This is a genomic window from Bradyrhizobium sp. 137, assembly GCF_023074095.1.
Lineage (GTDB): Bacteria > Pseudomonadota > Alphaproteobacteria > Rhizobiales > Xanthobacteraceae > Bradyrhizobium.
Map to the genome: position 1 here is coordinate 1 of NZ_JADPKU010000030.1, position 57,003 is coordinate 57,003.

Annotated in this window: 51 protein-coding genes and 2 pseudogenes; 14 read left to right on the forward strand and 39 right to left on the reverse strand. The window is 61.7% G+C overall.

What is annotated here, in order from left to right:
• Positions 1-219 precede the first annotated feature (219 nt).
• From IVA78_RS05585 to IVA78_RS05595, 3 genes are all read left to right on the forward strand, one after another.
• Entirely contained in the window at positions 220-1,008 is a 789-nt protein-coding gene (locus IVA78_RS05585; RefSeq protein WP_247464715.1) for an SDR family oxidoreductase, read from the forward strand.
• A gap of 158 nt (positions 1,009-1,166) precedes the next feature.
• A complete protein-coding gene (locus tag IVA78_RS05590) occupies positions 1,167-1,601 on the forward strand; it encodes a hypothetical protein (protein WP_247280209.1) in 435 nt (144 codons plus the stop codon).
• Between the two features lie 502 nt (positions 1,602-2,103).
• Entirely contained in the window at positions 2,104-2,475 is a 372-nt protein-coding gene (locus tag IVA78_RS05595) for a hypothetical protein (protein WP_247464717.1), read from the forward strand.
• A 127-nt stretch (positions 2,476-2,602) separates the two neighbouring features.
• On the opposite strand, the gene IVA78_RS05600 is transcribed toward IVA78_RS05595, so the two are convergent.
• The 4 genes from IVA78_RS05600 to IVA78_RS05615 all read right to left on the reverse strand — a co-directional run bounded on the left by IVA78_RS05600 (position 2,603) and on the right by IVA78_RS05615 (position 5,431).
• Positions 2,603-3,016, reverse strand: a complete 414-nt coding sequence (locus tag IVA78_RS05600) for a VOC family protein (protein WP_247280211.1) — start codon at positions 3,014-3,016, stop codon at positions 2,603-2,605.
• Positions 3,017-3,046: 30 nt separating this feature from the next.
• Positions 3,047-3,586 (reverse strand): SRPBCC family protein, encoded by a 540-nt coding sequence (locus tag IVA78_RS05605; RefSeq protein ID WP_247280212.1) that lies wholly within the window; start codon positions 3,584-3,586, stop codon positions 3,047-3,049.
• A 194-nt stretch (positions 3,587-3,780) separates the two neighbouring features.
• Complete coding sequence (locus tag IVA78_RS05610) at positions 3,781-5,067, reverse strand: RNA polymerase sigma factor (RefSeq protein WP_247464720.1); 1,287 nt, start codon at positions 5,065-5,067, stop codon at positions 3,781-3,783.
• Position 5,068: 1 nt separating this feature from the next.
• On the reverse strand, positions 5,069-5,431 hold the full coding sequence (locus IVA78_RS05615) for a YciI family protein (RefSeq protein WP_247280214.1): 363 nt from the start codon (positions 5,429-5,431) through the stop codon (positions 5,069-5,071).
• Between the two features lie 140 nt (positions 5,432-5,571).
• Between IVA78_RS05615 and IVA78_RS05620 the strand changes: the two genes are divergently transcribed.
• Entirely contained in the window at positions 5,572-6,537 is a 966-nt protein-coding gene (locus IVA78_RS05620) for a glyoxylate/hydroxypyruvate reductase A (RefSeq protein ID WP_247464723.1), read from the forward strand.
• A gap of 72 nt (positions 6,538-6,609) precedes the next feature.
• On the opposite strand, the gene IVA78_RS05625 is transcribed toward IVA78_RS05620, so the two are convergent.
• Entirely contained in the window at positions 6,610-7,260 is a 651-nt protein-coding gene (locus IVA78_RS05625; protein WP_247280216.1) for a TetR/AcrR family transcriptional regulator, read from the reverse strand.
• A gap of 106 nt (positions 7,261-7,366) precedes the next feature.
• Between IVA78_RS05625 and IVA78_RS05630 the strand changes: the two genes are divergently transcribed.
• A complete protein-coding gene (locus IVA78_RS05630) occupies positions 7,367-8,011 on the forward strand; it encodes a glutathione binding-like protein (RefSeq protein WP_247464725.1) in 645 nt (214 codons plus the stop codon).
• A 48-nt stretch (positions 8,012-8,059) separates the two neighbouring features.
• Here IVA78_RS05630 and IVA78_RS05635 read toward each other — a convergent pair whose 3' ends face one another.
• The 9 genes from IVA78_RS05635 to IVA78_RS05675 all read right to left on the reverse strand — a co-directional run bounded on the left by IVA78_RS05635 (position 8,060) and on the right by IVA78_RS05675 (position 20,058).
• Complete coding sequence (locus IVA78_RS05635) at positions 8,060-9,364, reverse strand: TRAP transporter large permease subunit (protein WP_247464729.1); 1,305 nt, start codon at positions 9,362-9,364, stop codon at positions 8,060-8,062.
• A gap of 34 nt (positions 9,365-9,398) precedes the next feature.
• The gene (locus IVA78_RS05640) at positions 9,399-10,010 is read right to left on the reverse strand and encodes a TRAP transporter small permease (protein ID WP_247464733.1); all 612 of its coding nucleotides are present in this window, start codon (positions 10,008-10,010) and stop codon (positions 9,399-9,401) included.
• A complete protein-coding gene (locus IVA78_RS05645) occupies positions 10,003-11,004 on the reverse strand; it encodes a TRAP transporter substrate-binding protein (protein ID WP_247464736.1) in 1,002 nt (333 codons plus the stop codon). The genes IVA78_RS05640 and IVA78_RS05645 overlap by 8 nt, the downstream gene beginning before the upstream one ends.
• A 39-nt stretch (positions 11,005-11,043) precedes the next feature.
• Positions 11,044-12,702: a hydantoinase B/oxoprolinase family protein gene (locus IVA78_RS05650; protein WP_247464741.1), complete on the reverse strand. Its 1,659-nt coding sequence runs from the start codon at positions 12,700-12,702 to the stop codon at positions 11,044-11,046.
• A 2-nt stretch (positions 12,703-12,704) separates the two neighbouring features.
• Positions 12,705-14,789: a hydantoinase/oxoprolinase family protein gene (locus tag IVA78_RS05655; protein WP_247464744.1), complete on the reverse strand. Its 2,085-nt coding sequence runs from the start codon at positions 14,787-14,789 to the stop codon at positions 12,705-12,707.
• A gap of 141 nt (positions 14,790-14,930) precedes the next feature.
• A complete protein-coding gene (locus IVA78_RS05660; RefSeq protein ID WP_247464747.1) occupies positions 14,931-15,752 on the reverse strand; it encodes an NAD-dependent protein deacetylase in 822 nt (273 codons plus the stop codon).
• A 76-nt stretch (positions 15,753-15,828) separates the two neighbouring features.
• Complete coding sequence (locus IVA78_RS05665) at positions 15,829-17,628, reverse strand: cation:proton antiporter (RefSeq protein WP_247464749.1); 1,800 nt, start codon at positions 17,626-17,628, stop codon at positions 15,829-15,831.
• Between the two features lie 210 nt (positions 17,629-17,838).
• Positions 17,839-18,669, reverse strand: coding sequence for an SDR family oxidoreductase (locus tag IVA78_RS05670; RefSeq protein WP_247464752.1), 831 nt, complete (start codon positions 18,667-18,669; stop codon positions 17,839-17,841).
• Between the two features lie 54 nt (positions 18,670-18,723).
• On the reverse strand, positions 18,724-20,058 hold the full coding sequence (locus IVA78_RS05675) for a solute carrier family 23 protein (protein WP_247464755.1): 1,335 nt from the start codon (positions 20,056-20,058) through the stop codon (positions 18,724-18,726).
• Between the two features lie 125 nt (positions 20,059-20,183).
• On the opposite strand from IVA78_RS05675, the gene IVA78_RS05680 reads away from it, so the two are divergent.
• Complete coding sequence (locus IVA78_RS05680; protein ID WP_247464757.1) at positions 20,184-21,512, forward strand: dicarboxylate/amino acid:cation symporter; 1,329 nt, start codon at positions 20,184-20,186, stop codon at positions 21,510-21,512.
• A gap of 175 nt (positions 21,513-21,687) precedes the next feature.
• Here IVA78_RS05680 and IVA78_RS05685 read toward each other — a convergent pair whose 3' ends face one another.
• The 10 genes from IVA78_RS05685 to IVA78_RS05730 form a co-directional block, all read right to left on the reverse strand.
• Positions 21,688-23,301, reverse strand: coding sequence for an ABC-F family ATP-binding cassette domain-containing protein (locus IVA78_RS05685; RefSeq protein ID WP_247464760.1), 1,614 nt, complete (start codon positions 23,299-23,301; stop codon positions 21,688-21,690).
• A gap of 171 nt (positions 23,302-23,472) precedes the next feature.
• Positions 23,473-23,820 carry a RidA family protein gene (locus IVA78_RS05690; RefSeq protein ID WP_247464761.1) on the reverse strand — a complete coding sequence of 116 codons (348 nt, stop codon included), beginning with the start codon at positions 23,818-23,820 and terminating at the stop codon, positions 23,473-23,475.
• Positions 23,821-23,834: 14 nt separating this feature from the next.
• Positions 23,835-24,956, reverse strand: coding sequence for an FAD-dependent oxidoreductase (locus tag IVA78_RS05695; RefSeq protein WP_247464764.1), 1,122 nt, complete (start codon positions 24,954-24,956; stop codon positions 23,835-23,837).
• The gene (locus IVA78_RS05700; protein WP_247464767.1) at positions 24,953-26,371 is read right to left on the reverse strand and encodes a (2Fe-2S)-binding protein; all 1,419 of its coding nucleotides are present in this window, start codon (positions 26,369-26,371) and stop codon (positions 24,953-24,955) included. Before IVA78_RS05700 ends, IVA78_RS05695 begins: the two co-directional genes overlap by 4 nt.
• Complete coding sequence (locus tag IVA78_RS05705) at positions 26,368-26,664, reverse strand: (2Fe-2S)-binding protein (RefSeq protein ID WP_247280232.1); 297 nt, start codon at positions 26,662-26,664, stop codon at positions 26,368-26,370. The genes IVA78_RS05700 and IVA78_RS05705 overlap by 4 nt, the downstream gene beginning before the upstream one ends.
• 272 nt (positions 26,665-26,936) lie before the next feature.
• Positions 26,937-28,133, reverse strand: coding sequence for an FAD-dependent oxidoreductase (locus IVA78_RS05710; protein ID WP_247464770.1), 1,197 nt, complete (start codon positions 28,131-28,133; stop codon positions 26,937-26,939).
• Between the two features lie 8 nt (positions 28,134-28,141).
• Positions 28,142-28,948: an ABC transporter permease gene (locus IVA78_RS05715; protein WP_247280234.1), complete on the reverse strand. Its 807-nt coding sequence runs from the start codon at positions 28,946-28,948 to the stop codon at positions 28,142-28,144.
• Positions 28,945-29,820, reverse strand: a complete 876-nt coding sequence (locus IVA78_RS05720; protein ID WP_247464773.1) for an ABC transporter permease — start codon at positions 29,818-29,820, stop codon at positions 28,945-28,947. The genes IVA78_RS05715 and IVA78_RS05720 overlap by 4 nt, the downstream gene beginning before the upstream one ends.
• Positions 29,817-30,857 (reverse strand): ABC transporter ATP-binding protein, encoded by a 1,041-nt coding sequence (locus IVA78_RS05725; protein WP_247464776.1) that lies wholly within the window; start codon positions 30,855-30,857, stop codon positions 29,817-29,819. Before IVA78_RS05725 ends, IVA78_RS05720 begins: the two co-directional genes overlap by 4 nt.
• A 27-nt stretch (positions 30,858-30,884) precedes the next feature.
• Positions 30,885-31,919 (reverse strand): ABC transporter substrate-binding protein, encoded by a 1,035-nt coding sequence (locus IVA78_RS05730; RefSeq protein ID WP_247301490.1) that lies wholly within the window; start codon positions 31,917-31,919, stop codon positions 30,885-30,887.
• Between the two features lie 273 nt (positions 31,920-32,192).
• On the opposite strand from IVA78_RS05730, the gene IVA78_RS05735 reads away from it, so the two are divergent.
• Positions 32,193-33,119: a LysR substrate-binding domain-containing protein gene (locus IVA78_RS05735; RefSeq protein ID WP_247464780.1), complete on the forward strand. Its 927-nt coding sequence runs from the start codon at positions 32,193-32,195 to the stop codon at positions 33,117-33,119.
• Between the two features lie 52 nt (positions 33,120-33,171).
• Positions 33,172-33,891: a type 1 glutamine amidotransferase gene (locus IVA78_RS05740; protein ID WP_247464783.1), complete on the forward strand. Its 720-nt coding sequence runs from the start codon at positions 33,172-33,174 to the stop codon at positions 33,889-33,891.
• 109 nt (positions 33,892-34,000) lie between these two features.
• On the opposite strand, the gene IVA78_RS05745 is transcribed toward IVA78_RS05740, so the two are convergent.
• From IVA78_RS05745 to ybgC (IVA78_RS05755), 3 genes are all read right to left on the reverse strand, one after another.
• Positions 34,001-34,468 carry a nuclear transport factor 2 family protein gene (locus IVA78_RS05745; RefSeq protein WP_247464786.1) on the reverse strand — a complete coding sequence of 156 codons (468 nt, stop codon included), beginning with the start codon at positions 34,466-34,468 and terminating at the stop codon, positions 34,001-34,003.
• 78 nt (positions 34,469-34,546) lie between these two features.
• On the reverse strand, positions 34,547-35,005 hold the full coding sequence (locus IVA78_RS05750; RefSeq protein ID WP_247280241.1) for a YbgC/FadM family acyl-CoA thioesterase: 459 nt from the start codon (positions 35,003-35,005) through the stop codon (positions 34,547-34,549).
• Positions 34,998-35,441, reverse strand: a complete 444-nt coding sequence (ybgC, locus tag IVA78_RS05755; protein ID WP_247280242.1) for a tol-pal system-associated acyl-CoA thioesterase — start codon at positions 35,439-35,441, stop codon at positions 34,998-35,000. Before ybgC (IVA78_RS05755) ends, IVA78_RS05750 begins: the two co-directional genes overlap by 8 nt.
• A 558-nt stretch (positions 35,442-35,999) precedes the next feature.
• Here ybgC (IVA78_RS05755) and IVA78_RS05760 point away from each other — a divergent pair.
• Positions 36,000-37,712, forward strand: a complete 1,713-nt coding sequence (locus tag IVA78_RS05760) for an ATP-binding protein (RefSeq protein ID WP_247464790.1) — start codon at positions 36,000-36,002, stop codon at positions 37,710-37,712.
• The gene (locus tag IVA78_RS05765) at positions 37,699-39,120 is read left to right on the forward strand and encodes a UvrD-helicase domain-containing protein (RefSeq protein WP_247464793.1); all 1,422 of its coding nucleotides are present in this window, start codon (positions 37,699-37,701) and stop codon (positions 39,118-39,120) included. The genes IVA78_RS05760 and IVA78_RS05765 overlap by 14 nt, the downstream gene beginning before the upstream one ends.
• A gap of 260 nt (positions 39,121-39,380) precedes the next feature.
• Here the strand turns inward: IVA78_RS05765 and IVA78_RS05770 are convergent, their stop codons facing one another.
• The 3 genes from IVA78_RS05770 to IVA78_RS05780 form a co-directional block, all read right to left on the reverse strand.
• The gene (locus IVA78_RS05770; protein ID WP_247280245.1) at positions 39,381-40,115 is read right to left on the reverse strand and encodes a hypothetical protein; all 735 of its coding nucleotides are present in this window, start codon (positions 40,113-40,115) and stop codon (positions 39,381-39,383) included.
• A 52-nt stretch (positions 40,116-40,167) separates the two neighbouring features.
• On the reverse strand, positions 40,168-40,566 hold the full coding sequence (locus IVA78_RS05775) for a hypothetical protein (protein WP_247464796.1): 399 nt from the start codon (positions 40,564-40,566) through the stop codon (positions 40,168-40,170).
• 132 nt (positions 40,567-40,698) lie between these two features.
• Positions 40,699-41,007 carry a hypothetical protein gene (locus IVA78_RS05780; RefSeq protein ID WP_247280247.1) on the reverse strand — a complete coding sequence of 103 codons (309 nt, stop codon included), beginning with the start codon at positions 41,005-41,007 and terminating at the stop codon, positions 40,699-40,701.
• 251 nt (positions 41,008-41,258) lie between these two features.
• Between IVA78_RS05780 and IVA78_RS05785 the strand changes: the two genes are divergently transcribed.
• A complete protein-coding gene (locus tag IVA78_RS05785) occupies positions 41,259-41,849 on the forward strand; it encodes a hypothetical protein (RefSeq protein WP_247280248.1) in 591 nt (196 codons plus the stop codon).
• Between the two features lie 23 nt (positions 41,850-41,872).
• Here the strand turns inward: IVA78_RS05785 and IVA78_RS05790 are convergent, their stop codons facing one another.
• The 5 genes from IVA78_RS05790 to IVA78_RS05810 form a co-directional block, all read right to left on the reverse strand.
• Positions 41,873-42,934, reverse strand: coding sequence for a PIN domain-containing protein (locus tag IVA78_RS05790; RefSeq protein WP_247280249.1), 1,062 nt, complete (start codon positions 42,932-42,934; stop codon positions 41,873-41,875).
• 101 nt (positions 42,935-43,035) lie between these two features.
• Positions 43,036-43,818 (reverse strand): hypothetical protein, encoded by a 783-nt coding sequence (locus IVA78_RS05795; protein ID WP_247280250.1) that lies wholly within the window; start codon positions 43,816-43,818, stop codon positions 43,036-43,038.
• A 38-nt stretch (positions 43,819-43,856) separates the two neighbouring features.
• Positions 43,857-45,122, reverse strand: coding sequence for a three-Cys-motif partner protein TcmP (locus IVA78_RS05800; protein WP_247280251.1), 1,266 nt, complete (start codon positions 45,120-45,122; stop codon positions 43,857-43,859).
• Positions 45,123-45,161: 39 nt separating this feature from the next.
• The gene (locus IVA78_RS05805; RefSeq protein ID WP_247280252.1) at positions 45,162-45,941 is read right to left on the reverse strand and encodes a DUF5131 family protein; all 780 of its coding nucleotides are present in this window, start codon (positions 45,939-45,941) and stop codon (positions 45,162-45,164) included.
• Positions 45,942-46,428: 487 nt separating this feature from the next.
• A complete protein-coding gene (locus IVA78_RS05810) occupies positions 46,429-46,602 on the reverse strand; it encodes a hypothetical protein (RefSeq protein ID WP_247280253.1) in 174 nt (57 codons plus the stop codon).
• Between the two features lie 250 nt (positions 46,603-46,852).
• Between IVA78_RS05810 and IVA78_RS05815 the strand changes: the two genes are divergently transcribed.
• From IVA78_RS05815 to IVA78_RS05825, 3 genes are all read left to right on the forward strand, one after another.
• Complete coding sequence (locus IVA78_RS05815) at positions 46,853-48,166, forward strand: recombinase family protein (RefSeq protein ID WP_247280254.1); 1,314 nt, start codon at positions 46,853-46,855, stop codon at positions 48,164-48,166.
• A 540-nt stretch (positions 48,167-48,706) separates the two neighbouring features.
• Positions 48,707-49,558, forward strand: a complete 852-nt coding sequence (locus IVA78_RS05820) for a type IV toxin-antitoxin system AbiEi family antitoxin (protein WP_247280255.1) — start codon at positions 48,707-48,709, stop codon at positions 49,556-49,558.
• A complete protein-coding gene (locus tag IVA78_RS05825) occupies positions 49,545-50,459 on the forward strand; it encodes a nucleotidyl transferase AbiEii/AbiGii toxin family protein (protein WP_247280256.1) in 915 nt (304 codons plus the stop codon). The genes IVA78_RS05820 and IVA78_RS05825 overlap by 14 nt, the downstream gene beginning before the upstream one ends.
• A 196-nt stretch (positions 50,460-50,655) precedes the next feature.
• Here the strand turns inward: IVA78_RS05825 and ybgC (IVA78_RS05830) are convergent, their stop codons facing one another.
• From ybgC (IVA78_RS05830) to IVA78_RS05845, 4 genes and pseudogenes are all read right to left on the reverse strand, one after another.
• Positions 50,656-51,096: a tol-pal system-associated acyl-CoA thioesterase gene (gene ybgC, locus IVA78_RS05830; RefSeq protein ID WP_247280257.1), complete on the reverse strand. Its 441-nt coding sequence runs from the start codon at positions 51,094-51,096 to the stop codon at positions 50,656-50,658.
• 837 nt (positions 51,097-51,933) lie between these two features.
• Positions 51,934-52,166, reverse strand: a pseudogene (locus IVA78_RS05835) (ion transporter); the annotation flags it as partial.
• 251 nt (positions 52,167-52,417) lie between these two features.
• A pseudogene (gene xoxF5, locus IVA78_RS05840) lies at positions 52,418-54,215 on the reverse strand (lanthanide-dependent methanol dehydrogenase XoxF5).
• 1,091 nt (positions 54,216-55,306) lie between these two features.
• Complete coding sequence (locus tag IVA78_RS05845; RefSeq protein WP_247416201.1) at positions 55,307-56,812, reverse strand: CHASE3 domain-containing protein; 1,506 nt, start codon at positions 56,810-56,812, stop codon at positions 55,307-55,309.
• Between the last annotated feature and the right edge of the window lie 191 nt (positions 56,813-57,003).

Here is a 57,003-nt window from a genome sequence, read left to right on the forward strand (position 1 = left end):
CCGCCACCCGGCAATACCGTCATGTGGCGCGGGCTGTCACGCCTCACCGACATAGCGCTAGGTGTCATGGTCGGAGGAGAATTTGTGGGTAATTGAAAGCCGGCAACCGCGAGGTGACGGGGATTGACTGTCGGTTGCCCTTCTTGTCGGAACGAAAGCAAAGTAAAAGGCATGGGCCGCCGTGCGGCTTACGTTTCCGACAGAAAGACAGATCAGCCAATGCCGCAAGCCCCACAAAAAGTCGCCCTCGTCACCGGAGCCGCGCGCGGCATCGGGCTTGCGACCGCGAAGAAGTTCCTCGCCGAGGGCTGGCGCGTGGCGCTGCTCGACGTCGAGAGCGAACTGCTCGGCCGCGCGGTCGCCGAGATCGGCCAGAGCGAGGCGACGCTGGCGCTGACCTGCGATGTCTCAGACAAAGCTGCGGTCGGCACTGCAATGGCCGCGCTCGAACGGCAATTCGGCCGGCTGGATGCGCTCGTCAACAATGCCGGCATCGCGGTGTTCGCGCCGCTGATGGAGACCTCGGAGGCTGACTGGCGCCGCGTGCTCGAAGTCAACCTCACCGGCCCGTTCCTCTGCACCAAGGCGGCGGTGCCCTTGATGCGCGACGGCATTGGCGGCGCCATCGTCAACATCACCTCGATCTCGGCGGTGCGCGCCTCGACGCTGCGGTCGGCCTACGGCACCAGCAAGGCGGGGCTGGCGCACCTCACCAAGCAGCTCGCGGTCGAGCTCGCCTCCCTCAATATCCGCGTCAACGCGGTTGCTCCGGGGCCTGTCGACACCGCGATGGCGAAGCAGGTGCACACCAAGGAGATCCGCGCCGACTATCACGACGCCATTCCGCTCAATCGTTACGGCCTGGAACAGGAGCTCGCGGACGCGATCTACTTCCTGTGCTCGGCAAATGCGAGCTACATCACCGGCCAAATTTTAGCCGTTGATGGCGGCTTCGATGCGGCGGGTATCGGCCTGCCGACACTGCGCGGCCAGCGGCGCAACGGGTAGGCACAGGATATGTAAGGTGGGCAAAGGTGTACGCGCCGTGCCCACCCTCGTTCCGGAATAGCGGTGCCAATGCTGGCACGCGGAGCCTGTCATCGGGCGCGCATTCGCGCGACCCGGTGGCTTTGCCACCCTATGATGTCGAGAGTTCGGAGAGTGCCATGCGACGCGTCACCTTCAAAACCTGGCTGCTCGCGACAGCTCTGCTCGCCTCTGCGCCCGCGGCCGCGGAGATCCGCATCATCCAATCGCCGGGCGGACAGGTCGGGCCGTTCCTCGACCTGTTCGAGCAGGTGCGCGAGAGCGGCGAGCGCGTGGTGATCGACGGTCCTTGCCTGTCCGCCTGCACCTTGGTGCTGAGCATCGTGCCAGGCGAGCGCATCTGTGTCACCAAGCGCGCGGTGCTCGGCTTCCATGCCGCGCGTTCGGTCGACCGGCGGGGGCACATCTATGCGGAGCCGGAGGCATCGGTGGCGGTGCTTGCGGCCTATCCCGGCCCGGTGCGCGACTGGATCAGCCGCCGTGGCGGCCTCACTTCCCGGTTGCTCTTGCTCAAGGGGCGTGATCTCGCCGCAATTTATCCGCGCTGCCGCTGACGAATTTGGCAGCCGTCGCTCTAATGGCCCTTGGCTTGGCTGGTCCGAGGCCATACGGCGGGTTCCCTGTGCTCGCACGCTAGGTGCGCACCGGGGTTGTTCGCCATCACGCGCTGGCCGCCTTCAAAAGAGAGTCTGAATCACCGGCACCAGCTTCATGCTGGCGCAGATGAGCATCCCCCAAAGAGCAAAATTGATCTGTAGCGCCGCCGCCATCGGTCGCTCCCCTTCCAAGTGACGTCCATCCCAGTTTGTAGTTTTTATGACTCACAAATAGCGATTCTGGCGTGCAGATCACAGCCCAATATTGCGTCAATTGTTGTGCGATGCAGTCCGCATCGTTTCACGAAGCGGCCTCACTGCTCGCGCAAAGTGATGCGAATCGTCAATTCAGTCCTCGGCCATGCCGGCCAACTGGTTTGCCTTAAGTTCCATTTGACCGACGCGATGCAAGTTTTCCCGCGCGGATCTTGCGCATCGCGCACCGAACTTTGGGTCCGGCATGATACGACATGGCTTCATCTTGCTCACTTTCTGCACAACGCTGCTTGGATGCGCAATCGCACCGGCGCAGGAGCGTCGCCCGATCGCGTGGGATGGCCTCGGCCAAGACCCCAACAGACGCCCGAACCGCCCTCACATCCCTCACATCGCGAAACGGCACGCAACGAATCCCGTCCCCGCGGCAAATGATCCCAATCGGGAGCGGGAACGCGTGCTCGGCACCCTGCGGCCATACTCCGAGGCGTGGTGGGCGGTCCATGACGAGATCGAAGCGGAGAATGACAGGCAGCTCGGCACGAAGCTCGTGATCTGCCCTGGCTGCGTGCAAGCGTCGCCGGCGGGCGCGGACGTGACCGGATCAATCCGATGAGAGGAACGGCCGATCCGCGCGTGACGGAGCGGCTCCGCGCTCCGTACGATCCCATTATGTGTCCCCTCTCCCGCGGCTTTGGAGAGAGGGGATCACATTCAATCGATCATGTGGGCGATCGCGCCCGTCACATTCCTTCGGCCGGGCAGTTCACCATCCAGGGAATGCCGAACTTGTCGACGCACATGCCAAAACCCTTGGCCCAGAACGTCTTGCTATAGGGCATGGTGACGCTGCCGCCGTCGGCGAGCGCGTTGAACTTGCGCTCGCCATCCCCGGGGTCCTTGACCGTGAGCGAGATCGAGAAGCCCTGTGGCTTTTGAAAATGCTCGGGCGGCGCGTCGGAGGCCATTAATATGCTGCCGTCGGGCAGCGACATCCGCGCATGCATGATCATCTTCTCGCGCCCGGGCGAGGCGGGCACCTCCGGCGGCGCGTCCGAGGCGCGCATCATCGCATCGATCTTGCCGCCGAGAACCTTGACGTAATAGTTGAACGCAGCTTCGCAGGTGTCCTGATAGAACAGATAGGGATTGAGCATCGTTTCTCTCCTCTTCGCTTCCAGTGAGACTTATTGTTTCTCCGTGAGCTTCTTCAGGCTGACGAGGCCGACCTCGAAATCCTTGCCGATCATGCTGTCCATGTTGATGAACACCTGCATCAGCTTGGACAGGAACGGGGCCGGACCATACATCGCCCATGTGATCAGTGTGGCATCACCTTGCGGCACAAAGGTGAACTCGGCGCTGTTGTGGCCTTCGAACGGGCGCTCGAAATCAAGCTTGATGCGGAGCCTTAAAGGCGCGTTCGCCTCGAGGATCTCCATGTGGCCGGCGCCGACATTGTTGTTCCCGTCCCAGGCATAGGTCGCGCCCTTGCCTTCCGCGGCTCCGCCGAAGGTCCGCCTCATGGCGGGATCGCGGCTCTCGTAGGGCGACCAGGCGGTCCAGCGGTGGAAATCGGCCACCTGCGGATAGATCGCGTCGGCCGGCGCTTTCACGGTGAGAGTGCGCTCGACACGGAATGTGTCGGGTTTCGTCAGGGCAAAGACGAGCACGGCCGCAATTCCGGCCGCGAGGACGATTGCGATGACGGCAATGGCTTTCAGCATGGAATGGCTCCCGGGGTACAGGTATAGGACGAACGAGCGAGGCCCCGGCCGACAAGATCGAAACGAAATTTTTGGCACGCTGCCCGCCCCACGTGATGGCCGGGCGTTGCCCCGGCATCCACGTTCTTCGACGCCGATGGCAAGACAGGGATGCCCCGGACAAGCCGGGGATGGCGAGCGCGACGGTTTGCGCCTTAGTTCGCCTTGGCGCTTTCCTTCGGCTTCGGCTGGCTGTCCCGGATCAGGCGATCGAGATGCATGCGGATGTGGGCGGCTTCCGCGGAGGTGTTGGCGAGTGCGATGGCGCGGTCGAAGGCGATGCGGGCCTCGTCGTTGCGGCCGAGTTGCATCAGGAAGGCACCGCGCACGCCGTAGAAATGGAAGTAGTTGGCAAGCTTCGGCGCCAGCGGCTCGATCAGGTCCAGCGCGGCCTGCGGTCCGCGCACCTTGGCGACCGCGACGGCCCGGTTGAGCGTCACCACCGGCGAGGGCTGCAGCACTTCGAGCGCGCCGTAGAGCAGGTCGATCTGCGTCCAGTCGGTCTCCTCCGGCGTCGATGCCCGCGCATGCAGCGCGGCGATCGCGGCCTGGATCTGATAGGGCCCGCTGTGGCGGTGGCGCATCGCCTTGTCGATCAGGGCAAGGCCCTCCGCGATCATGGTGCCGTTCCACAGCGAACGGTCCTGGTCCTCCAGCAGGATCAGCGACCCGTCCGGGGCAAAGCGGGCGGCGCTGCGCGCATGTTGCAACAGGATCAGCGCCGTCAGGCCCATGATCTCCGGCTCGCTCTGGAACAGCCGCAGCAGCAGCCGCGCCAGCCGGATCGCCTCTTCACACAGCGGCTTGCGGAGCTCCGCGGTTTCGCCGCTCGCCGAATAGCCCTCGTTGAAGATCAGGTAGATCATTGCCGCGACGCCGGCGAGCCGCTCGGAACGCTCGACCGCGCCGGGCGCTTCGAAGGGTACGCCGGCGTCGGCGACCTTTGCCTTGGCGCGGGTGATGCGCTGCTCCATTGCGGCTTCCGAAACCAGGAAGGCGCGCGCGATCTGCTTCACGGTGAGACCGGAGACGATGCGCAGCGCCAGCGCGATCTGCTGCGTCGCCGGCAACTGCGGATGGCAGCAGATGAACATCAGGCGCAAAATATCGTCGCGGTAGTGCGAGCCGTCGAGCCGCTCCGCGAGCGCGCCCTCGGCGTCGTCGAGATCGGAGATCGCTTGGTCGTCCTCTGGCAGCGGTTGCTGCTTGCGTGCGCGGCGGACCTCGTCGATCGCGACGTTGCGGCCGACCATGATCAGCCAGGCTGCGGGATCGCGCGGCGGCCCATTCTGCGGCCAGGTTTTCAGCGCGCGCAAGCAGGCGTTCTGAAAGGCTTCTTCGGCGGTGTCGAGATCGCGGAAATAGCGCAGCAGGGCGCCGACCGCCTGAGGGCGCGCCGAGGTCAGCGCAGTCTCGATCCAGCCGGTGTCGGCCTCGCTCACGTCAGATCCCTCCGGGCCTGAACACGCCGACGGGGCGCACCTCATAGGCGCCGCCGGGATTGGCAGCGCCGAGGTCGCGGGCGACATCGAGCGCGTCGTCGAGGTTCTTGCAGTCGACGATGTAGAAGCCGAGCAGTTGCTCCTTGGTCTCCGCATAGGGGCCGTCGAGGACCAGCGGCGGGTCTTCCTTGCGCAGCGTCGCCGCCGCGGTGGTCGGCAACAGCCGCGCCACCGGCCCGAGCCGGCCCTGCTTGGTGAGCTTCTCCTGCACCACGGCGAGCTTCTTCATCACGGCCTCGTCCTGGTCCTTGCTCCAGGAGCCGACGAAGTCCTCATCGTGATAGCAAAGAATGGCATAAAGCATAGGCGACACTTCCCTCGTCTGTTCTAAAGACGCGCCAATATGCCCCGCCCCGACAGGGCTGCGGAAAAAATTTGCAAGAAAAATCCGGCAGATCGTGCCAAGGAGGGCCTTCTCAAGCGGAACTCGACGAGGCACTTCGAATGACCCTGGGCACACTGGCCGTCCTGATCAACAGCACGCAGCAGAACTGGCTGCCGGAGCGCTGGAAGGCCCGGTTCGAGACGATCTGCGGCGGCCGTCGCGTGGTGCTGCTGCCCGATGCGGGGCTCGATCCGGCCGAGGTGCACTATGCCGCCGTGTGGAAACCGGTGCCCGGCGATCTCAGTGCCTTCCCCAATCTGCGTGCGATCTTCAATCTGGGCGCCGGCGTGGACGCGCTGATGGCCGACAGGAGCCTGCCCGATGTGCCGCTGGTGCGCGTCGCAGTGCCCGACCTGACCAACCGCATGACTGAATATGTCGTGCTCCATGTGCTGATGCACCATCGCCAGGAACTCTATTTGCGCCAGTGCCAGCGCGAGAAGCGCTGGGAGCCGATTTATCAATGGCCTGCAAGCGCGGTCACAGTGGGCATCATGGGGCTCGGCACGCTGGGCAGTGATGCGGCCGACGTGGTGCGCCGGCTCGGCTTCCGCGTCACCGGCTGGAGCCGCAGCCCGCGCGCGATCGAGGGCGTGGAATGCTTCCACGGCGCAGCCGGAATCGACGCGTTCCTGCGCGCGACCGACATCCTGGTCTGCCTGCTGCCGCTGACGCCTGACACGCACGGCATCCTCAACCGCGACGTCTTCACAAAGCTCAACCGCAGCAGCCCGCTCGGCGCGCCGGTGCTGATCAACGCCGGCCGCGGCGGCTTGCAGAACGAACCCGACATCCTGGCCTGCCTCGATGACGGCACGCTGGGCGCCGCCTCGCTCGACGTTTTCGTCCAGGAGCCGCAGCCAGCGGATAGCCGGTTCTGGGCCCATCCCAAGGTGCTGCTGACGCCGCACAATGCGGCCGACACTGACGCGGATGCGATCTCGGCCTACGTCGCCGAGCAGATTGCGCGGTTCGAAGCGGGCGGCGTGCTGGAGAACGTGGTGGATCGGGCGAGAGGGTATTAGCGCTCCGTCCGGTTTGGCAAGACGCACGACCGCGCCTCACCCTCGGTGTCGTCCCGGCCTGCACCGGACGGCTCAGTTTTTGGCCCCAGTCCCCACCATCACGTCGATCGCGCCGCTGACGATCGCCTCCAGCTCCTTGCGCGGAACGTGGGCGCGGGAGCGGATGGCGATCGTGTGCACGGTCGCGGATGCGACCTGCGCCAGCACCGCCGGCTCGGCGCTATCAGGCAGTTCGCCCTTCTCCTTGGCGCGGCGGAAGCAACTGGCAAAGGCCTTGTCGAGTTCAGTGAGACCGTCGAGCACCATGGCGCGGATCTCGGGATCACTCACTGCCTCGGATGCCGCAGTCACCACCGTGAAGCAGCCTCGCGGACCAGTGTCGCCCGAAAGATAGATGTTTAGCGCGGACGCGAAGATGCGCTCGAGGCGCTGACGCACCGGCATTTCCTGACGAAAGATCTCCGCCATCGACGCGCGCGCTTCCTCCCGGTAGCGCTGGTAGCTCTTGATGTAGAGCTCGCGCTTGTCGCCGAACGCCCCATAGAGGCTCGGGCGGTTCATGCCGGTGGCTTCGCTGAGATCGTCCAGCGAGGTTGCGGCAAAGCCCTGCTTGCGGAACAGGTCGAGCGCCCTGCCAAGCGCGACGCCGGGCTCATAGGCACGCGGCCGGCCGCGGCGCCTGGGTCCGCTGGCAGAAACTGGCGGCTTCGATTTTTGTACCATTTCGCAAGATAATCCTTGACCGGTCTTATATTATGCAAGACAGTATAAAAATCAATCTGGCCAGGTTGAGCGCCACCCCAGAACGAATTGCCCCAGGAGGCTACAGATGGATCTCTATTTCTCGCCGCTCGCCTGCTCGATGGCGACCCGCGTCGCGCTGTACGAAGCTGGCGTCGAAGCGAACTATCTCGAAGTCGATCCGCCGACCAAGACAGTGCTGAGCGACGGCTCCGACTTCCGCACCGTGAACCCGATTGGCCTCGTGCCGACTCTGCGCACGGACGAGGGCGTGGTGCTGACCGAGAACGCCGCGATCCTGCAATATGTCGCCGATCGTTTTCCGCAATCCGGCCTCGGCGCCGCCGCCGGTATCGAGCGCACGCGGCTGCATCAATGGCTCTGCTTTGTCGGCACCGAGCTGCACAAAGCCCTGTTCGTCCCCTTGCTCGACCGCAAGGCGCCGCAGGAGGCCAAGGCCTATGCGCTGGAGAAGAACCTGTCGCGGCTCGACTATCTCGACAATCATCTCAAGGGACGTGAATTCCTGCTCGACCATTTCAGTATCGCCGACGCCTATCTCGTCACGGTCATCAACTGGACCATGGCGACGCCGCCGATCGAGCTCGCGAAATGGCCGAACCTGAAGGCCTATTACGAGCGCCTGCGCCAGCGGCCCTCGATCGCACGCGCGATCGCGGAGGAGTTCGAGCTGTACAAGGCCGAGCTCGCGCGGAAGAAGGCCGCGGCGTAAGCCTGAGCATCGAAATGCCGTCCCGGCAGCTGCCGGGACGGCTCGAATCTATCCGTAGAGCACCCGCGGCAGCAGCGTGACAATGCCGGGCCACAACGTCAGCAGCAGCACGAAGCCGATCATGATCATCAGATACGGCATCGTCACGCGGGCGATGTAGCCGAGACCATCTTCGGTCAGGCCCTGGATCACGAACAGGTTGAAGCCGACCGGCGGGGTGATCTGCGCCATCTCGACGGCCAGCACCAGGAAGACGCCGAACCAGATCTCGTCGAAGCCCGCCGCCTTCACGATCGGCAGCACGATCGGCAGCGTCATCACGATCATCGAGAAGCCGTCGAGGAAGCAGCCGAGGACGAGATAGAAGACGACCAGCACCACGATCAGCATGAAGGGCGACAGGCCCAAGCCCTTCACGAAGGCGGCAATCGCCTGTGGGATTCCGAGGAAAGCAGCCACGTTGCCGAGGATCGAGGCGCCGAGCACGATCAGCGCGATCATCGAGCAGGTGACCACCGAGCCGATCAGCACGTCCCGCATCACCTGCTGCGACATCGCTCCTTGCGCCCATGCGACAAGCGCGGCGCCGAGGACGCCGACAGCCGCAGCTTCCGACGGGGTCGCGAGGCCGCCATACATGGAGCCGAGCACACAGCCGATGAGGAACAGGGCCGGCGCAAGATCCTTCAGCGCCGCAAAGCGCTCGCTCCAGGACACCTGCGAAAGCTTTGCTTCCGTCTCCGGCACCATGTTGCGGTTGAGGCTCGTGTGCAGCATCACCCAGGCCATGAAGGCGGCTGCGAGCAAAAAGCCGGGCAGCACGCCGGCGGTGAACAGTTTCAAAATCGAGACGTCGCCGAGCACGCCGTAGATGATCATGATGTTGGACGGCGGGATCAGGAAGCCGAGCGTGCCGGCGCCGGCGAGCGAGCCGATCGCGATGTCGCGCGAATAGCCGCGGCGCAGCAGCTCGTTGAGCGACATGCGGCCGATCACCTGCGTGGTCGCGGCCGACGAGCCTGAGATCGCGGCGAAGATGGTACAGCCGATCACGTTCACATGCAGCAGGCGACCGGGCAAAAGCCCAGCCCACGGCGCGAGTCCCTGAAACAGCGAACGCGACAAGCGGGTACGAAACAACAGCTCGCCCATCAGGATGAACAGCGGCAGCGCCAGCAGCTCCTGCGTGGTCAGGATGTTCCAGGCATATTGCGGCAGCAGCTTGTCGAGCGGGATCGAGCGGAATATCGCGAGCAGCAGCGTCGCGGTGAGCGCCAACGTCAGGCCGATCCAGACGCCGCAGGCCAGCAACGCGAACAGGATGACGAAAAGGGCAACGACTTCGATGGTCATGGGATCCGCTGTCCGGAGGCTGGCGCGTGGGCGATCATTCGACGGGCGAGGCCTTCATACGGTGATCCTCCAGCGGCAGGCCGAGCACGGCCTGGATTGCGCGCGCCAGGAACTGAAGCGTCAAGAGCAGCATGCCGAAGGTGACGACGGCTTGTGGAAACCACAGCGGCGTATCGCTCGAGGTCGAGACCTGGCCGCGCACATAGGCACCGAAGGCAAACTTCGCCATGGCTGAGGTCAGGAACGCCATGAAAGCGAAGCCGGCAGCCGCCGACAGGACCTCGAGCACGCGCTGCACCAAGGCCGGCGCGTTCTTGAGCAGCAGGACGACTCGGATATGACCGCCGACACGCAGCGTCATCGCGGCGCCAAAAGTGAAGGACGCCGCCATCAGATAGGACGAGTATTCCCAGGCGATCGAGATCGACGGCGGGAAGAATGAAAGAAAGTTCGAGAGGAAGCGCGTTGCGACCTCGCACAGCATCAGCAGTGCCAGCATCAACAGACAGCCGCCGCCGATCCAGCCGTCGAGCCGGCCGAGGCGGTCGATGCCGTCGAGCAGGATGCGCAGCGGCGCCGGCGCCGCTGCATTGAGGCTCTGCGGAGCTTCGGGCGAGACGCTCACTACGCCTTCACCATCAGCCACGCTTCATTTCGGCGAGATAAGCCCGCACCGGCTTGTCGGCTGCCGGCACGCGTTTGAGGAACGCGTCGAGCTGCGGCGCGGTCTTGGCCCGAATGTCGGTCATCATCGCGTCCGAGACCGGCACCACCTCCATGCCGCCCTCCTTCAGACGGTTGAGGCTGTCGAGGTCGGCCTTGAGCGAGTTGGCCCAGAAGCCCGGCTCCATCTTGCCGGCGATGCCGGCGATGAGCTGCTGCTGATCGGCGCTGAGCGCCTTCCAGGAATCGAGATTGACGGTGAGCATCTGCGACGACCAGACGTGGTTGGTTGGGTAGACGTATTTCAGGAACTCCCAGAATTTTCCGTCGACACCCGACACTGACGACGTCGAGACGCCGGCCACCGCGCCGGAAGCGAGCGCAGGGATGGTCTCCCCCCAGGGAATCATGACCGCGGCCATGCCGATCGCGTTCAGCATGTCGACGGCGTTCTTGTCGGGGACGCGGATCTTGATGTTCTTCAGGCCCTCGACGTTGGCGACCTTGACCTTGAGATGCAGATATTGCGTCGGCCACGGCACGATGTAGAGGATCTTCTGGTTGTTGCGGGCGACGACCTTCTCGTATTCGGGCCGCACATATTTGTGCAGCACCTTCAGCTCGTCCATCGAGCCGCACAGGAAGGGGATGCTCTCGACGCCCATGAAGGGCTCGTCGCCGACCTGCTGGATGTTGAGGACGTCGGCGAGTGGCACCAGGCCATCGCGCACGGCGCGCAGATGCTCGGGGCCCTTGAAGCCGAGCTGGCCGCCGGCCTTCACCGTGATGTTGACCGTGCCGCCGCTCTGCTTCTTCACCTCCTCGGCGAAGGCAAAAGCGTTCTGGGTGTGGAAATTGCCGTCAGGCCAGACCGTCGACATGTCCCAGCTCACGCCCGCCGCCCGGGCGCGAGTGGAGATGTGGCCGGCCGCAAGCAGCGTCGCTGCGCCCGCGGTGAAGCTTCGTCGCGTGATCATTGCACCCCTCCGTTCGCTACGCGCGCGACGCCTGACGCGTCACCGCGTGTACTCGTAAACTGCAACCGCGTTGTCGGCAGACACGAGGCCGCTCTCGACGTCGTCCTTGACGGCCGCTCGATCGCGTTCGATGGGCGCGCCGATCCCGGCACCGCCCGGTGTCAGCACCACCAGTCGATCCTCGGGCGGCACCTGCTGAAAGCCCTTGCCCCGCAGCTTCTTTCCAGACTTCAGGCCGACATAGCCGGCCTCGCCGTCCTTGCCGCCATCACGACCGCGCGGCGGATGATCGATACGGTCGAACGCGGCGAGAATGTCGAACGGGGCATCGACGCCGCTGCCGACCTCGATGATCTGACCGAGCCCGCCGCGGGTGCGCCCTGCTCCGCCGGAATCCGGACGCAGCTCCTTGCGCCAGAAGATCAAAGGCGTCTGCGTCTCTGCGATCTCGACCGGCGTGCCGCGCACACCGCTGGGATAGGCGGTGGCCGACAGCCCGTCCTTGTCGAAGCGCGCACCGGTGCCGCCATTGGAAGTCACCGCCATCGAGAACCCGTAATTGCCGCCGACGCCGCTTCGCGTCTGTCCGCGGACGTTGAGATTCCACAGGCACGAGGTGCCTTCGGCCGGCACGCGCTCGGGGATGATCTGGCGCAGGCAGCCGAACACGACGTCGGGCAACATCTGGCCGATGATGTGGCGCGAGGCCACCGGCGCCGGCTTCGGCGCATTGAGGATCGCACCCGCCGGCGCCGAGACCGTCAGCGGCGAGAGCGAGCCGGCGTTGTTCGGAATCTGCGAGGCAACGACGCAGCCGAGGCCGAACACAGTGTAGGCCGTGGTATAGGACAAGGGCACGTTGATGCCGAACTTGGAGGCGGCCGAGGTGCCGTCGAAATCGACGTGAAGGCCTTTGTCCGAAATCGTCAAGGTCGCGGCAAGCGTGACCGGCGCGTCATAGCCGTCGACAACCATGGTGTTGCGCCAGCTTCCTTTCGGAAGTTTCGCGACCTCGTCCAGCACGGCCTCGCGCGAGCGTTCGCAGATGTAGTCGCCGAGCTCGTCGAGCGTATCGATGCCAAACTCCGTCATCATCTCGACCAGGCGCTCGCAGCCAACGTCGTTGCAGCCCGCAAGCGAATAGGTGTCGCCCTCGGTGTCTATAGGCAGCCGCGTGTTGGTGCGGATCATCGCCATCAGCGTCTCGTTGACGACGCCCTGATCGATCAGCTTCAGCATGGGGATGTAGAGCCCCTCCATGAACACGTCGGTGGCATCGGGACCGAAACCGATGCCACCGATATCCATGAGATGGCTGGTGCATGAGAAGAGCGCGACGACCTTGCCATCCTTGAAGCACGGCGTGGTGACGACGAAGTCGTTGAGATGGCCGGTGCCCATCCACGGATCGTTGGTGATGTAGGCGTCGCCTTCCTTCATCGTCTGAAGCGGGAAGTGGGCGATGAAGTGCTTGACAGATTCTGCCATCGAATTGACGTGGCCGGGCGTGCCGGTCACCGCCTGCGCCAGCATGCGGCCCTTGAGGTCAAACACGCCGGCAGAGAGGTCGCCGCATTCGCGCACGATTGGACTGAAGGCGGTACGGAGCAGGACCTGCGCCTGCTCCTCGACCACGGCGATCAGCCGGTGCCACATGATCTGGAGGTCGATCAGGCTCGCGCCGCTTGCCTTGTTCATGATCAGGCCGCCTTTCGTTCCATGACGATGCTCCCGGCACCGTCGATATGGGCGTCAAAACTGGTCGAGACGAAGGTGGAGGTCTCGTCCTCCGCGATCACGGCAGGGCCTGCAATGGTCGCGCCGGGCGCCATGTCTTCGCGGCGATAGAGCGGGATCTCGATCACCTCGCCTGCGCGGCCGTCGAAGAACTTGCGGCTGCCGACTGCCTTTCCGGCGGGCTTGCGCGCGACGGCCGCGACCGCGGCTGGATTGCGCGCCTCGGTGGTCGCGAGCACCGACCAGCTCAACACCTCGATCGCCGCCCCCGGGATCGGCCGCTCGAACATCGCAGCATAATCCGCCTCGAATTTCTGGCGCAGGCCGGCGAGATCGGCGGTCGTCAGCCGCCGGTTCGGCAGCTCGACCGAGATCTCGTGGCCCTGGCCGACATAGCGCATGAAGGCGGCGCGCCGCTCCCGCACGGGCGCACCGGCGGCGCCGGGTTCGACCAGCGCACGCGCTTCGGTCGCCGTCTCCTGCAAGAGATCGGAGACCGCCTCGGTGTCGAAATCATCGAGTCGGACATGACGACTGCGCACCAGCTCGTAAGCGATGGGCGCCGCCAGGAATCCGACGGCTGATCCGACCCCGGCATTCGAGGGCACGATCACCCGGGAGACGCCGATCTTCTCGGCGACGCGCGCCGCATGCAACGGTGCAGCGCCACCGAACGCGATCAGCGTGTGCTGGCCGACCACCGCGCCGCGCTCGACCGCATGCACGCGCGCCGCGCTCGCCATGTTCTCGCAGACGACCTCGTGCACGGCATAGGCGGCGGTTTCCGCAGACAGGCCGAGCGGCTCGCCGACATCGCGCAGCAGCGCCTGTTTGGAAAGCTCCGGGTCGAGCTTGATAGTACCCGCCGCAAAGGCGTCGGGATCGATCAAGCCGAGCGCAACGTCCGCATCGGTCACGGCCGGACGCTGGCCACCGCGGCCGTAGCAGGCCGGCCCCGGCTCCGATGACGCACTTTCCGGACCCACGGTGACGCGCTTCATCGCGTCGACATGGGCAATCGAGCCGCCGCCGGCGCCGATCTCGACCATCTCGATCACGGGGATGCGCACCGGCAGGCCGGAGCCTTTGAGGAAGCGCGCTGCGCGATCGACCTCAAACACGCGCGAGGTCTCAGGCTGATACTTCTCGATGAGGCAGATCTTTGCGGTGGTGCCGCCCATGTCGAAGGACAGCACCTTGGTCTCGCCAAGACGCGCCGCGATCTGCGCCGCGAAAATCGCTCCGCCAGCCGGACCGGACTCGACGAGACGCACCGGAAAGCGCCGCGCCGTCTCGATCGAGGTGACGCCGCCGCCGGAGGTGACGAGATAGATGGCGCCGCGGAACTGCTCGACCTGCAAGGCGTCCGCCATGCGGGCCAGATAGCCGTCGATAAGGGGTTGCACATAGGCGTTCGCAACGGCGGTGGAGGTGCGCTCGTACTCGCGAATTTCCGGACACACGGCTGACGACACGGTCACGGAGATGCCGCGCATCTCCTCGCCCAGGATTGCGGCAGCGCGGCGTTCGTGCTCAGGATTGGCGTAGGAGTGCAGGAAGGCGATCGCGACGCTCTCGACGCCTCGCTCGCGCAATTTCGGCGCGAGTGCGCGCACAGCAGTCTCGTCCAGCGGGAGCCGAACGGCACCGTGCGCGTCGATACGCTCGGGGACGGTGAAGCGCAGACTGCGCGGCGCCAGCGGCTTCGGCTTGTCGATGCTAAGGTCATATTGGTCGTAGCGGCTCTCGGTGCCGATATCGAGCACGTCGCGAAAGCCCTCCGTCGCAATCAGCGCGGTTTTCGCGCCGCGCCGCTCGATGATGGCATTGGTCGCGAGCGTGGTGCCGTGAATGAAGACGTCGATGTCGCTGATATGCGCGCGCGCGTCAGCGAGGATGAGGCGCATGCCGTCCAGCACCGCCTGCTCGGGCCGCTGCGGCGTCGTCAGCACCTTGCGCGTCTTGCGCGCCTCGCCCACGTCCAGCACGATATCGGTGAATGTGCCACCGATATCGACGGCAAGCCGCACCTCGGCTCCCTCAAGCATTCCAAATTCTCCGCGCTGATCGTCAAGACTGAGGTCGAAAGCGCAGCAATTTCCATGCCATGGACGACGAGGACAACGCCGCGCCCGGCTATTCTGCTTGGCACCTATGCAATAGGCAAGACGTGTTCGACGCCTGCGCGATCAGAGCAGGAATGCAAGCGCCGACTCGCAGCGCTCCTCGACCTTCAGCGTCAGGAGATCGTCGGCGCGGGTGCGGCCGAGATTGACCGCTGCAATCGGAATTTTGCGTTCCGCGGCAGCCTGCACGAAGCGGAATCCGGAATAGACCATCAGCGACGAGCCAACAATCAGCATGGCCTCGGCCTGCGCCAGATGATCGTGCGCCGTGGCGACAATATCGCGGGGGACGTTCTCGCCGAAGAACACGACGTCGGGCTTGAGGATGCCGCCGCAGGCTTCGCAGGCCGGCACTTCGAAGGACGAAAACTCCTCGTGCTCCAGATCGGCGTCGCCATCAGGTGCATCGGCGGCATCGAGCCTCAGCCAGGCCGTATTCGCGCGACCAAGCGCGTGCTGAAACTCATCGCGCGGCGTCCTGCAGCCGCAGCCCATGCAGCGGACCAGATCGAGGCGGCCGTGCAGGTCGATCACCTGCCGGTGGCCGGCGGACTGATGCAGCCGGTCGACGTTCTGGGTCAGCAGCATCCCGCACCGGCCGTTCGCCTCGAGCCGGGCCAGCGCATGATGCGCATCGTTCGGCTTGGCCTGGCCGAACCGCCGCCATCCGATCAGACTGCGAGCCCAATAGCGCCGGCGCGTATGCTCGTCCGACATGAAGGCCTGGAAATTCACCGGCTGGGTGCGCTTCCAATTGCCGTGGCTGTCGCGATAGTCGGGAATGCCCGAATTGGTGCTACAGCCCGCGCCGGTCAGCACGAACAGACGTTCGTGTCGGCCGATGAAATCCTGGAGCGGAAGGTTTGGCAGCGGAGCATTTATCATGGCGCAGATGTAGTTCGTGCGGGCGGGTTTTGCCAGATGATGATAGTCCGCAGCGCCCGGCCGCCTGGAGAGGTGGCTATCTCGGGGACCGGCGCCCTGTGCTATCGAGGAGACGAGTTTTCTCTTCTGCTGCAATGCGGGCGGCTTGCTGCAATGTCAGCCGAAATTCGTCCCGTTTCTCGTGCACCGAGGCGATCGCATGCCCGACCGCGACTCCGAGGCCGATCAGTGCGGCTTCGGAAAGTTGCAGGCTTGCCTCGATGGTTTCCGGCACCGCATCGGTTGCGCCGATCGCATAGAGGTGGCGGGCATGATCGGCGTCCCGCGCACGTGAGACGATCAGCACGTCCGGCCGCACTGCGCGGATCCGCTCAACGACAGCATCGATTGCTGGTCGCGACTGAATGGTGATGATCACACCGGTCGTCTGCATCAGGCCGCAGGCTTCGAGAAAGCCCGGTTCTGTCGCATCACCAAAATAGACCTTATGACCATCGCGGCGGTCGCGCGCCACGGCGACGGCTTCGTTGTCGACCGCGATGTAGTTTAGGCCGTGGCTGGTCAGCAGCGAACAGACGACTTTTCCAACGCGGCCGTAGCCGACCACGATGGCCTGCGCCCGGTCCCCGGGTGGCCGAACCGTCAGTTCGGGATCGAGAGTTCGCTCGCCACCCAGTTTCGCGGCCAATCGTCGCCCGAGCATGCCCAAAAACGGCGTCAATGCCATCGTTACGGCGGTGATGGCGATGGCAAAGCTCGACACGCGCGGTTCAATCAGGCCGAGGGCCGCCGCCATCCCGATGCTTACGAAAGCGAATTCGCCAACTGGAGCCAGCAGGAAGCCGACCTCGATCGCCGACGGCCATGAGAGCCTGAAGAGGCGGCCCAGGATGATGAGCACGATCGCCTTGCCGGTCAGAACCCCGATGACGGCGGCCAGCAACCAACCAGGCTCGCGCATGAACACGCGGACGTCGATGGCCATACCGACGGTGAAGAAGAAGATGCCTAGCAGCAGGCCCTTGAATGGCTCGACGGTGGCCTCGATGGCCTTGCCATACTCCGTTTCAGCCAGCATCAGCCCTGCAACGAATGCTCCGAGCGCCATCGATAGGCCGGCTTGGTGCGCGGCAAGGCCTGCGCCGACGATGACGAACAAGGTCGCCGCGACGAACAACTCCGTCGAATGAGTGCCCGCAACCATCTGGAACAGCGGACGCATCAGCAGCCGTCCGATCAGAATGAGAAAAGCGACCGCCACTACGGCCTTCAAGATCGCACTGGAGATGTGCGTCACGACGGAGCCGTCGCTGCCCGCGCCGAGCACCGAGACGAACACGAGAATGGGAACCACTGCAAGATCCTGGGCCAGCAGCACCGAGAAGCTGGCGCGCCCCGCAACGGTCGCAAGCCGCCTGTCGCTGGACAGAAGCTCGAGCACGATAGCCGTCGAGGACAGCGCGAGGCTTGCGCCGAGGATCACGGCGGTATGGGAATTCTTCCCCGCGAGAAGCGTCGCGCCGAAAATGATCGCGGACGTCGCCAGCACCTGCAGGCCGCCAAGCCCGAACACCAGGCGCCGCATCGTCACGAGCCGCCTGAAGGACAGCTCGAGCCCAATCAGGAATAGCAGGAACACGACGCCGAGATTGGCGATACCTTCGACGTTCTGCGCGTCCGCCACGGTGAACCAGTACAGGAACGGGAGGTCCTGAACGAGCGAGCCGAGTCCGAGAGGGCCGAGGATGGCGCCGGCACCGAGATAGCCCAACACCGGATTGATGCCCCAGTGGCGGACGATCGGCACCACGACGCCGGCAGTGCCGAGGACCACCAGCGCGTCACTGTAGGCATTCATGTTTATGGTTGTGGTCACGAAGCCTTCATGTGTCGGCGCTTGCCACTAGCGGCAGCGTCGTCCACGATCGATAGCACACGGCGCCGCAGACCCCTACCCGGCTCCGACGTCCTTTGCCGCGCGGGCATTGGTGGCCAGCACGCCAGCGAGAAGCTTGCCTCGCGACCACGATCTAATCGTTGCAACCGGGTCGGGCCGCCCCAGATGCGCACGCTCCCAAGCTGACGTTCAACTCGCCCAATTCTCCCGGAATTCGGGGAACAGCGTCAGGCCTCCGCAGGCATAGATGGTCTGTCCGGTGATGTAGCTCGCATCATCCGAGGCGAGGAAGGCGAACACCGCGGCGATCTCTTCTGGCGTGCCGACACGTCCGAGCGGAATGTGGGAGGTGACGATGCCGCGCTTCTCGGGATCACCGGTCCAGGCCGCGTTGATCGGCGTATCGATCGCGCCGGGTCCAACCGCATTGACGCGAATGCCGCGGCCGGCGAATTCGAGGGCCAGCGTACGCGTCAGATTGGCCATGCCGCCCTTGCTGATCGAATAAGCGAGATAGCCGGGCTTTGGGATGATCTGATGGACGCTGGAGCAATTGATGATACTGCCACCTCCGCCGCGGGCGACGAAATGCGCGAGCGCCTTCTGGGCGCAAAGCACGGCGCCATTGAGATTGACGTCAATGATGCGACGATAGGTTTCGACGTCGAGCGCATCGCTCGGCGATTCCCGCTGGAAGCCGGCATTGTTGACCAAGCAGTCGAGGCGCTTCCAGCGCGCCAGGACCGTCTCGAACATCGCGGCGATGTCCTGCTCGTTGCCGACATCGGCCTTGACGATGATGTGATCGAGCCTGCCATGACCCCTATCGCCCGATGCCGTCCGCGCCAGCGCAAGCGTCTCCTCGGCTCTTTCAGGATGATCGAAATAATTGATGGCGACGGTCGCGCCTTCCTGCGCGAGCCGGATGGCGACGGCGCGGCCGATACCTTGCGAGGCGCCGGTCACCAGCGCGTATTGGTCCACGAGGCGCGAGGGAAAGGAGGTTGAGGTTGGTGGCATGAGTTCTCTCCGGGATGCTTGATCATCGGCGGAACTGGCTTTTTGTTCCATCCCTCAGCGCATTGCTTCGATTCGCTCGGCGCGGCGTGCGAGTGGCGAGGTCAGAATTTGATACAGGATGATGGCGCCAAAGGTTGCGGTGCCGATTCCGCCGATGGTGAACGCACCGAATTTGAGCGTGAGATCGCCGGCGCCTGCCGTGAGCGCCACCGCGACGGTAATCAGGTTCGCGGGATTTGCAAAGTCGACCTTGTTCTCGACCCAGATCCGTCCCGCCATCGCCGCGATCAACCCGAACAGCACGATCGAGAGCCCGCCGATGACGGGACCTGGGATCGACAGGATGAGCGCGCCGAATTTCGGCGAGAAGCCGAGCAGGATCGACACCGTGGCCGCGAAGGCGAACAACAAGGTGGAATAGACCTTCGTCGCCGCCATGACGCCGATATTCTCGGCATAGGTGGTGACACCGGTGCCGCCGCCGCAGGCGGCCACGATGGTCGCGAGGCTGTCGGCAAACAGGGCGCGGCCGAGATAGCGATCGAGGCTCCGGCCCGTCATGGCGCCGACGGCCTTGATGTGACCGAGGTTCTCGGCGACGAGAACGATCGCAACCGGCGCGATCAGGAAGATTGCATCGGCATGGAAGCTCGGCGCGGTGAAGTTGGGCAGGCCGAACCACGGCGCGGCCGAGAGTTGCGCGAATTCGATCGGTTTGCCGAAACCGAATCCGTTTGCGAACAGCAAGTACAAAAGATATCCGCCGATGGCGCCGGCAATGATCGGCAGGCGGCGCCACAGGCCCGGCGCGGCAACGGCGACCACGCCGATAATCAGAACGGTCGCAAGCCCGATCCAGGTGTCGAACGTGCCGGCGCTCACCGCCTTGACCGCCACCGGCGCAAGGTTGAGCCCGATCGCGGCGACCACAGCGCCGGTGACCGCCGGCGGCAGCAGCTTCTCGACCCAGCCAACCCCCGACCACATCACGATCAGCGCAATCAGGCCGTACAGCACTCCGGCTCCGACGATGCCGCCGAGCGCAACTGACAGGTTCGGGTTCGGCCCCTGCCCCACATAGCCGGTGGCAGCGATGACGACGGCGATGAATGCAAAGCTCGAGCCGAGATAGCTCGGCACGCGCCCTGCGACGATGACGAAGAAGATCAGCGTGCCAATGCCGGAGAACAGGACCGCAACATTGGGATCGAACCCCATCAGTAGCGGCGCGATGATCGTTGATCCCGACATTGCGACGCAATGCTGGAGACCGGAGACAACGGTCTGGCCCCAAGACAGCCGCTCCTCCGGCATGATCACGCCCGAGGTCTTGAGTTTCCATCGCGGAAAGTAGCCTTGCACGCGTTCTTCGGAGCCTGTTGTCGACATGTTTCCCCCGACTTGCGGTGCAGCGGTCGATCTTCGTGCGATCCGACAAAAATGTGATTGTCGCTTCCGCGGCGGCCATCACATGATGCAAATCAAGCAAGATCGATACGTTCCGGGCCTACAATATGACACAAGTCGCGGTCCAGCCAGCCGTCCTCCGCCAGCACCAGCCCTGGTACAAGATCCTCTACGTCCAGGTCCTGATCGCGATCGCGCTCGGCGTGCTGATCGGTTATTTCTATCCCGATCTCGGCAAGGCCTTGAAGCCGCTCGGCGACGGTTTCATTGCACTGATCAAGATGATGATCGCACCGGTGATCTTCTGCACCGTGGTGCACGGTATCTCCTCGATGGGCGATCTCAAGCGCGTCGGCCGAGTCGGGCTGAAGTCGCTGATCTATTTCGAAACGGTCTCGACCGTCGCGCTCGCGGTCGGTCTGCTCGTCGGGGAGATTCTCCAGCCCGGGCACGGCTTCAACATCGATCCCGCCACGATCGATCCGAAATCGGTGGCCACCTACGTCACCAAGGCCAAGGAAGAGGGCATCGTCGCCCATCTGATGGCGATTATCCCCGATAGCTATCTGGGCGCCATCGCGCGGGGCGACCTGCTTCAGGTGCTGTTGATCTCGATCCTGTCGGGCTTCGCCATCGCCTTCCTCGGCAAGGCCGGTGAGCCCATTGCGGACGCGATCGACAAGGCCGCAAAAATGTTCTTCGGCATCATCCGCATCATCGTGCGCGTGGCGCCAATCGGCGCCTTCGGCGCGATGGCGTTCACCGTCGGCGCCTACGGTCTCGGCTCGCTGCTCAACCTCGCCGCCCTGATCGCCACGTTCTACCTGACCAGCATCCTGTTCGTGCTGATCGTGCTCGGTGCGATCGCCCGGCTCGCCGGTTTCTCGATCCTGCGCTTCATCGCCTACATCAAGGACGAGTTGCTCATCGTGCTCGGCACCTCGTCCTCGGAGACTGTGCTGCCGCAGATGATCCAGAAGATGGAGCATCTCGGTGCCTCGCGCTCGGTCGTCGGCCTGGTCATCCCCACCGGCTACAGTTTCAACCTCGACGGCACCAACATCTACATGACACTGGCGACGCTGTTCCTGGCGCAGGCGACCAACACCCATCTGACGATCTGGCAGGAGCTCGGCATTCTCGGCATCGCCATGATCACCTCGAAGGGCGCCTCGGGCGTCACCGGCGCCGGCTTCATCACGCTCGCCGCGACGCTCTCGATCGTGCCCGATATCCCGATCCAGTCGATCGCGATCCTGGTCGGCATCGACAAGTTCATGAGCGAGTGCCGCGCATTGACCAACCTGATCGGCAATGGCGTTGCCTGCGTCGTCATCAGCATCTCCGAAGGCGAGCTCGATCGCGACGCGCTGCACGAGACCATGGCCCACCCGCTGGAGATCGGCGAGGCGTTGGAACCGGACGGCAGGGTGTAGCGGTGCCGACGCGGTAGTTTCCCGGAATGGAAAAGCGGTGAGATACGCGTCACAACAATGGCATTGGGATCACCGATTGATAGTCAATTTTTCCGCCCGACGCGCTGGGGGCAGGGCGTCGGGCTTTTGAAAATCTTCACCAGAATCAGCCGCCGTATCGGGAGGTAAGGCGGGATCAGATGATCCCGTCTTTGACGCGAATCTCCTTGCCGGCAAGTTCGAGCCGGCGCGTGATCCCGATCGCCTGCAGGAATGCCTCGTCGTGACTGACGACGAGCAGTGCGCCGTCATAGGCGCTCAGGCCAGCTTCAACGGCTTCGATAGACTCGATGTCGAGATGAGTGGTCGGCTCGTCCATGATCAGCAGGGACGGCGGCGGCGTCCCACCCAGCACGCAGGCGAGGCCAGCGCGAAACATTTGCCCGCCGCTCAGGCCTCCGACCAGCTGCAAGGCAGCATCGGCGCGAAACATGAAGCGAGCCAGGGCTGCATGGCAGGCGTTAGGATCCGCTTTCGGATTGAGACGCCTGAAATTCTCAAAGATAGAGATCGCAGGATCAAGCAGGCTGACCTTCTGGTCGAACAGCGCGAAGTCGGGCCTGACCCGGACCGTACCCGCGACAGGGTGCAACTCGCCTGCAATGAGTTTCAGCAGCGTTGTCTTGCCCGAGCCATTCGGTCCGACGACCGCAACGCGCTCCGGACCGACGATCGTGAGCGAGAGATCGCGCAAGACGGGCTGCTCCGGCCGATAGCCGGCGCAGACCCCGTCGAGCCAAACCATCTCCCTGCCCGCCGGCAGGCCGGTCGCGGGCAGCTTGACCGACAGCGGTTGAAGAACCTCGATGCGTCGGCGTGCCGTATCGACGGCCTCGATCGCTTCCGCGCGCCGCCGCTCGGCGACTTGTGCATTCTTGCCCCCGCTGTCCTCGCTGCGGTCCTTGCGCGCGCCGGCCAGGATACGCGGCATGTCACCCTTGGCGCGCTTCTTCCTGCCGCCGCTATCCTTGCGCGCCTTCCGTTCAGCTGTTTCCTGCGCCTTGCCGTCAATCTCGGACAGGTGTCTCTCGGCATGCGCGAGGTCGTGCCTGACAGCAGCGAGCTCGACAGCCTTCTGCGCGCGAAAACTGCTCCAGTTGCCGCCGTATCGGGTTGACCCGAGCGATGTCAGCTCGACGATCGCATCCATCGTTTCGAGCAAGTTCCGGTCGTGGCTGACGACGATCGCGCCGCCGCGCCAGGCAGCAAGGAGATCAGTCACCGCCCCGCGTCCATCCTGGTCGAGATTATTGGTGGGCTCATCCAGCAGCAGGAAGTCGAGCTCGGCAAACACCAGTGCAGCGAGACGCACGCGCGTGATCTGGCCGCCGGACAGGCGGGCGAGCTCCGTATCGGGACAGGGATCGAAGCCGAGGCGCCCCAGGGCCTTCTCAAGCCGCCCTTCGAGCGTCCAGTCGATCGCGGCGATCTCGTCGGCCGAGGCGTCGCCCCGCTCAGCGCGGCGAAGCAGCTCCAGAGCCCGCCGCGCGCCGAACACATCGGCCACCGTCGCGTCTGCAAGCGGTTGAACGTTCTGGCGCAACAGGCCGACGGTCCCGTTGACAAGAATGCGGCCGGACTGGGGAACATGCTCGCCCAAAATCGACGCGAGCAGCGTCGTCTTCCCGACACCATTGCGGCCGACGAGACCAGTCCGCTCGGCCGCGAAAGTCAGATCGATGTTGGAGAGAAGAGAACGGCCGTCAGGCGTGGACAGCGACAGGTTCGACAGGATGATCGAAGCAGGCATGGAATTCCCCGTGAGCAAGGCGGATGGGCTTTGCGGTCGGGGTAAAATCCATGGCTGCGAAGTTCCTGATTGAGAGCTCTTCAGTAGTCCCGCAGAAGCGCAAGATCAAGCCGCAGCTCGAAGGGCGCGACAGCGCGAGGAAAGCGCTGACGTCCCTATCGGTCTGCACGATCAGCCCTTCACGGCGGTGACCACCACCTCGATCAGCGCGCCGCCGCCGAGATCGGCGACGCCGACCGTGGCGCGGGCCGGCAGATCGTCGCCGAAGAACTCGGTCCAGGCCGCGTCCATCTCCTTCTTCTTGGACAGATCGGTGACGAAGATCGAGGCGCTGACCACTCGGCTCTTGTCGGTTCCCGCTTCCTTCAGATAGCCGGCGATCTTGCCGAGGATGTTGCGGGTCTGGTCGCCCATCGAGACCGAGGTGTCGTCGGCGATGGTGCCGCCGAGGAAGACGAATCCATTGGCTTCGACGGCGCGGTGCATGATGGGCGTGCGGATGCTGCGGGTGATGCTCATGATGTCCTCTTGTTCTAGAGCGTGGAAGGATGGAAGCGGTCGATGCCGAGATCACCGACGCGGGTCTGGGTGCCGCCGTTGACGATCAGCTCAGCCATCACGGCGCCGGCGCCGGGGCCGAGCTGGAAGCCATGCAGCGAAAAGCCGAACTGGTGATAGAGCCCCACGTGACGTGAGCTCGGGCCGAATACGGGGATGTCGTCCTTCATCCTGGCCTCGATGCCGGCCCAGGCCCGCACGATCATCGCGCTGCGCATCACCGGAAACAGCTCGAATACGGTGCGGGCGCTGATGGCGAGGCTCTTCCAGTCGAGCACCGTCTCGTTGCGATCCTGGTTCGGCGTTGCCAGATGGCCGCCGCCGATCAGCACGGTGCCGTTCGAGAATTGCTTGAAGGACAATTTGCGGCCGCGCAGGATCACGACGGGATCGATGAAGTGCGGCACGCGCGAGGTGATCATCAGCATCGGCGCCACGGTTTCGACCGGAACGGGTTCGCCGAGGGCGGCGGCGATCTTCCCGGCCCAGGCGCCCGCCGCGTTGACCAGCACCGGTGCGGCATAGGTGTCCGGGCCGACATCGACGTGCCAGAGACCGCCGCTGTGGCGGATGTTGCCGGCCGCCTCGCCCTCGCGCACGATGGCACCGAGCTGCTCGGCCTTGCGGCGGAAGGCTGTCGTTGTCTGCGCCGGATTGGCCGCGCCGTCACGGCGCGACACGACGCCGCCGGGACAGGTCTCCGCCACGGCCGGCACCAAGCGCCGCAACTCGGCCGCATCGATCAGCTCTTCATGGCTGAAACCGAGCGCGTTGAGCTCGGCCACGCGCGCGCGGCAGACGGCCAGCTCCTCTTCGTTCTCCGCGACGAGGACCTGGCCGTAGCTTTCAAAGCTGCAATCGTCGTCGACGAGCTCCGAGATCCTCTCCCAAATTCCCATCGAACGGACTGAGAGCGGAATCTCTGGGATGTGCCGGGCGAGTTGGCGCACGCCGCCGGCGTTGACGCCGGAAGCGTGGCGGCCGGCATAATCCTTCTCGATCAGCACCGGCTTCATGCCGGCAAGGCACAGATGCAGCGCGGTCGAGCATCCGTGGATGCCGCCGCCGACGACGATTGCATCCACGTTTCTGGTCATCCGCGCACCACCGCCTTGACATCGGCCTCGCTCTTGGGAACGGCGGCGAGCTCGGCGAGCGTGATCGGCTTCACCGGCGCGCGCAGCCGGTAATAGCCGATCTCCTGCGGGGTCTTCCCGCGGGCCTGCGCCATCAGCTCGGTGACGGTGAGACCGCAGAGCCGGCCCTGGCACGGACCCATGCCGGTGCGGCGATAGGCCTTGAGCTGGTTCGGCCCGGTCGCGCCGATCGCGACTGCGTCGAGAACGTCCCTTGCGGTGACCTCCTCGCAGCGGCAGACGATGGTATCGCCCGAGGGAATGCGGAACTGCGGCGACGGGCGGAACAGCGTATCGAGGAAAGTGCGGCCGCGCTCGCCCTTAGCGAGATCGGGACGAAGCGCCGACATTGGCGCGAGCTTCGCGGCAGCCGCGGGTGCCAGTGCTTCCACTGCCGCGCGTGCCGCAATGCGGCCGCGCGCCACGGCCGCGCTCGCGCCGCCGATGCCGGCGCCGTCGCCGGCAATCGCGATGCCGGCGACCGACGAATCCCCGTTCGCATCGAGCACCGGCGACCAGCACAATTGCAGCTCGTCCCAACGATGCTCGATGCCGGCCGACATCGCCAGATTGACGTTGGGCACAACGCCCTGATGCAGCAGCAACAGATCCGAAGGAATGGTCTCGCGCTTGCCGCCGGCGACATAGCTCACGCTCGCGAGCTGACCGTCGCCGGATGCAGAGAGCTCGGTGACGCCGGAGACGACCTGCACTTTCGCCTTCACCTCGCGCATCATGAATAGCCCCTTGCTGAAATAGGGCGAGGTCAGGAAGGCGAAGGCGTGCGGCAGCGCGGCGAAATAATTGCCGCGCTCGGTCGTGTCGAGGATGCGGTCGATGCGGCCGCCGAGGCGCAGGATCTGCGCGGCGAGCAGCCAGAGCAGCGGCCCCTGCCCTGCGATCACGGTGCGTCCGTCAGGCACCAGCGCCGACGACTTCAGCATCGTCTGCGCGGCGCCCGCGGTCATCACACCGGGCAGCGTCCAGCCGGGAATTGGAAACGGCCGCTCCAGCGCGCCGGTCGCGAGGATCACGCGCTGCGCCGTGACGAAGACAGAGGCGCCGCCGATCGAGACGGCGATCTCGAGGTTGCGATCGAGGCTCCAGACCGTCGCGCGATGGATGACCTCGGCATTGCTGGCGCGCAGCGCCTGCACGAGATCGGCGCCCGCCCAATAATCGGCGCCGAGCTGATTGCGCTCTGTCAGGGGCGTCGAGCCAATGGCGCGGAAAACCTGACCACCCGGACCGATATTCTCATCGAGCAGCAGCGTCGACAGGCCAGCTTCGGCTGACGTCGCGGCGGCCGCGAGGCCGGCGGGACCTGCGCCGATCACCACGATATCGTAGGCTTCGCGCTTGGGAGCCACAGTCATTTGCCGATCTCCCGCTTGCCCTTTTGGATCTCGATTCTCATGCCCTCTGCGACGGGCACGAGACACCCCTGGCGATTGCCGATGCCATCGATGGTGACGAGGCAATCGAAGCACACCCCCATCATGCAATAGGGCAGGCGCAGCGCGCCGCTCACTGCGGTGGACCGCCGCGCATCAACGCCGGAGGCCAATAGCGCCGCAGAGACAGTGTCGCCCTGACGTGCTGCAACGGCAGCGCCATCGACGAAAATCTGCACTTGTGGCCGTTTGTCCTGTTCGGATCGCCTAAACATGGGGAATGCCTCTTGGCTCCTTAAGAACTTCTAGAGCGTGATGGAATCTTGTTCGGCTGCGCGAGGGTTCACCTCTCCCCAACGGGGAGAGGTCGGATTGCGCCTGGCGATGCGAAGCATCGTCCAGTGCAATCCGGGTGAGGGGCCGCAGCGCCCGGTAAGACTGTAACCCCTCACCCGGATCGCATCTTTCGATGCGATCCGACCTCTCCCTACGGGAGAGGTGATCTGAGCTCTGGGCCAGCATCGATTCAAATCGAGCCTCCTATTTTCTAATAACCGCTGTGGTTCGCAGCGCCCGCACCGCCAAAACGGCTCGCCGAGAACGCGCCGACCAGCTCCGGTTCGAGCGCGCCCTGCGCCACCATGCGCGCGATCTCGAACGCGTGGTTGGAGGCGAGCGTCACGCCGGAATGACAGCAGGCGACGAAGGCGCCGGGATGCGTCTCCGACTGGTCGTAGATCGGAAAGCCGTCTTGCGGCATGACGCGGATTCCGGCCCAGCTCCGGATAACGTTGAGCCGCGACAGATGCGGAAACATCCGCTGGGCGCGATCGGTCATCACGGCGCTCACGGAATGCTTCAGCGCGCGGTCGTCGAGCTCGTCCTCCTTGCTGTCGCCGATCATCACCGTGCCCTCGTCGGTCTGGCGGATCGTGGTCAGCGGATGTGGCAGGAACGGCATGGTTCGCTCGGTCACCACGATCTGGCCGCGGGTGGGGCCCATCGGCGCGTAGAGCCCGACCATCGGTGCCAGCGTCTGGTTGGCATTGCCGGCGGCAAGCACGACCTTCGCGGCGCGCAGCTCGCCCTTCGGCGTGGTCAGGCGGAATTCGCCGCCGCTCTTGCTGATCGCCGACACCGGACGTTCCGGAAAATAATCGATGCCGAACGCCCTGAAGCCGGTGTGGAAGGCGCGGAACGTGCGCAGCGAATTGACGTGGCCGTCGAGCGGGCAATAGCTGCCGCCGGAAACTTCGGGGCCGATCAGCGGAAGCGACTTCTTAACTTCGGATGCGGAGAGCATCTCCATCTTGTAGTCGGCCGCGCCGACCTGGTTGTGCATGCGCTTGACCAGCTCGGTGCGCTGGCCGAGTTCGTCATCGCCGAGGGTGAGATGGAAGCCGCCATTCTGCTGAAGAGAGACGTCGAGCCCGGTCTGCTGCTTCAGCTCCGACGCAAGTCGGCTCCACGCCTGCGACGCCTGCACGGTCCACACCGTGTAGGCGGGCATGCCGAGGCCCTTGCTCTGCACCCAGACCAGCGCGAAGTTCGCGCGCGAGGCGCGCTTGGCGATGTCGCCTTCGTCGAGCACCGCCACTTTTTTGCCGAGCCGGCCGAGGCCCCAGGCAATGGCGGAGCCGAGCAGCCCGCCGCCGACCACGGCGACGTCGTATTCAGATTTTTGCTTTGACGCGTTGTCTCTACGCGAGCCGGCGTCCACTTCGCTCGAAAACGCTTTAGACATAGATTTTCCTATCGTCCCGTATCGCCCTTGCCGGCGAGCACACGGTCGAGCCCGTAGAAGCGGTCGAGCAGAATGAGGGCGGTCATGGTGATCGCGATCACGCAGGCCGAGACCGATGTCACCAGCGGATCGATGTTGTCCTGGATATAAAGGAACATGCGCACCGGCAACGTCTCGGTACCGGGCGCCGCGAGGAAGACGGTCATGGTGAGATCGTCGAAGGACTGGATGAAGGCGAGCGCCCAGCCGCTGATGACGCCGGGCAGGATCAAGGGCAGTGTCACGCGGCGGAACAACGTCCAGCCGTTGGCACCGAGCGAAATCGCGGCCATTTCGACAGAAAGATCCATGCCGGTGGCCGCCGCCAGCGTTAGTCGCAGCGCGAACGGAAACACGATGATGACATGCGCGATGATGAGCGCCGCGAAGCTGCCACTCATGCCGGCGGAGGTGAAGAAACGCAGAAAGGCGATGCCGAGCACGACATGCGGAATCATCAGCGGCGACAGGAACAGCGCGGCCAGCGCATCGCGGCCGCGGAAGCGGTAGCGCGCGATCGCCAGCGCCGCCGGCACCGCGAACAGCAGCGCCACCAAGGACGACAACGCGCCGAGCCCAAGGCTGACCCAGAACGCATGGACGAATTCGGGGTAGTTGGCGATCGTCCTGAACCAGCGTAGCGAAAATCCGTTGGTCGGCAGCGACAGGAAGCCCTCGGGTGTAAACGCGACGAGGCAGACCACCAGGATCGGTGCCACCATGACGATGACGAAGATGGTGTGGAAGATCAACGCCAGCGGCCCGTTCCGTCTCATCGGAACACCTCCGCATAGCGGCGCTCGATCAGCGCATTGCTGCCGACCACAATCAGCACCAGCGCGACGAGAAGGAGCGTCGCGACCGCTGCACCGAGCGGCCAATTCAGCGTGTTGAGAAACTCGTCATAGGCGAGCGTCGCGGCGACCTTGAGCCGGCGGCCGCCGATGATCGCAGGCGTCGCAAAGGCGCTGGCCGAGAGCGAGAACACGATGATGGCGCCCGACAGCACGCCCGGCATGATCTGGGGCATGATGATGCGGCGGATGATGGTGCCGGGTCCCGCGCCAAGCGACGTCGCGGCGTTCTCGATCTGCGGATCGAGCCGCTGCAGCGCGGCCCATACCGACAGCACCATGAACGGCATCATCACATGCGCGAGCGCAACGACCATGCCGGTTTCAGTGAACATGAAGGGAATGGGGGAGCGGATCACCCCGAGCGACATCAAGAGCTTGTTGACCAGTCCGTTATTGCCGCCGAACAGCAGCGCCCAGCCGAGCGTGCGCGCCACCACCGAGATCAGCAGCGGCCCGAGGATGATCAGCAGGAAGAAGCTCTTCCAGCGACCGCTCATGCGGTTGAGGATGTAGGCTTCAGGCGCGCCGAGGACGGCGGTGAGTAATGTGGTCAGGATCGCGATTCGAAAGGTCCGCCAGAACATTTCGGCGTAATAGGGATCGGTCGCGATCTCGTGCCAGTTCTTGAGGATGAAGACCGGTTCGATGCCTTTGTACTGGCCCCAATCGTGGAACGACAGCATCACGGTCATCGCCAGCGGAATCAGCAGCACGCCGACGAACAGCATCAGGGCGGGCGCAGTCAGAGCCCACGGCGCACGCGCGTTACGTTCCTCGGCGGCCGCGCTCATGCGACGCCCCTCGCACGCACACTCATGTCCTCGGGACGCCAAGCCAGACGCACCGCCTCACCTTCGGCCGGCTGCGCCTTGCCGTCATTCTGGCGGATCACGATCGCCGGACCGCATTCGCTCTCGCACTGGAACAGCCAGTGATTACCTTGGAAGATGCGGGTGACGATCTTGGCGCTGAGGCCGGCATCGCCGAAGCCGATCCTTTCAGGGCGAATGCTGACAGTGACAGGGCCGCTGAGACCCGCCGGCGCCGGCGCGCTCCAGGAGCCCGCGGTCAGCCGCGCCGGCGTGACGGTCCGATCGATCGCCGCCGCAAAGTCGTTGGTCTTGCCGAGGAACTGCGAGACGAAGGCCGAGGACGGCTTCTCATAGGTCTCCTGCGGCGTGCCGATCTGCTCGATGCGGCCCTGGCTCATCACCACGATGCGGTCGGACAGCGACATCGCCTCGTTCTGGTCGTGGGTGACCAGGATCGTGGTGGTGCCGATGGTGCGCTGGATCTGGCGCAGCTCGATCTGCATCTCCTCGCGCAGCTTTGCGTCGAGGTTGGACAGCGGCTCGTCGAGCAGGAGGACGCTCGGCTTGATCACCAGCGCACGCGCCAGCGCCACGCGCTGCTGTTGGCCGCCGGACATGCGGCGCGGATGACGGTCCTCGTAGCCGGCGAGGCCGACCATCGCCAGCGCGGCACGGACGCGCTCGGCTTTTTCAGCGCGCGACACCTTGCGCATCTCGAGGCCGAAGGCGACGTTCTCCGCCGCGGTCATGTGCGGAAACAGCGCGTAGCTCTGGAACACGATGCCGAGGCCGCGCTTGGCCGGATGGATCGCGGTGAGGTCCTTGCCCTCCAGCCGGATCGCACCGCGGGTGGGATCGAGGAAGCCCGCGATCATCTGCAACGTCGTGGTCTTGCCGCAGCCGGAAGGCCCGAGGAAGGAGATGAACTCCCCCTTCCTCACCGACAGACTGAAGTCATCGACCACGGTCTGCGCGCCGAACTGTTTTGCGACCCGATCAAGCTCGAGATAGGCCATGCGCTGTCTCCGCTACGGACGATCAGATCAGCGCTCGACCTCGCGATTCCAGCGCTTGGTCCACTCCTCGCGCTTCTCGTTGATGACGGTCCAGTCCGGATTATAGAGCTTCGCCGCGCGCTCGCCGATCGGCGCCATCTTGCCGAGCTCGGGCGGGATCACCAGCGATTTCAGCACCGGGCCGTAGCCATAGTCCTTCAGCATCACCAGCTGGATCTTGGGATCGAGCAGCATCTTGACGAAGCTCGCGGCCAGAGGAGAAGCGTTGGGCTTGGCGATTGGACATGCCGTCGTCAGCAGCGTCGCGGCGCCTTCCTTCGGATAGACGAAGTCGACGGGAAAGCCGGTATTGGCGAAGCTCTGCACGCGGCCGGTACCCCACACCGCGATCACGGCCTGGCCGGACTGGAACAGCTCGGTCATCTTGCCGGGCGACGGCTCATAGGCGAGCACGTTCGGATTGATCTGCTCCTTGAAGATCTTGAAGCCTGAATCGACGTTGGTCTCGCCGCCGCCATTCATCTTCGACAGCATCACCAGGGCTTCGAGGCCGTAGGTGTTGTTGATCGGGGGGATGACGAGTTGCTTCGCGTATTTCGGATCCTTCAGATCGTTCCACGAGGTCGGCGGCGCCCAACCTTTCTCTTTGAACACCTTGGTGTTGTACATCAGGCCGGTCGCGACGATGCCGATCGCGACCGCACGATCATCCTTGAAGCGGGCGGTGTCGTAGAGATCGGCCGGCAATCCGTCGAGCTTGCCGCAGAAGCCGAGCTGGATCGCCTGGTACATCGGGCCGTCATCGACGATGGCGACGTCGATCTGCTGGTTGCCCTTCTGCGCCTGGAGCTTTGCCAGTGTGTCGGTCGAGTTGCCGGCGACGTACTCGACCTTGACGCCGTTCTCCTTCTCGAAAGCGGGGATCACCTCGTCGCGGATCGTCTTCTCGAACGAGCCGCCATAGCCGGCGACATAGAGCGTCTTTTGCTGGGCCGATGCGGCCGACGGGGCGGCAATCAGCGCCGCGATGCTGACCGCGGTCAGAAGGCGAAAAGTCTTCATGTGGACCGATCTCCATACCGGAATGAGGTGACGTGCCGACAAGTCTCCGGCCGAAGCACCTTCCGCATTTCCTTCCGCGCAAATTCCTCTCCGACCAGGGCTCCGGCCCCTGCTCGGCGGGTTTTGGCGCGATTTGGAGGTTTGAACGTCTCCAATCTGCCGAAAAAGCGGGCTGGCTCCAGCTCTGATGAAAAAGATCGCAAAACCAAGCTTCCATCGTCCAATGAATAATGGCACCCTCTGCATGCCGAAATGTTATGAGTGGAATTCGAGATGGCGCGGATCAATTCGCGGCAGGTCGAGGCTTTCCGGGCGACCATGCTGACCGGCAGCGTCACCGAGGCGGCAAAGCTGATGGTGGTGACGCAGCCCGCCGTCAGCCGGCTGCTGCGCGACTTCCAAGCGCTGCTGAAGATGGAGTTGTTCGAACGGCGCGGCACCGGTCTCGTCCCGACCGCAGCGGCGATGGCGCTCTACACCGAAGTCGAGCGCTCGTTCGTCGGTCTCGAACGCATCACGGCGGCGGCCGAAGAAATCCGCGGCCGGCGCACCGGCTCGCTGCGCATCGCCGCGCTGCCGGCCCTCGCGAACGGCTATCTGCCGCGGCTCGCCGGGCAGTTCTTGAAGGAGCGGCCCAACCTCAACCTCGCCTTCTTCGGCGTGATCTCGCCGATCGTGGTCGACTGGGTGCTGAACAATCAATGCGACATCGGCTTTGCCGAGGTGCCGATCGCCCATTCCGGCCTGCCGAGCCTGCGGCTGCCGGCGTTGGCGCGTGTCGCGGTGCTGCCGACCGGACATCATTTGGCGGAGAAGGAAGTGCTGGAGCCGAGCGATTTCGAGGGCGAGACGTTCATCTCGCTGTCGGCGGGATCATCGAGCCGGCACCTGGTCGACCAGGTCTTCCATCGCAGCGACGTTCGCCGCGTGCTGCGGGTGGAGACCACGCTGTCGGAGATCATGTGCGGCATGGTGTCGTCGGGGCTTGGCGTGTCGATCTGCGATCCCTTCACCGCACAGGAATTTGCAACGCGCGGCGTCGTCGTGCGCCGCTTCCTGCCGCGCATCGACTTCGAGTTCTCGGCCGTCTTCCCGGCCCAGCGCAGCCCCTCGCCGGTGGCGCTGGATCTGGTCGAGACCATGCGCAAGGCGCTCACTGAGCTCGAGGACAAGTCCGCACATGGTTTTGCGCCTGGTTGATTTGGACGCCTTACGGGTCCTGTTGTATGCTCCCTGCCTCCGCAGGTAGCATATGGCACGCATCACCATCGTCGAGACCGGGCTCGTCCCACAAGAGCATCGCGAGCGGCACGGCTCGTTTCCGGACATGTTCGAGCGCATGATCCTCGCCGAGGACCCTATGGCTACAATCGACATCGTCAGCATTCCGAATGGGAATGCGCTGCCCGATCCGCGCGGCTTGGAGGCCATCCTGATCACCGGCGCGGCGGCCGGCGTCTATGACAGGCTCGACTGGATCGCGCCGCTGGAAGATTTCGTGCGCACGGCTTACGCCAACAAGACGCCGATGGTGGGCGTCTGCTTCGGCCATCAACTGATCGCACAAGCGCTCGGCGGCACTGTACGCAAGTCGGAGAAGGGTTGGGGCATCGGCCGGCACGTTTATCAGGTGCTGCCGGAGAATGGCGTCGTCGACGGCGAAGCCATCGCAATCGCCGCCTCGCATCAGGACCAGGTGATCGAGCCGCCGAACGATGCCGTGACGATCCTGTCGTCGGACTTCACGCCGCATGCCGGCCTGCTCTACGCCAACGGCACCACGCTGACCGTGCAGCCGCATCCGGAGTTCGACGTGGCGTTCGCACAGGTGTGTTGCGACCTACGCGACGGCAAGGCGCCGAATGATGTCGTCGCAACAGCAAGGGCATCGCTGTCAGAGCCGATGGACAACGCGAAGCTCGGTGGGGCGATCACAAGGTTCTTGACGCGCAAATCCATCCCCTCATCCTGAGGAGCGCGCTCTCGCGGGCGTCTCGAAGGATCGAGGCCCCCACCGCAACGGCGAGGCCTGCATGGTTCGAGACGCCGCTTCGCGGCTCCTCACCATGAGGGTTGAGGGCTCAGAACGGACTCTCGCCCAGCCCCGGCACATCCGCCGGCCGCGGCCCCGGCGCGGGCCAGTGAAAGCGGCGGTCCTTCTCGGCGATCGCAATGTCGTTGATCGAGGCCTCGCGCCGCTTCATCAGGCCGTGCTCGTCGAACTCCCACTGCTCGTTGCCGTAAGAGCGATACCATTGGCCACCGGCATCGTGCCATTCGTATTGGAAGCGCACCGCGATGCGGTTGCCGTCGAACGCCCAGAGGTCCTTGATCAGGCGGTAGTCGTGCTCCCTCTCCCATTTGCGGGTGAGGAATGCAACGATTGCCTCACGGCCCTGAAAGACTTCAGAACGATTGCGCCAGCGGCTGTCCTCGGTGTAGGCGAGCGCGACGCGCGCCGGATCGCACGAATTCCAGGCGTCCTCGGCCATGCGCGCCTTTTGCGCAGCGGTTTCTCTCGTGAAGGGCGGAAGCGGCGGGCGCGACATGATGGCCTCATCGGTTGGTTGGGGCCGCAATCTATCGCTGCAGTTGGCGGAGTCGATAGGCCACTGCAAATCGGGCGATCACGAAATCAGATCGGCCTTCATCAAGGTCCGGATCGATTTCGGAATCGGCTGCGCGCGACCGCCGCTGATGAAGGCGACGCGCACTTCCGCTTTCACCAGCACGTCCTCAGCCCGGCGCACCTCCTGCGCCAGCATGATGGAAGCGCCCTTCACCGCGATCGGCCAGGTCACGACGTCGAGCACGTCGTCCATCCGCGCGGGCTTCAAAAAGTCCAGATGCATCGAGCGCACCACGAAGGCGAAGCCGGCGCCGTCGGTCTCGGGCTGCTCGAACAGCGCCTGCTGCTCGGCGCCCATCAGCCGCAGATGATTGGTCCGCCCGCGCTCCATATAGCGCAGATAATTGGCATGATAGACGATGCCGGAGAACTCTGGCTTGCCAACATCGCAACACAGCGCCTTGATTTCATTGGGGCGTTGGAGGGCTATAGCGTGAACAAGCGTAGATTTATCCATGCCCTTCCATGGCGAGCCGCAGTGACTTCGGGATGCGCTGTGCTTTTCCGCCCGAGATAAATGCCACGCGTACGCGGGCCGTGACTAAAAGATCGTCTCCGCGCCTACATTCCTGGAGCAAGGCAATCGATGCGCCCCTCACCTCTTCTGGAACTGTGACAACCTCAAGCAGGTCGTCCAAGATTGCCGGTTTTAGAAAATCGATGGTCATCGAACGGACCACAAAGGCAAAGCCTGGCGCATCGTTCTGCGCTTCTTTGAGGAGCTCTCGCTGATTCGTTCCGAGCAAACGCAAGTAGTTTGTTCTGCCGCGTTCCATGAAGCGCAAGAAATTCGCGTGATAAACAATCTGGCCGGAGTCCGTATCTTCGAAATAGACGCGGACCTGCATATGATGGTGACCGCCGCGAATTTCGCCATCAAGAGAAGCTGTCACGGTACGATCCCCCCAATTGTGGTCCCGAGAACCAATTGTCTTGCATACAGGCAATTTACTGAGCAATCGTCAAAGCTCTTGGGCTCGGCTCCTGCAATCTGAAAATTCAGCGCCTACCGTGTGAATGCTGCCTGCACTTTGGGGATCTACAGCGGCGCCGGGCTGCCATCGTGCCAACCCAACCGGACTGAAAATCCAACGCTCTTGCCGACCGGCAAGAGCGCAACGTCTGCGATCCAACTGCGGCTTCGAATGTTCCCAGGGAAGTCCAAATCCCGGGCTTGCAACACTCAATTCCTTCGGTTGGCCGAAGGGCAGATACCGCGGCTCGCGGCGTAGATAAAGTACGCTATCGCCCGACTGAGCACAAAGCCCCAAGACGCATGCGGGCATGTGGTAGGGATGCTTTGTCGATTCCAGGGCGTTCTGCCTGTACATATGGAATGGCGCAGCTCCGTCCCACTACTCAATGGTTGCGGCGCGCCGGTTCGGGCTAGCGACCGCAGATTGTAACAGTGTATGCTTTAGCCTCTTCGTTAATCTTATTTGAGTCCTTCCGTGGCCCGCATCCGCGTCGTCGACATTCGCAACTTTCGTTGCCTCAAGTCCTTCACCTGGCGACCGTCGAGCGGCATCAACTGCCTGATCGGTTCCGGCGATGCGGGCAAGTCGTCAGTTCTTGACGCGGTCGATCTCTGCCTTGGCGCGAGACGCAGCCTTTCGTTCTCAGACGCGGATTTCCACGGGCTGGACGTTTCAGCGCCGATATCTATCTCGATCACGCTGGGCGAACTGGATGACAGCCTCAAGAGCATGGAGGTGTACGGCAACTATCTTCGGTCCTTCGACGCGGCGGCGGGCGAAATCGACGATGAGCCCGAAAGCGGTAAGGAGACGGTGCTGACCCTGAACCTTTCCGTGAAAAATGATCTCGAGCCGGTATGGACGCTCATTTCGGAGCGCTCCGAAGCACAGGGACAGACTCGGTATCTTACCTGGAGCGACCGCAACCGGCTTTGCCCAACGCGCATCGGCGCGTTTGCCGAGAACGATCTGGCATGGCGGCGCGGCTCGGTGCTGACGAAGCTTTCCGACGAGAAGGCCGAAACCTCGGGCGCGATGGCCGAGGCGGCGCGCCAAGCGCGGGCCGCCTTCGGCGATATCGCAGAACAGCAACTCTCCGCCACGCTCGGTATCGTCGGAACGACCGCGCGCGAACTTGGCATCGACATCGGCACACAGCCCAAGGCGCTTTTGGACGCGCATTCCGTATCGTTCAGCGGCGGCATGATCGCGCTTCACAACGAGGCCGGAATTCCGCTTCGTGGCCTCGGCACGGGCTCTGCCCGCCTGTTGGTCGCGGGTCTTCAGCGGAAAGCCGCTAAGGAAGCGACGGTCATTCTGATTGACGAGGTTGAGCATGGCCTCGAACCGCACCGGCTCGTCAGGCTGTTGCAGTCGATCGGATCGAAGGAGACCCCGCCGCCGCTGCAAGGCTTCCTGACAACGCACTCGCCCGTCGTCGTGCGTGAGTTGTCGGCGGAGCAACTCACGGTGTTGAGACGCGGCAAGGATGGGCACCATGCGAGGGTTGTTGGCACTAAGGCCGAAATCCAGGGCACGTTGCGGTTATTTCCTGAAGCCTTCCTGAGTTCGTCCGTTCTGATCTGCGAGGGTGCAAGCGAAGTCGGGTTGGTGCGCGGTATCGACCAGTTTCGAACGGCTGGCGGTAAAGTGCCGATGCAGGCGGTGGGCGTGACGCTGGTGGATGCCAACGGGTGCGATAATCTTTATCGCCGCGCGAACGCATTCCACAGCCTCGGCTACCGCACCAATGTTCTGCGCGACGATGACAAGCAGCCTGACAGGGGTATCGAAGAGACATTCAGTAAAGCCGTGGGGGCTATTTTCCGGTGGCGGGAAGGCTGTGCGCTCGAAGATGAGCTGTTCGCCTCCCTCCCGGCCGACGCCGTAACCGCGCTTCTCGCGCATTCCGTCAAGCTTCATGGTGAAGAACTCGTTGGTGCCCACATCACCTCGGCCTCCGGCGGCAAGATCGCGCTCGCCGCATGCCGCAAGGCTGTCACACCGGAAACCCGCACCTGTCTTGCTAAGGCGTGTGCCACAAAGAACAATCCGTGGTTCAAATCCGTGACCGCGATGGAGCATTGCGGCCGTGAAATCGTGGGGCCGGCTCTCGCGCAATGCGATGCGGGCTTCCGCGCTATCGTCGAGCGCATTTTCGCGTGGATCGACGATGGTCGCGCCTGAAATCGACCTGCTGGAAATCGAGCGCGGCGCGATCACGGCTCCCGCCGGCTGCGGAAAGACGCAGTTGATCGCCGGCGCGCTATCGCGCCACTCCAAGTCCAAACCGATTCTGGTCCTGACGCACACAAACGCGGGCGTGGCCGCCTTGCGCGGACGCCTCGACCGCGCGCGCGTTGCGTCGTCGCGTTATCGCCTTGCGACGCTCGATGGCTTTGCTATGCGGATCATTTCAATGTTTCCGGCGCGCAGCGGACACAACCCGGCAATCTTGCAACTGGCGAGCCCTGGATCGGACTATCCCGCGATACGCAAAGCGGCGGTCGCCCTCTTAGAAGCGGGACATCTCAGCGACGTCCTGCGGGCGACCTACGACAGACTCTTTGTCGATGAATATCAGGATTGCTCGGCTGTGCAGCATGCGCTGGCGAAGGTTATGGGAGATGCGCTTCCGTCCTGCGTCCTTGGCGATCCGATGCAGGCAATTTTCGGATTCAAGGGAAACACGCTCGTCGATTGGGATAACGACGTGCATGCGACTTTCGGAAGTGCGGGTGAGTTGGGCATGCCCTGGCGATGGAAAAACGCAGGAGAAGAGGCATTCGGTCACTGGCTGCTGGAAGCCCGCAAGACGCTTCTTGCCGATGGGAGCATCGACCTTACCTCGGCGCCCAAGAACGTAGTTCACGTTCTTCTCGATGGATCTAACGATCATGCCATAAGGCTCAAGGCGTGCCTGACCAAGGCACCCACGGCGGACGGTTGCGTGCTGATCGTCGCGGATGCGACGAAGCCAGCGGAGCAGCGGCGTTTTGCCAGCCAGACGCCGGGCGCCGTCGCGGCGGAAAGCGTTGACATGCGCGATCTCGTGGAATTCGCGAACGCATTCGATCTTGGCCACGCGCAAGCCTTGGATCGCCTTGTTAATTTCGCCGCCCTCGTGATGACGAATGTGGGGCCGGACGACCTTCTCACGCGCGTCAAGACGCTTCGGGCTGGGCGCGCCCGGAAGGAGCCATCGGAAGTTAAACGTGCGGCAATGGAATTCGCGGGCAAGCCGAGTTACGCGGGTGCGTCTGCGGTCTTGGCCGCCATCAGCAAGGACGCGGGCGTTCGAACACACCGGCCACCTGTGCTGCGTGGTTGCCACCGGATGTTTCAAGCTTGCGGATCGCACGACGGGCTTTCGCTCCTCGATGCCGCGGTGCAGGTTCGAGAACAATCTCGCCTGATCGGCAGGCCCCTTGCTAGGCGGACGGTTGGCAGCACGCTCCTGCTTAAGGGGCTGGAAGCCGATGTCTGCGTAATCCTCAATCCTGATGTGATGGACAGCCGGCATCTTTATGTTGCGATGACGCGCGGCTCGCGCCGTCTTGTGATCTGCTCGGATAAAGCGACGATCAACCGCTAGCGCGGGTTTCCTGGTTCGCGAGGCGGTGCGTTTAGCTTTGGTTAGTCGCAATGAAGCACTGGGGCATCAGCACCAAGAGCTTGATGGATCATGCTCTTGCTCTTCTGCCACTGCGCACGACGGCTCGGTGGCGGTGCAGCATCCGCCTGCAATCGCCATCGACGAATAACTGAATGATTCTTCCACTGTGGCGAGATGTTGTCGGCACAAACATGCGCGTGACAAATATTCGGTGACTTGCTGGCAAGGTGCCCTACCGATCAACAACTCTCACCGCTGATATTGTCGGGCTTGGACGCTTCAAGATCGACCTCCTCCACAACGAGGATAGTCGGCAAGCTTTCTGTCAGTTTTGGAAAAGCTTCGTAGATGCTCTTTGCAATCTGAGCAAGAATGCGTCGCGTCGGCTTATCGATTGCCAAAGTGCGGTGCTTGCTTTCAAACGTGACGGTATAAACACGGTCTTTGATCGTGCCGAAAATGAAGGTTCCGTCCTCGGAATGTTTATTAAGAGATTGGATTGATGCCGTGCTCTCGGCGCGATGTCCGGCTCCATGCCTGATCAGCGCATAATCCGGAAAGGATCGGTGGAACTGCTTGCTGGCCGCGCGCAATCGGTCATGATCGACACCGTTCAAGATTGTCGGCAATTTGCGCATGCCACTGCGAATAGCGTCGATGGTTTTTCCAAAATGAAAAATGGTAGCGGCGGCATCCCTCCCTGCCATTTCGCTCCATATCTTATACATGTGCAGCGCGCGGTTGAATAAGACCGACTGTGTCGTCCTCAAGACCTGAATTTTCTTTACCTCGATCTCGACGTGATCGAGAAGCGCGACGGCACCACCGAAATCGTTGACCAGGCGGTGAAGCTGCACAAGATTGAACAGCACGACCATTCCGCTGCGCTGTTCCTCTTCAGGCAGAGCATCCACGAACGGCTGCAGGATGCCGACGTCGTACACACCGGGTGAGTCGGCCGGCAAATCAGACATTACAGATCACTTTCCAGCCGGCCAGGCTCTATAACCCGTCAAGAAAGGCCAGTTATGTTGGGGGCCAGACGTCATCGCCTTGCGAAAGCCGTTGCTTGACCGTCGCGAACTGCGCATTTGCCTGCCGCCGTAGACGTGCACGAGCGCGATCTTGTGCGAAGCCCGTCTTGGGCCGGATCTCGGCATCAAGATCGTCGATCACGGACTTCGACATATTGAAGGTCGTGTTGGGCGTGTCGTACCCGAGATCGTCAACATGCTCCTTACAGTTGAAGCCCAGATGCACGGCGGCAGCGATAAGCATGCCATTCGGCACGGAGTGGGGTCCGAGCTTGCTTCCTTCCGGATACGAGCATTCGTAATTTTCCGCGACATGTTTCAACCTGTAACTGCCGGTGCCGGACCTTATCGTCTTTATTGGCTTGACCCGTGCGAGCAGCGCCAGCGACAACAAGAATGCGCGTGTCGCATGTGGACCCAGGCATTCCTTCCGACGCTCGACGAATTCGGCGTATTGCTGTTCGGGTGTTTGCCGTGAACAGTCGGCGTTGCGCTGCGGCCGCCCGAACCCAATTCCATGGACCTACAATCGCGGCATGGCATCGAGAACACCACGAATTGCAACCCGCGCGGCTGCCGCGTAGAACTCGGCCGGATCGGCGTCGAAGCTGTGATTTTCCAGATAATGGACGAATGCCTTCCCGGAGACAGTAACAACAGGCGGCTCCGGCGACCGCGACGCGGAGAGCAGCGCCGCATAAGTCTGAAATCCGAGGCCTCTCCCCAAGGCCTCGACACGATGCAAGGACTTGACCGCGGCGAGTACCTTTGTGAGGTCTGATTTAATCTGCTCGACAGCAGAAGGCGAGACGGGAATACGAAGCACAAACATGTGCATCCTCCTGAACGGGCATCGCTGTTCGCCGATTACGCAGCAGCCCACAGGGTGAGATGCCAAGATATGCTATGTTCCGAAATGAGTGAGACGTTTGACCCGGCGACAGGTCGAAGGTGTCCAGCCCTACGTTAGGGTAGGACTGATTCGGGTATTCTTACAAGCATGGCACCGGCTTCGGCCCGAACCGGGCACGACGGGTCGAATAGAGCAGGATAGCCCTTGGCTTGGCGGCGGATAGGTCACGCATGACAATCGAGGACGTCGTTTTCCGGATCGAAAAATTGAACAGCGGATTGGCGACCTTTTGGGCCGCAAGCAACGGCTGGGCGCCTGTTGAAGCCGCGGGTCTGCTAACCAAGAGCCGCCTCGACTGGCAGGCGTCGCTGTCAAAGACATTGCGCTTGTGGCTACGCGAACCCTCCACTGCGCTGTCGGACGGAGAACTCATTCTCGCCTGGTCGAACCTCGGCAGTCTGGTCGAAGGAACGCTGAAACTCCTCCTGTCGGTGTTTTACATGGACTATAAAGCCGACCTGGATATGCTCAAGAAGGCAAACGCGTTCGATCACAAAAAGCAAAAGGCTCTCAGTCCTGACGGACTTACGCTCCAGCCTCTGAAGATCTTCGTGAAAGAGCACGACCTCATCGGCGCCGACGGAAATGCACTCGTTGATCTGGTGCAGGAGCGGCGCAACACCATTCATGCCTTCAAAGACAAGCCCCTGGGTGATGGCGCCGAATTCCAACTGGCCGTGCGGGCCTATCTCGTGCTCCTACGGCGCGTCAACGAAAGGCTTCCCTATCCGGACAACTTGTACGCACCGCGCGAAATCTAACGATTTCACGAGCTGCGAAAGACCTATTTGTAGTCGAAGTCGTTTGGCCCGATCGCGACCCAGACGAAATCATCGTCATCGAAAGAGAACTCGGCAACCGATGTCGGCTTGCCGTGCTGGTCGACGGTCAGGGTCATACTGAAATTCGCTTCCACATCTATGTTCTTCTCGCCTTCCACCGTGCGGTGCGGTAGCAGTACCTTGTCTTCGCTGTCGTAAGTGGCGGTGTCCCAATCGGGATGGTGGTAGGTGACTTTGACATCCATCTCGATGCGCCCGACCACGAGAATCTCCTTGCCTGGGCCGGCCGTCCGAAATGTCTGGAAGTCGACAAAGCTCACGCTTTCCACGTCCGCTTCGTCGATTTCTGCATCGTCAACATCGCTGACCTGCAATCCCCACTGATTGAGTTCTTCATGAACGATCCCGACGATCGCATCTCGATTATCATCGACAAAATCATTGACGTCCGGGGCCGCTTCGATTGTTAGTCCGAGCTTGGCGAAGAGATGCGCGATCGATCTCAGCCCGGTGATATGCTCGGCGTTCTTGATGACCGCTGCAAAGTCCTTGTCGTCCGAGACGATCGTCAGCGGATCGCTTTTCGTGGCGGCCGCCTTTAGGGCTTCGAAGATGAAGGCATCCGGAAATTGATCCTTCTTGGCGTCGTCGCCAAACAGGCCGGTCCTGCGCGCGTATGCGTCGAAGACGACGGACGGCTTCACGCTATCGATCGAGAGCGTCTCGGCTCGCAGCGAAGTAAACATGCTCTCGACCCCAGCATGATATTTCTCGATCAGCTTTCGGTGCAGCTCAGCCGGAGAAATCTCGGGTAGTTTAACGGCGAGAATCTCATCGGCTAGGTCGCGGACTCGTCTCTTGGTCAGGTCGCCGATGACCTCGAAATCGTTGGCCGCGTGCTTTTTTGCGATCTCCATCTTTGTGAGATCGGTCGTGACTACTTTGATATAGCCCGCGTCTACCAGGTCAGCGACCCGCGGGATCAGCGGACCGCCGGGCGGCTTGCCGGCCCGGATCACGACGTTTGCATCAAGGAAAACCCGACGGGGGCGTTCACCAGCCATTTCAGAAATCCTTGCGAGAAAAGCTCTCACATGTTTGGTGCGCGTCGCGGATAAGAATCCGTATTGCCGATTGCCTCATCGTCCGCGCTATCGCAGACGTCTCAGTCCAACTTCTCCGCCGGAAGGTTGGCGCTCGCCAGCATCTGATCATAGAGCCGACGCTTCAAACGCAGCTCGCGAAGGTCCGTTGCCACAGCTTCAGCGAATTTGTTGATCGCCGCTGACGCCTCATCAATTCGGGCCGGCAGATCTTCGCGTGCTTTGTTCTCGGCTGCGTCAATCTTCGCCCGGTCGCCGTCGGAGAGATCGTACTCTGGATCGTCGGTATAGACAGACCCATTGTAGTCTGACATGCACTTGCTGAGCCGCCCGAGGATGTCGATGAGGTTTTGACGGGCGACTGTTATCTCGGGAGGCCCGAAGTTTCTGTCCTGCCGTCGAATTAAACGGTCGCGGGCGTTGTTGACCGTTTGGTTCATATCCCATACCCAGTGAGGAAGCACCCCATGGTCATCCTCGCGTTCGTAGTAGCCACGCGCCAGTTCTTCGGACAGTTTTTCCAGCGCGGCCAATTCTGGTTTGAGCCAATTCTCCAGCCGTTTTTCACGATCTGCGTGAACTTGCTGCAAAGCAACGGCGGTGTGCACCGAGGAGAGCCTGAGCTGCTTCAGAACAGGTTGGACGCTAAGCCAAGCAACGAAAATCGCGCCAAACATTGCGATCAATGTCTGATAGCGGGAAAACCACCATTCGAGACAACCAAATTGGGCATCTTTGATTTGCTCGCAACCACCGTTAAAGGTGGCGCCATAGGCAAACCCCAACACAAGGGCCAGGGTGGCTGCGGCTGCGACAAGTGCGAGTGTATTCCGATTGTCAGCCATTCGGGGCGCCAATCATCATGCGATCACGATGGCGCGCGTCATTTCTTCTCTCTCCTGCTTTGACTATCAAAGAAGATCGGAAAGAAACTGCGCTGCTGTTTCAAGCGCAGGATGTCGCTGATCTTGATCGTGTTGGCTTTGCGGCGCTCCCCGCCGCCTTGTTCGGTGATGACCTCCAGGTCAGGGTTCTCGATGATCGCTGAATTGATGTCGAGCATGTGGGCCGGCGTCGCGTTGTAGATACTCGCGTAAAAATCTCCGACTGGAAGCGCATCGCCGTAATTTGTGATGAGCCGTGGAATATCATCGTGAAGCTGCTTTCTCGCTTGCGCCCTTCCCGCCGCATCGAACACGTAGAGCATGCTATCGGCTTCACTTGGGTCGTAGGACAGCATGTGCAAACCGGACCGTCCGTAGTGCGCCTGGGTGCTGCTGTTCTGATGGAGAATGTTATTGTATTCTTGGCGGGCACGAACCGAATTTGCGAAGTGGATAAGCCAATAACGCCATCCGTCCGGGTTGTGGATGGAAAACGGGCTGACATAGTTCGCGCAGCGCCGGAACGACTCAAACACGATGCGTTCCGCGGCGCCAAGCCAGGCGTCCTTGGTCATCAAACCATCGAGCTGCGATAGATCATCTGGACTGACGCCAAACGGCGCAAGCTGCTTGGCCAGCGCGGCCCGATCCGTCTGATGCAAGAACGTCAGCAACGTCTGGATGCCGAATGTGTAGAAGATCTCAACCGATGTGAACGACGCAACGATGTCGCCGATCGTGTTGATTTCAACACTGCCTGTTCCGCATTGATCCAGGTTGAAGAGGACATTGTGATAACTGCCGCGTTCCAGCAGTTGCTTCACCTCGGGATAGAGTTCGTCGAACTTCTCATTACGATACTCGACGCGAAGGTGGAGCTTCGGCACGTTCTCCTTGATTTCGGCGACGAGCGAAGCGGCATTCGTTTTCAGCAACTCGACAGTCTCTTTGTCGAAGTCATTCAGGATGAGCAGGCATTCGATGTCGAGCGGCGACATCCCCTCGGCCCGACGCTTGATGTTGAATTGCTCCGTCGCGACACGAAGCTCGTTTATAAAGATCAGTGGAGAACCTGGACTGCCGCACTTGTATCGGCCGCCGCCCGCAAAACCATCGACGATGGCAAGACGAAACCGGGACTGCTGAGGAAGCTGGCAGCGCACAGCCAGGTATCGCGCGACGTATTCGGCGATGACCTTGTGCTTGCGTTTTGAGTGCTCCTCAAGAATTGCGCCCGTGACCCATGAATACGGTTTTTTCGACATTCGCCCCCAAATGAATCCTGCTATCCAGAGGCGTCATTCTCATAGCGCGAGCGAAGCCTTCGGCATTTCGTCCCAGACCTGATCGCGATATACGCGCCCATTGGCCTTTTTGGAACGACGCTTGTTGTCTTTCCCCCATGTCCCCCACTGCTTAAAGAAGAACGCGGTGTTGTGCATCGCACACCGATCGAAGATTTCATCGATCCATTCTTCACGGATCGGGCGAGCCGATCTTCCGCTTTCTCCGCCGACGATGGCCCAATGGATGTCGCGAAGATCGACTGACCCTACCGGGCCGATCAGCGGCTCAAATGAGATGAAACGGATCGCAGCCGGGATGGTGCGCAAATGATCGATGCGACCCGCGACGTTGGCGCTCTCGACGCTGGTGCCGAGCCATACGTTCGGCAGAACTTCGCCGATCTTGGAGCGAACCAGCGCCCCCATCCGCTCCGGACGCTTGGTAAGGATCTGATAGTGATGGTGGGGCGTGGCACGCATGACGGCCCACACTCTCAGGATGAAGGCGTCCGTCACCAGATCATGAAACAGGTCAGACATCGAGTTAACGAAGATTTTTCGCGGCTTCTTCCAGCGCAGCGGAATGTCCAAGGCGGCCTTGTCTTCACGGACCACGCCGTTCCAAACGGTTCGTTTTCCGCTGCGGCGCGTGAGTCCTTTATATTTCGGGACATTCATCGCCTGAAGTCGTCTCGCCATTTCCATGGCATAGCAATTCGTGCAGCCGGCGCTGACGATGGAGCAGCCAGCAACTGGATTCCAGGTGGCGTCGGTCCATTCAATTTGCGTCTCGGCCATGACCGTCCCCATATTGTGCTGTCGATGACGTCGTCTGTCGATCACAGCCAATATCAGCTTAACCGTTAATACCGAGTTGGAAGGCGCCGGTCGCGGACGGTTACCCGCTGCAGCACTTGAAGCGTCCGTATTGGACGCCCCTGATGAAACCTTGCGAGACTTTCGCCTCCAATCGCCACTGCACTATAAGCAGGCTCCGGGTCGTACGTCGCGGATCGCCATCCTGCGCCGCAATCGCCTGGTCCACGGCCATATCAAGCCATTTCGATTCCGACATGGAATCGGCTTCCGCCGCTTCTGACATTTCGAGTTCCTGATTGACCTCGCTCGGTCTATGTTCTTATTTTGTTCTCATTGAGTCAAGCAACAAAAAACGCAGATTTACACCCTGGCGGGTCGAAGAGGAAAATGCCGAAACATTCGTCGTCACTGACGCCAACGGAACGAAGGTCGTGTAGGTTCATCATCGCGAGGCCTCGTCACGCTACTAGCTGGGCACGTTGGCCACGGCGCTGACACCGACGAGACCGATCGGGATCCAGCAATGCTGATCGAAGCTGTCGTTGAAGAACGATCGAACCATCGCGCCGACGAAAATCGTGAAATCACACAGACGTGCCCACCGCGACAGGAATGATTTATCCAGAAGCATGCGGCGCAAATCGTAACTGCCGCCCGCCCATAGCGCGGCGCGAAAATTTCCATTAACCCGTGCGGCTGTGTAGTGCGCGCCCCGATACGATCGTCTCGGGAACAGAAGGCGGTCATCCGACCGCGTGGCCTTCTCCGCCGTCAGAGCTGGGACAATCCCGACAATAAGGACGTTTGGCTTGAGTTAGCGCGCGCCATAGGACGGCAAATTGCACGGAGATGAAAAAGACGGTTCGGGACAGCCGATAAGGGGGAACGGCATGACGACAGTATCACCGAAAATGAGGGCCGCACTCTATGCCCGTTATTCCAGCGACATGCAAAAGGCCAGCTCAATTGATGGTCAGCTATTGCTTTGCCGAAAGGTCGCCGAACGCAACAACCTGGATGTTATCGGTGAATTCGTCGACGCCGCGAAGTCTGGTCTTACCGAGGATGCGCGGGATGGCTACCACCGACTTCTCAACGGTGTGCGAAATCATGACTTTGACGTGATTGTCGTCGAGCACTTCGATCGACTATCGCGCGATCCCGCTACGATCCAACGCCTAAAGCAAATTTTCGAGTTCAACGGCGTTGACCTGATGGATCAGAAAGGCATTTACGCGACCGCCACCAATATCAGCATCGCGAGCCTCTACAACACCATCTACAAGCCGCAACTCGCTGAAAAGGTTCGACGCGGGCACGACAACGCCGTGGCGGATGGAAAAATTCCCGGCTCGTATGCGTACGGTTATCGGATGAAGCCTGGCGCACCTGGTGAGCGCTTGATCGACAAGAAGGAGGCGAAGATCGTATTCCGCATTTTCAGGGAATATGTTGCGGGCCGTTCAACCCGAGTGATTGCCGCCGACCTCACCAGCGAAGGCGTGCCCTCGCCCGGTGCCACCCGCCACAAGAACAAGGCCGGGCGCACTACCTGGAATCATCAGTGCATTACGGCCGGTCGTCATGGTCGCGGAATTCTCAGCAATGAGCTGTATATCGGCGAAATACATTGGAATGTTCGTTCGACCATTCTCAATCCGGAGACACAGAAGAAACAAAAGCGCCGCAATCCTGATGAACGCCACCTCTTGGTCAAGAACCCCAAGATGCAGATCGTTCCGCAAGAGCTTTGGGACGCAGCGCAGAAAGTTCGCGGAGAACGTGCAATCCGTAAGTTTGGCCCGACCGGCAAGCCACAGCGCCGGCCACTGATGCCGCGCAATAACGAGCATCCTCTTGCCGGCGTCCTCCGATGCGGCGTTTGTAATGGCCACATGCGAATCGCGCAGTCGTCCCGGAACGGCGCACCACGTGCCGCATGCGCCACCGCGCATAAGCGAGGCGCCTGCGAGCATAGCCGTAGCTTTAACATGGACGTTCTCCTTCGGACCAATGTCGGGGGTCGTCAAGCATGTCGAGAATTGCTTCATCCCGCGAAAACGCACCCGACAGTCGTTCTCTTCCGCGTGCCAGGTTGCGGGACACGGCAGCTGCTTTGGCGGTTTTCAAAATCCAGCGTTCGAGGTCATGCCCGGATAGAATGGCGTGTCGCGACCCGGCATCGTGTTCGAGATAAGATTTGAGGGAGGCGAAGAAGTAATGTGCAGAGGCTTCGAGCGGGCTCAGCGCGCTGTTGTGCTTGGTACAGAGGCATTTTGTCTGGAGAGGCGGCATGATCTTCGTTTCGCCCGCTTCCAGCCAGGGAACGCCTGAGATCGAGAACTCACCGTCGCCCATCAATACGCGGCAGACGGAATCCGAAATGATATGCTCGGCCGAGATGGGGGGAACGCATTATCCCAGCTCCTTCATGTAACATTTTTCGACACGTCCCGTGGCAGGCAGCGCTTTGAGTCCAAGGACTGCGGACGGCTTGTGCCAGCCCTGCCCGTTGAAGCAACAAAGGCGCGCGGTCTTCCCCGAGCTGCATGGACACGGCCCGTCTAAGACGGCTTCCCTTTTTCGCCTCGCTTCACCCATGGCTGCGCATTGGAGATCGAAATGTGATTGGGCGTGCCCCCGCAAGCCGGGTTTTGATCATGAGATTTCTGCATAGTCAGCCTTAGCAAATTTGCAAATCTATAAACTTGCCGTTGGTTTGAAATGTTGCTATATTGCTTAATATGACTGAGCATTCAGGCGGTAAACTAAACCACCTTGAACGTACCCTCCCGGAAGGCCTATTGGTCGATGCTGGGTGGATGACGAAACATGGCTATTCGACAGGTCTGCGCAGCCAGTATGTCTCGGCTGGCTGGCTGGTTCAGCCGACGCGTGGAACTTTCAAGCGTCCGCTTGGCACTCTGACATGGCAGAAGGCCGTCATATCGCTTCAGACGCTGCTTGAGCGCCCCCTGATCGTCGGAGGGCGAACCGCGCTCGAATTGCAGGGCTTCTCGCACTACCTCCGGGCTGAAGGGCCGACCGTCGTTTATCTATATGGTCCCACTGCTCCGCCCAGCTGGCTGTCCAAGCTTCCGCTCAAGGAACGCTTCACATTCCGCAAGAGCACAACGCTCTTCAAAGCCGATCCGGTGACGAAGGGGCTCAAGAACTTCGCCTGGAATGTCCAGAACAATACCGGCGCAGCCGCCGATGAATTCCAGGCAGGCCCATTCAAGCAGATATGGGGCCAGGGCGAATGGCCGCTCACCGTCTCATCGCCCGAGCGCGCGTTGCTCGAACTGCTCGACGAGCTGCCGAATAGCGAGAGCTTCCACCAGGCTGACATGCTTGTTGAGGGCTTGCGCAACCTCAGTCCCCGCAAGCTGCAAAAGCTGCTGGACGATTGCCGAAGCGTGAAAGTCAAAAGGCTGTTCTTCTGGTTTGCCGACCGGCACAACCATTCATGGCTGAAGCAAATAGACCGTGACAAGGTCGATTTGGGGAAAGGAAAGCGCATGCTGGTGAAAGGCGGAAGGCTCGATCCGAAATATTTGATCACCGTGCCGGAGGATCTCAGTGCCCCTGTCTGAACGCTATCGGCATCAGGTTGCGCTGCTAATCGAGACCTTGCCATTCGTTGCGGCGGAAAAGGATTTTGCTCTCAAAGGCGGGACTGCGATCAATCTATTCGTGCGCGATATGCCGCGTTTGTCAGTCGATATCGACTTAACCTACCTGCCTGTCGCCGGCCGGCCGGAATCGCTGGCCGCGATCGATGCGGGCATGAAAAGAATGGCTGTCGCCATTGGCAAGGGAATTCCGGGCGTCAAGTTGAATGAGGTCGTGAACCGCGCGGAAGGCATCGTTACCAAGCTGACACTTCAAAGGGCTGGCGCTCAGATCAAGATCGAAGTCACTCCCGTCCTTCGTGGTTGCGTCTTCGATCCCGAGATGCGATCCGTACGTCCCAACGTCGAGGAGAGCTTTGGTTTTGCGGAGACACAAGTCGTCTCGTTTTTCGACCTCTACGCGGGAAAAATCGTCGCGGCCCTTGACCGTCAACATCCTCGCGATCTTTTTGACATCCACGATCTTCTGGCGAATGAGGGAATCAGCGACGACCTGAGGCGCGCTTTCATCGTCTATCTCATCAGCCATGATCGGCCTATTTCGGAGGTTGTGGCGCCGCGGCGAAAGGATATCCGCCAGGAATTCGAGCACGGCTTCGAGGGTATGACCTCAGATCCGGTCTCGCTGGATGAGCTATTGAGAGCCCGCGAGAACTTGATCGCCGAGGTATCTGGAAAGATGCCGAAGGAGCATCGGGAATTTCTGATCGGATTCAAGCTCGGGAAGCCAGATTGGACTCTGCTGGGCGTCGATGGAGCGGCAGAGCTTCCCGCAGTCCGATGGAAGCAGATCAATCTTGATAAGCTGCGTGCCGCAGATCGCGAAAAGCTTGTGGGTCAGTTGATCGCAGTTCTTAAGTGACTGCATTGTGCTGCATTCGGGTCGTAAGCGGATGGGCATGCAGTAGGGATGTGGAGTAGGCTCGGTCGCTATAGGATAAAGCAGGAGCCCTCATCGTATAATAGCGTAGAGAACTCTGGCTTGCCAACATCGCAACACAGCGCCTTGATTTCATTGGGACGTTGGAGGGCTATAGCGTAAACAAGCGTCGATTTTTCTACGCTCCTCCTATGGCGAACCGCAGCGCCTTCGGGATACGTTGCGCTTTTCCGCCTGAGATAAACGCCGCGCGCACGCGGGCCGTGACCAAAAGATCGTCCCCGCGCCTGCATTCCTGCAGCAGGGTAATCGACGCACCCCTTACCTCTTCTGGAACCGTGACAACTTCAAGTAGGTCGTCCAGGATTGCTGGCTTTAGAAAATCGATACTCATCGAACGGACTACGAAAGCAAAGCCTGGCGCATCTTCCTGCGCTTCTTTGAGGAGCTCTTGCTGATTCGTTCCGAGCAGACGCAAGTAATTTGTTCTGCCGCGTTCCATGAAGCGCAAGAAATTCGCGTGATAAACAATCTGGCCGGCGTCCGTATCTTCGAAATAGATACGGACCTGCATATGATGGCGGCCATCGCGAATTTCGCCGTCAAGAGATACTGGCACAGGGGGATTTCTCTTATTGCACTTCTCGCACTTCGGGGCCGATTGTCTTGCATAGAGGCACCTTCCTCAGCAAGCGCCATCGCTTTGGGTTTGAACTTTGCTTGGGATGCACCTAGAACCACAGTCGCCGGCGAACTTCATCAGAAATGAGTCAGAGCCCAACATTGACCCCACGCTCGATGTATTTTCGGCAATTGTTCAACGGCTTCGCCATTGCCCGCCGGGGTCAACCTTCTTCGGCGCCGACAAGGGGTCAATCAGCGCGCCGAATGACAGGCAGAGCTCGTATGCCATACGCATGTGCCTAAGATAAGCGATCCGGCAGGACATTGCGACTGTTCCCCTGGGAACAACTCGGGCTGGCCAATGGCGGGCTAGTAAGTAGGGGCGTCTAATGAGTACCCGCAGTCGAGCAGTCATTCCTGCTGCTGCTATTCGCAAACGTCTTCAGAGCATCGTTTCTGCACTCGTTGAATTAGAGGAAGTCCGAGCCCGAGTTCTCGCGGCTGAGAAGAGCGCAAAACCAACGAGGCTCAAACAGAAAAGCAAGCGTCCACGCCGAGCCAAGCTTACCGGCCGAAGGCGCTAGTGGCCATCGGCATTGCTTGCGGCCCCCGCGGCCGGCTTCAGGAACGATTGAGTTCGCACTCGGTTCGACTGTTTGTCTTGCGTGCCATCGTCTTGCAAGACCTGTTGCGAACCTTAGCTCCAGCGCGTTCTTTCGCATCGGATTCACAACTTTGAATCCCTGGAATAATTTCTGGGTGCTGTCCTAGTCAGACACCCCTCGTTTGGAGCGATTAATCCCCCAGCACCTGCCGAACAACAGGTGCTCCCTAACGTTCGCAGAATCCGCAGAAAGCCGCCCGCCTCCCCCGCAAGCGGCGCCAAGAAAGATACGATCGCGACTATGTCAGCCCACGTCGCGAGTTGACTGAATGATCGAACCGGGTGCCGGTCGACGAGGAGGCGTGCTGAAAAGTCAGCAAATATCATTCGCCGAATAGTACATCGAGCGTCTCCATGATCTCACTGGGGTGCAGGAATGAGGTCGCGATGATGAACAGCAATCGAGGACGAGTTTCAATTGATGCTTGAAACCGCCATCGATCTTGCGATGCAAGGTTTCGATCCGACCAACGTGCTTCGCGCGTTCGCCTAAGTTGCGGAATTTCATGCCCTGTTCGGAGAGCTATCCCATGCGTTGCGCGTTTACGAAAGCGTTATCAGCCGATCGCTGGAGCCGAACACTATTACGTTCGCAGAGTTGCCCGAGAACTACCGTGGCGGCTGAACACTCGGTTCACAGGGATCGGCTGCGTTAAGGTAATGAGAAAACAGTGATCTGCCCTCCCAGCGTCGTAAAATCGCGTAGCCCAGCGTAGCCCCCAACAGCACCCAAACCCGCAGTTGGCTCGGTAAGACCGGCTGCAAGGCCGATACCGGCCCAGCCGCCGACGCCCGATAGAACGGCAATGTACTGCTTGCCTGCATACTCGTACGTCGTCACGTTTCCAATGATTCCTGAGGGCGTCTTGAACTTGTAAAGCTCGTTGCCCGTCTTCGCGTCGACAGCTTTGAGATACCCTTCGAGTGTGCCGTAGAACACAACGTTTCCCGCCGTTGCTAGTGCGCCGGACCACACTGAGAACTGCTCTTTGTTCGACCAAACGATTTTGCCAGTACGTGCGTCCCAAGCAATGAAGTTGCCCATATGATTCTCGCCACGAGGCGGATACATTGACAGTGTAGCGCCGACATAAGGCTGCCCTGCTGTGTAGCTCACCTTGAATGGCTCGTAGTCCATGCAGACGTGGTTCGTCGGGACGTAGAACAGGCCCGTATCAGGCGAGAATGCGGCCGGCTGTTGGTCTTTGGTTCCAAGTGCAGCTGGGCAGATCCCAGTCACATTCACATCCTCCTGCCGCGTACTAAATTTCGGATCCACGAGCGGACGACCGTAAGTCTGCGACCGCTTGTCCATGTCGATCTTCGTCGCCCAGTTTACCACGGGATCATATTTTTCCGCGACCAGGAGCTCGCCGCTGCCGCGATCGAGGGTGTAGGCGAATCCATTTCTGTCGAAGTGAACGAGCAGATTCCGAGGTGTACCCCCGATGGTCTGGTCAACAAGGATCATTTCGTTGACACCATCGTAGTCCCACTCGTCGTGGGGTGTCATCTGATACACCCATTTTGCCACTCCGGTGTCGACATCTCGCGCGAAGATGGTCATTGACCATTTGTTGTCACCTGGTCGTTGGCTTGGATTCCACGTTCCTGGATTGGCGGAGCCGTAATAAATTAGGTTGAGCTCAGGATCGTATGAGTACCATCCCCAAGTGGTCGATCCGCCGAGCTTCCACTGTTCACCTTGCCAGGTCTTGAGGCTCGAGTCCGGGCCGACCGGTTTGCCGAGCTCTGTTGTTTTTTGCGGGTCGATGAGAATCTCATTGTCCGGACCGATCGAGTACGCACGCCACGCCTGTTTCCCAGTTTTTACGTCGTACGCGGTTTAGCGAACCACGAACCGCAAACTCGCCGCCAGAGATGCCGACGAATACCTTGTCCTTGATCACCATGGGAGCCGATGTTCCGGTCTCACCCTTTGACGGATCACCATTTTTGACCGACCAAACCGGCTGGCCGCTCTTTGCGTCTAGGGCCACCAGCGTCGTATCGGCTTGGTACAAGAATATCTTCCCGTCGCCGTATGCCGCTCCGCGATTGACGGTGTCGCAGCACATAACGGGAATCACGTTTGGGTCCTGTTTTGGCTCGTATTTCCAGAGAATTTTGGCGTCGTTGTCGAGATCAAGCGCATACAGTGGATTCGGAAATGGTCCATGCACATACATGACATTGCCGATCACCAGCGGTCCGCCCTCATGCCCGCGCAGGACACCAGTCGAAAACGTCCACGCAACCTTTAGCTTGGCCACATTGTCAGAGGTAATCTGCTTGAGTTGGGAATAGCGGTGGTTGGCGTAGTTGCCAGTCGGCATCACCCAGTCTTTCGGGTTCTGCGACATCCTAAGAAGTTCGTCGCTGGCAACTGCCGCGCCGGCGGCCAATATCGCCGCTGTGCCTACGCAGAGCTTAAGGAGCAAATCGCGCATTAGAGACCCTCCCTATTGCACTTGTCAGGTCTGCCGGCCGCTGCAGCCGTACCGTAGCGGCAACGCCGAGTGCCGCACGTCGGGGGGTGTACTGCCATTTTTCGCACTCCGGCAGGCGCATTTTTGTCGCGCGACAAAGTTTCTTCAAACAATAAGAACGAGTCGTCAGTCATTGGTACCCTCCGAGAAAGGACACGGCATCATCGCATCGAGGCGGCTGTAGAGGGCATTGCATTCCTCCGAACCCGTTCGGCAAACGCCGGCTAGTCCGCCGAAGGTATCCAGAAAGAGGAAATGGCAATCCCCCTGGCCAATCCAAGACGCGCTGCTCGTTTGGGTGTTTGCCATCGGCCTGATGGGCGTCGGAGCGTGTCCGGCCTCGTCGACAAGCGTCAATGGTCCCGTTCGTCAGCGTTGTCTGCTAAGTTCTATGTCTCGTCCCCGCGCGACGATCATGCCTCGAATTGCGGGCGAGGGCAGCCGATCTGACCCTGATAGCGCAGTAGAGGTGCAGGCGGACCCTCCATCGAAGTCGCGCGCCCGCCAAGTGGATCGTGGTCTGCGGCAGCCCCGTCTGGAGGCTTCTGAACTACTCGCCTGGGCGACCTCCTATCCCGAATCGAGCCGAGTGGAGGCGCTTTCGCCCGGCATATTTCGGCCGCAGCCCCAGCGTGCCGAAACTCAGTTGTAAAAGATCAGTGGCAAGCAGCTGTAGGTCCAGCAGAACAGGGTGGCCAAGCCGCCCAGAACGATGATGTCTTCAGTCATGTCGAGTGCTGCCATTTCCGGGTATCGATCGACAGAATTTGCGAAGGCTAAGATCAGGACCAGAGGACGAGCACAACGGCAACGCGCCGGACACGAAGGCGGCGACACGCTCGGTTGTGCCGAAGCAACCGTTCTACCGAGGCTTAGGCGCGCGCCAGCCTTCATTTCTAATCTGAGGACCTGGTAGATCACAGTCGGTGTGATTGGAGCCGAGCGCTAAGAATCGGAGCAGGGGAAGACGTTGTTTTGGAGGAGCTAGCCCAAATCGGCGCACCACTCAATCTCCAAGCATAGGCCCAGCCCACTGGCTCTGGCCAAACGGCCTAGTCCTGGTGGGGAGCGAGGGTGAACTGGAAGACGGCCCCCCGAGGCTTATTCCTCGTGACCCACAACTGGCCGCCATGAGCTGCGATGATCGACCGACAAATGGCCAGGCCCATCCCTAAGCCGTGCGATTTGGTCGTGTAGAACGCTTCGAAAACGAGTTCTTCACTCGTCGGGTCGAGCCCCGGGCCCGAGTCTCGCACGGAGACGCGTACATCACCCGCAACATCCCTTTCGGTACTGATCTGCAGCTCCCGCCAGCCATCCTCAACGCTGTTCACGGCGTCGATGGCATTGAGGATCAGATTCAGGAGCACCTGCTGCAGCTGAATGCGCTCACCTTCGATCTGCGGCAGGTCCTCCGCCAGTTGCGTCTGTAGCGAAATCTCATGCCTCACCGCCTCGCTTCGGACCATAGCGACGACGTCCAGGACGGCTTCGTTGAGGTCGAGGCGGCTTTTGGGTACCGGCGCTTTCCTGACCATAGAGCGGATACGGTCGACGATCTCGCCAGCTCGTCGGCTATCTGCGACAATGTGCTCGAGGGACTCGCGGGTCTTATTTAGATTGGGCGGGTTAGCGCCGAGCCAGTTCAAGGCGGCGTCCGCATTGGTGAGCACAGCCGAGATCGGCTGATTGACTTCATGGGCAATCGAAGCCGTCAGCTGCCCAATCGTCGCGACACGACTGACATGAGCGAGTTCGACCTGGGTCTTTTGCCGTTCCATGACAGCCTTCTTGAAAACTTCGACCGCACCCGCCATCGCGCCGATTTCGTCACGCCGATCAATCCCGGGCACGTCGATGCTAGTGTCGCCCTTTGCGAGTGCGGTCATGGCGCCGGTCATTCGGGTGATCGGCGTCGCGATAACGCGCGTCAGTAGGATGCCCATCAATACCGCAATCAGGAGCGAGGCTGCGGCGCCCAGCGCGGTCGCCGTGTATGCAGTGGCGTACGCCTGCTTCTGCACGGCGTCACGCCTGGCCAACAGATCGCGCTCAGCCTTCTCGATTTCATTTGCCTTGGCACGGATTGCATCCATGGCAGCTTTGCCGGTCGCCCCCTCCAACGTGCGCGCCTCCTCGCGAGTCGCGGGATTCGCCATCAGCGCGATCTCGCGCTCGGCGGTCTCGATGCGCCACATAGTCGCCAACTTGTTCAATTCATCAAGCCGGTGTTGCTGGTCCTGGTTATCCGATGTCTGTGCTCTAAGTTTCCGGATCGCCGCGATGAACTTGTCGCCGCCCTCGCGGTATGGATCCAAGAATTTCTCATCGCCGCTGATCAAATAACCGCGCAAACTCGTTTCTTGATCAAGCGCTGCGGCCACCGCCATCTCTAGCGTGTCCAACACGTCAGTGGTATGGACACGCCAGTTTTTGGCCTCTTCGATCACGCCAAGTCTGTCATATACGATTGCGCCACTCACAAATATGACGGCTATCACGGCTGCAAACGCGGCCATCAATTTGTGCAAGATCAGTAAATTCGAGAAAGGGGACACGTGACCCTCAACGCCGAAATCCGCGACCAACCAGCTGGCTAACTCAAGATTGCTCCCAAGCGGTGGCATTCGCAAGAATTTGGCATGGGGCTGTGATAGGGGCAAAGCAGTGCAGCCTTCCCCTGAGTGGAGCATACAGCATCTCGTCGGACAACTGGGAAATTCTAGGCATGCGGTGCCGTCAGACACAA

What these genes read in the sequence shown, in the direction of transcription:
- IVA78_RS05685 (WP_247464760.1), bottom strand. Translation starts at nt 23,301, where the DNA reads ATGCCTGCTTCGATCATCCTGTCGAACCTGTCGCTGTCCACGCCTGAC.
- IVA78_RS05645 (WP_247464736.1), bottom strand. Translation starts at nt 11,004, where the DNA reads ATGATCACGCGACGAAGCTTCACCGCGGGCGCAGCGACGCTGCTTGCG.
- IVA78_RS05800 (WP_247280251.1), bottom strand. Translation starts at nt 45,122, where the DNA reads ATGTCGAAAAAACCGTATTCATGGGTCACGGGCGCAATTCTTGAGGAG.
- IVA78_RS05750 (WP_247280241.1), bottom strand. Translation starts at nt 35,005, where the DNA reads ATGGATAAATCTACGCTTGTTCACGCTATAGCCCTCCAACGCCCCAAT.
- IVA78_RS05745 (WP_247464786.1), bottom strand. Translation starts at nt 34,468, where the DNA reads ATGTCGCGCCCGCCGCTTCCGCCCTTCACGAGAGAAACCGCTGCGCAA.
- IVA78_RS05725 (WP_247464776.1), bottom strand. Translation starts at nt 30,857, where the DNA reads ATGGCCTATCTCGAGCTTGATCGGGTCGCAAAACAGTTCGGCGCGCAG.
- IVA78_RS05620 (WP_247464723.1), top strand. Translation starts at nt 5,572, where the DNA reads ATGACCCTGGGCACACTGGCCGTCCTGATCAACAGCACGCAGCAGAAC.
- IVA78_RS05780 (WP_247280247.1), bottom strand. Translation starts at nt 41,007, where the DNA reads ATGTTTGTGCTTCGTATTCCCGTCTCGCCTTCTGCTGTCGAGCAGATT.
- IVA78_RS05675 (WP_247464755.1), bottom strand. Translation starts at nt 20,058, where the DNA reads ATGTCGACAACAGGCTCCGAAGAACGCGTGCAAGGCTACTTTCCGCGA.
- IVA78_RS05710 (WP_247464770.1), bottom strand. Translation starts at nt 28,133, where the DNA reads ATGTCTAAAGCGTTTTCGAGCGAAGTGGACGCCGGCTCGCGTAGAGAC.
- IVA78_RS05820 (WP_247280255.1), top strand. Translation starts at nt 48,707, where the DNA reads ATGACTGAGCATTCAGGCGGTAAACTAAACCACCTTGAACGTACCCTC.
- IVA78_RS05625 (WP_247280216.1), bottom strand. Translation starts at nt 7,260, where the DNA reads ATGGTACAAAAATCGAAGCCGCCAGTTTCTGCCAGCGGACCCAGGCGC.
- IVA78_RS05730 (WP_247301490.1), bottom strand. Translation starts at nt 31,919, where the DNA reads ATGAAGACTTTTCGCCTTCTGACCGCGGTCAGCATCGCGGCGCTGATT.
- IVA78_RS05715 (WP_247280234.1), bottom strand. Translation starts at nt 28,948, where the DNA reads ATGAGACGGAACGGGCCGCTGGCGTTGATCTTCCACACCATCTTCGTC.
- IVA78_RS05765 (WP_247464793.1), top strand. Translation starts at nt 37,699, where the DNA reads ATGGTCGCGCCTGAAATCGACCTGCTGGAAATCGAGCGCGGCGCGATC.
- IVA78_RS05670 (WP_247464752.1), bottom strand. Translation starts at nt 18,669, where the DNA reads ATGCCACCAACCTCAACCTCCTTTCCCTCGCGCCTCGTGGACCAATAC.
- IVA78_RS05680 (WP_247464757.1), top strand. Translation starts at nt 20,184, where the DNA reads ATGACACAAGTCGCGGTCCAGCCAGCCGTCCTCCGCCAGCACCAGCCC.
- IVA78_RS05770 (WP_247280245.1), bottom strand. Translation starts at nt 40,115, where the DNA reads ATGTCTGATTTGCCGGCCGACTCACCCGGTGTGTACGACGTCGGCATC.
- IVA78_RS05635 (WP_247464729.1), bottom strand. Translation starts at nt 9,364, where the DNA reads ATGACCATCGAAGTCGTTGCCCTTTTCGTCATCCTGTTCGCGTTGCTG.
- IVA78_RS05595 (WP_247464717.1), top strand. Translation starts at nt 2,104, where the DNA reads ATGATACGACATGGCTTCATCTTGCTCACTTTCTGCACAACGCTGCTT.
- IVA78_RS05615 (WP_247280214.1), bottom strand. Translation starts at nt 5,431, where the DNA reads ATGCTTTATGCCATTCTTTGCTATCACGATGAGGACTTCGTCGGCTCC.
- IVA78_RS05785 (WP_247280248.1), top strand. Translation starts at nt 41,259, where the DNA reads ATGACAATCGAGGACGTCGTTTTCCGGATCGAAAAATTGAACAGCGGA.
- IVA78_RS05720 (WP_247464773.1), bottom strand. Translation starts at nt 29,820, where the DNA reads ATGAGCGCGGCCGCCGAGGAACGTAACGCGCGTGCGCCGTGGGCTCTG.
- IVA78_RS05805 (WP_247280252.1), bottom strand. Translation starts at nt 45,941, where the DNA reads ATGGCCGAGACGCAAATTGAATGGACCGACGCCACCTGGAATCCAGTT.
- IVA78_RS05690 (WP_247464761.1), bottom strand. Translation starts at nt 23,820, where the DNA reads ATGAGCATCACCCGCAGCATCCGCACGCCCATCATGCACCGCGCCGTC.
- IVA78_RS05600 (WP_247280211.1), bottom strand. Translation starts at nt 3,016, where the DNA reads ATGCTCAATCCCTATCTGTTCTATCAGGACACCTGCGAAGCTGCGTTC.
- IVA78_RS05740 (WP_247464783.1), top strand. Translation starts at nt 33,172, where the DNA reads ATGGCACGCATCACCATCGTCGAGACCGGGCTCGTCCCACAAGAGCAT.
- IVA78_RS05735 (WP_247464780.1), top strand. Translation starts at nt 32,193, where the DNA reads ATGGCGCGGATCAATTCGCGGCAGGTCGAGGCTTTCCGGGCGACCATG.
- IVA78_RS05650 (WP_247464741.1), bottom strand. Translation starts at nt 12,702, where the DNA reads ATGAACAAGGCAAGCGGCGCGAGCCTGATCGACCTCCAGATCATGTGG.
- IVA78_RS05605 (WP_247280212.1), bottom strand. Translation starts at nt 3,586, where the DNA reads ATGCTGAAAGCCATTGCCGTCATCGCAATCGTCCTCGCGGCCGGAATT.
- IVA78_RS05630 (WP_247464725.1), top strand. Translation starts at nt 7,367, where the DNA reads ATGGATCTCTATTTCTCGCCGCTCGCCTGCTCGATGGCGACCCGCGTC.
- IVA78_RS05815 (WP_247280254.1), top strand. Translation starts at nt 46,853, where the DNA reads ATGACGACAGTATCACCGAAAATGAGGGCCGCACTCTATGCCCGTTAT.
- IVA78_RS05695 (WP_247464764.1), bottom strand. Translation starts at nt 24,956, where the DNA reads ATGACCAGAAACGTGGATGCAATCGTCGTCGGCGGCGGCATCCACGGA.
- IVA78_RS05590 (WP_247280209.1), top strand. Translation starts at nt 1,167, where the DNA reads ATGCGACGCGTCACCTTCAAAACCTGGCTGCTCGCGACAGCTCTGCTC.
- IVA78_RS05585 (WP_247464715.1), top strand. Translation starts at nt 220, where the DNA reads ATGCCGCAAGCCCCACAAAAAGTCGCCCTCGTCACCGGAGCCGCGCGC.
- IVA78_RS05655 (WP_247464744.1), bottom strand. Translation starts at nt 14,789, where the DNA reads ATGCTTGAGGGAGCCGAGGTGCGGCTTGCCGTCGATATCGGTGGCACA.
- IVA78_RS05790 (WP_247280249.1), bottom strand. Translation starts at nt 42,934, where the DNA reads ATGGCTGGTGAACGCCCCCGTCGGGTTTTCCTTGATGCAAACGTCGTG.
- IVA78_RS05700 (WP_247464767.1), bottom strand. Translation starts at nt 26,371, where the DNA reads ATGACTGTGGCTCCCAAGCGCGAAGCCTACGATATCGTGGTGATCGGC.
- IVA78_RS05705 (WP_247280232.1), bottom strand. Translation starts at nt 26,664, where the DNA reads ATGTTTAGGCGATCCGAACAGGACAAACGGCCACAAGTGCAGATTTTC.
- IVA78_RS05660 (WP_247464747.1), bottom strand. Translation starts at nt 15,752, where the DNA reads ATGATAAATGCTCCGCTGCCAAACCTTCCGCTCCAGGATTTCATCGGC.
- IVA78_RS05795 (WP_247280250.1), bottom strand. Translation starts at nt 43,818, where the DNA reads ATGGCTGACAATCGGAATACACTCGCACTTGTCGCAGCCGCAGCCACC.